Origin of the sequence: Nocardiopsis flavescens, from assembly GCF_900141985.1 — a bacterium.
Lineage (GTDB): Bacteria > Actinomycetota > Actinomycetes > Streptosporangiales > Streptosporangiaceae > Nocardiopsis > Nocardiopsis flavescens.
The window spans coordinates 113,354-171,024 of sequence record NZ_FQZK01000007.1 but is presented as its reverse complement, the minus strand read 5'-3'; the positions used below and the strand labels follow the sequence as shown (position 1 = coordinate 171,024).

Sequence of the window (57,671 nt, the reverse complement as noted above, 5' to 3'; positions counted from 1 at the left end):
CCCTTTTGAAATTGTGGGGGTAATTATCGGAATGATTTAATTGTATTAACAACGCGGGGGGCCCGCCCCCCGTTTCTCCGCCCGAAAGGAAGCCCGAAATGAACGAGTTCGCCGCCGCCCTCCCCGCGTTCGACGTCGCCACGCTCGAAATGGCGCTCCAGATGGCGCTGGACCACGGCGACAGCGCCCACGCTGAGGCGCTCATCCGCGAGCTGGCCACCCGATAGCCGACCCCCCGGGGGGCGCGACCAGCGCCCCCCGCCCACGCCCAGACGAGGAGGACACCGTGCGCACCAACACCGACACCAGCCGGACCCTTCGGCATCTGCTCGGCGCCATGGAGGCCCAGCGCGTGGTGACCCTCCGGTACGTGGACCGCGACGGCAAGGTCTCGCGCCGCGCCGTCGAGCTGCACGCCGTCGAGGTCACCGCCAGCGGCGCGCTGGTGGTCAAGGGCTGGTGCCGACGCCGGGGCGATGTCCGCACGTTCCGGCTCGACAGGGTCACCGCGTATCGCCTCCACCGCGTGACCCACCTGGCCGACTACCGGTGCCCGGTGACCCCTGTTGCCGACCCGGTGACCACCGACGAGCTGGGCGACGTGGTCGCCGTTCGCGGCTGGACCACCGCTTACACCCTCGCTGCCTGAACACCCCCAACCGAAAGGAAGCTGACATGACCGAGACCGCTAACACCCCCGCCGAGACCAAGGCCGCCCCCAAGGCCAAGACCGCCAACCCCTGCCAGTGCTCGATGTTCGCCAACGCCGACACGGGCGAGCGGCTGGAGTGCAACAAGACCACGACCCGCCAGTTCGCTCCCGGGCACGACGCCCGACTCAAAGGCTTCCTGATCCGGCTGGGCGCCCAGGGCATCGAGGTGACGCGCGCCGAGGGCGGGATGTCGATCACCGGAGACGCGGCCAAGGCCGCTGAGGGCTACGGGTTCGCCCACATGGTCGCCAGCGGCATCGAGCGCGCCCACGCCAAAGCCCGAGCCAAGGCCGAACGCGCAGCCGCCCGCGCCGCTGCCAAGGAGAAGGGCACCGACTCCAGCGACACCGTGAAGGCCAAGGTCGGGCGCGCCACGTACGAGGGCCGGATCGAGGGCGACGAGTTCGTCTACGAGGTGAAGGGCGCAGAGCGCCGCACCACCAAGCACGAGCTGGTCTGACCGGCCCGACCGAACCATCGGGGCGGGGGCTGCGCGCCCCCGCCCCGATCCGTACCGACAGGAGGACAACCGCATGACGCTGCGCGCGGGGGCTTACTTGAGGGTGAGCACCGACGACCAGACCAAGGGCTACGGCCTGGACGTGCAGGACACCGAGTGCACCCGATTCATCGAGCAGCAGGGGTGGACGCTGGCCGACCTGTACACCGACGACGGGGTGTCCGGGTCGCTGCTGGAGCGCCCCGAGATGGACAGGCTGCTGGCCGACGCCAGGGCCGGACGGGTCGACGTGGTCGTGGTCTACAAGCTCGACCGGATCGGCCGGACCAACCGCGTGTACTTCGAGCTGGAGGGCCGGTTCAAGGACCTGGACGTGCCCATCGTGTCGGCAACGCAGGGCGTGAGCACCGACTCCGAGGACGACGAACTCATGGTCGGGGTGCTGTCCACGTTCGGGCAGCTGGAGCGGACCATCATCCGCAGGCGCACCCAGGGCGGGTTGCAGCGTGCGGCCGAGGACGGCGCGTGGCCCGGAGGGATGCCCCCGTACGGCTACAAGAGCCAGCGCCGACCCCGGGGGCAGGGCAAGCGGGGCTCGTTCCTGGTCATCGACGAAGCCGAGGCCGCCGTCCTGCGCGCGGCGTACCGGTACCTGGTCGAGGACGGGTTGGACGTGGGCGACACCGCCGCACGGCTGAACGCCCGGGGGATGGTCACCCGTTCGGGCAAGCCCTGGTCGGTGGTCAACCTGCGTGCCAGGTTACTGGCCGAGTCCACGACCGAGGCGCGCGTGGTGTTCCGCAACCCCGCCCGAGCCAGCGCCGGGCGCGGGGTCAAGCTCGACAAGGACGGCAAGCCCAAGCACGGCGCGACGGTGACGATCTCGCTGCCGCCTATCTTCGAGCCCGCCGAGGTGGCCGAGCTGCGCGAGGCGCTGCGCCCCACCCGCCCGGGAACCGGGCCCGAGCGCAGGGCGTACCCGCTGTCCGGTCGGCTGTTCGGGCAGTGCGGGGCGCACTACGTGGGCGCAAAGTCCGGCCGGAAGGATCGCCCTTCGGGCGCGGGGGTTGGTCCGGCCTACAAGTGCAGGGGTCGCAGGGCGCACCACCGAGGAGACTCGGTGTGCGACGACTCGGCCATCCCGGCGCACGAGATGGAGCAGCGCGTGTGGGCCGAGGTGGTGGCGCTGCTGGGCGACGCCGCCCGGCTGCGTGCCATGGCTGCCGAGTGGGTGGACAGCCAGCGGGGCGCGGACGTGGACCACGCCGCCCGGGTGGCCGAGCTGGACGCGCAGATCGCCGAGCGCTCGGCCACCCTCACCCGGACAGCGGCCGACTACATGCGCGCCGGGGTGGCCCCGGAGCTGGTGAAGGCGGCCACCGACGAGCTGGGGGCGGAGCTGGACGCCCTCAAGCGCGAGCGCGACGACGCCGCCCGGTGGCTGGCCCAGGCCGAGCAGGCCACCGCCCGCGCCACCGACCTGGAGGCGCTGGCCGTGGGGGCGCGCGAGCGGCTGGCCGACCTGGGGCCGGACGAGCGCGCGGAGGTGCTCCAGCTGCTGGACGTGCGGGTCACAGTCACCGGTCCGGTGCCGATGCCGCAGATCGGCACGCCGTGTTCGCTGTCGCGCTGGTTCATCGACAACGATCGGCTTGTTCCGGCCGAGCTGGACGAAGAGGCGTGGGCGCTGGTCGAGCCCATCGTGGCCGAGTGGGAGGCCGGGCGCCGCACGCACTCGGGAACGATGCTGGACGGGCGGGCGGTGCTGAACGCGGTGCTGTTCAAGGCGCGCACCCGGTGCACGTGGCGCGAGATCCCCGAGCGGTACGGCAACGGCAACAGCATCCACACCCGCTGGAAGAGGTGGCAGGCGGACGGGGTGTGGGCGCGGATCATGGACGCGCTGCCGAACGCGGGCACGCCCCACCTGGGCATGGTCGGTCTGCCGCCAGTCCGAATCGAAGGGCGTGTAGACCCCCGCCTGGTCGCCGACGCTGGAGCCGGACCCGAAACGGCACCCCAGGAAACAGGCTCGCCCGGCCCCGTCACCTCGGCGATGTCCGCGGGCTGCCACCTGCTCCTGCGCGACCGGCAGGCGGCCTGCGTCACCTGCGCCGAAGACGTGCTGGACCAGATCGGCCCGCTGGGAGGGGTCGCACCCGGCCCGGTGCGGCTCAGCGCCGAACTGGCCCCGGAGAGCGCCCGGGTGCTGGACGCGATCCCGCGGAGCGGCGGCGGACCCGCGGTCATCGCCCGGGCCTGCGGACGGGATCTGGAGCCCACCATGCGGGCACTGGGGCTGCTGGCCGCCGCCGGACTGGTGGAGCGCTGCCCCGCCGGATGGCGGCGCACCCGGTGACCCCGCGCGCGGGAGAGCGGCCGGAGCGGGCTCCGCCGTGGACGGCCGGTCCGCTTCGGCCGCCCGGCCGGGGTCGTTCCGGCGCGGGTCGGCTTCCGAGCGCGCGGTGTCCGCGGGGCGGGCCGCGACCACCCGCGGCCTCGGTGCGGGGCGGCCCCGCCCCGGCGGCCGACGACTCCGCCGGGACCCGACGGCCACCCGCGGGGGCGCGGTGGAGGCCTTCCCCGCCCGTCACCTGCCCGCGGCCAACGGCCGGACCGTCGTGCGGGCCACGGCCGCCCGCGCGCGCCCGGGCGCCCCCGCCGGGGCCGGACTCGCGCGGGGCGTGGTCGTCGCACGGCCCCGCCGGGGGAGCGCTGGTACCGTTCGGGCATGGCCAAGTCCTACAGTGACGCCCTGATCGCCGACGGTCCGCTGCTGTTCGTCTCGGGCCAGGTCCCCCTTGCGCCCGACGGCGAGGTCGCCGGGGACATCGGCGGCCAGACACGGCAGGTCCTCGACAACATCGAGGAGGTCCTCGCCCGCCACGGCGCGGACCTGACCCACCTGGTGCGGCTCACCTACTACCTGCGCCACATCAGCGACCTGGAGGAGTTCCGCTCCGCGCTCGTGGCCCGCCTGCCCGAGGGCCACCGGCCCACGGCGACGCTGGTCGAGGTGAGCGGCCTCATCGACCCCACGTACATGGTGGAGATCGACGGGGTGGCGTGCCTGCCCCGCGGGTGAACCCGCTGGAGGGGTTCGCCGCACACCTGGCGGGCGAGCTGGGCCGCTCCCCGCATACCGTGCGCGGCTACCTCGCCGACCTGCGCTCGCTCCTGGAGGACCTGGAGGAGCACGGCCTGGGCGTGGGCGACCTCGACGTCCCGGCGGTGCGCGCCTGGCTCTCGCGCGCCCGCGACCGGGGCGCGGGCCGGTCCACGGTCGCCCGCCGGGTGGCCGCCGTCCGCGCCTTCACCCGCTACCTGCACCGGGAGGGCCTGCTGGCCGCCGACCCGGGGCCGCGCCTGTCCGCGCCCGCCCAGCGGCGCAGCCTGCCGACTGTCCTGGACGAGGGGCAGGCCGAGGCGGCGCTGTCGCACCCGGTGGACGGCTCCCCGGTGGGAACGCGCCGCCGGGCCGTGGTGGAGCTGCTCTACGCCACGGGCGTGCGGGTCGCCGAGCTGTGCGCCCTGGACCTGGACGACGTCGACCGCTCCCGCCGCACGGTCCGCGTGGTGGGCAAGGGCGATAAAGAGCGCACCGTTCCGGTGGGCGCCCCCGCCCTGGACGCCCTGGACGACTGGCTCGCCGCGGGCCGCCCGGACCTGGTCGTCCCGACGAGCGGTCCCGCGCTGTTCCTGGGGGCCCGGGGCGGACGGCTCGACGTGCGCCGCGCCCGCGAGGACGTCCACGCCCACCTGCGCGCCGCGGGGCTGGACGCCGCCCCGCACGACCTGCGCCACAGCGCCGCCACCCACCTGCTCAACGGCGGTGCCGACCTGCGCAGCGTCCAGGAGTTCCTGGGTCACGCCAGTCCGCGCAGCACGCAGATCTACACCCACGTCTCCGTGGACCGCCTCCGCGACGTCTACCGCCGCTCCCACCCCCGGGCCTGAGCCGTCCCGCGTCCGGCGCTCCGCCGCCCGGCGGTGCCTCCGGTGACCCGTGGGCCCGGGTGGGACCGGCCCCCGGAGCCGGTCCCCGCGGCGGGCACCGGTGTCCGCCGCGGGTGCGGCCTCCCCGTGGCCGCCCGCCGACCGTGGTCCGGCTCGGCGGCGGATGGTGTCCCGTCGAGTGGTGTCACCTTTCCGGCCCTGGCCTGGCGGATGCGCAGCGGTGGCGGCCTCCAGGGCGGCCCACCGCCGCATGCGGTGCCTGGTCCACCCCGGTAGGCGACCCACCGGTGTGCGGTGGCCGCCCGGTACCGGCCGACCGTCGCGATGACCCGCAAGGACGCAGGCGCGAGAAAGCCGCACCACCCCAGTGGACGTGACCTGTGGCGGCCTGCGGGGCCGCCGCCCCGGGGCCGGTGGGGCGCCCGCGGGGCGGCGGAGGCCACCCCGGCCGGGTCGGATGGGAGCAAGGTCACTGCGAGGCCGTTCCGGCGGGGCCCGGACGCGGGAGGAGACGGGTGCGCACGGGGCCCAGGAGGGACAGCGGGTCCAGGTACTCCCGGCCGCTGAGCAGGCCCCAGTGCAGGCACGGGCGGTCCGCGCAGTGCCGGGGCCCCTCGGCCAGGGTGCCGATCACCTGGCCGCCCCGCACCGGGTCGCCCCGGGCCAGGTCCGTCTCCACCGGGAGATAGGTGGTCCGCAGTTCGCCGTGGGACACCGACACCACGGGCGTGCCCGCCACCGTCCCGGCGAAGTGCACGCGGCCCGGGCCCGCGGCCAGGACGTCCCGGCCCGGCTCGGCGGCCAGGTCGACGCCCCGGTGACCGGGGAGCCAGGGGCGTCCGGGCGGGTCGAAGGGCCGCAGCACCCGCGGGGGCGGGTCCAGCGGCCAGTTCCAGGCGCGGTCCGCCGGGGGCACCGGGGCGGGCGGCGGGGACAGGAGGAGGGCCGGGAGGAGGAGCATCAGGAGCAGCAGGATTCGCACCCCTCCAGGCTCCCCGCACCGGGCCCGGCGCGCGGCCCCTTCCGTGGACCTGTGGACAACGGCGGGGTCCGCCGCCTGCGCAGGTCCGGCCCGTGCCCCGCGGAGGATAGAATCGTCTGTGGTCCACCGGGCCGAACACACTACGCACGTCCACCAGCCTCCCTCCGGAGGGGTCGTACCCACGGTCCACACCGCCTCGGCGGAGTGGCGGTACGGCCGGGGCGTCAGGAACAACCGAAGGCGGGGAGCCCTATCCCCGCCACCACTAGGAGGACCTGTCATGGCCACAGTCGTGACGACCCGCCAGCTCCTGGAGAGCGGCGTCCACTTCGGGCACCAGACCCGTCGCTGGAACCCGAAGATGAAGCGCTTCATCCTCACGGAGCGCAACGGCATCTACATCATCGACCTCCAGAAGTCGCTGGCGCACATCGACCGCGCCTACGAGTTCGTCAAGCAGACGGTCGCCCACGGCGGCACCGTCCTGTTCGTCGGCACCAAGAAGCAGGCGCAGGAGGCCATCGACGAGCAGGCCCGCCGCGTCGGCATGCCTTTCGTCAACCAGCGCTGGCTGGGCGGCATGCTCACCAACTTCTCCACCGTCCACAAGCGGCTGCAGCGCCTCAAGGAGCTGGAGGAGATCGACTTCGACGACGTCGCCGGCTCCTCGCTCACCAAGAAGGAGCTCCTCAACCTCCGCCGTGAGAAGGAGAAGCTGGAGCGCACCCTCGGCGGTATCCGCGACATGTCCCGCGTGCCCAGCGCCGTGTGGATCGTGGACACCAAGAAGGAGCACATCGCGATCAGCGAGGCCCGGAAGCTCAACATTCCGGTCGTCGCGATCCTGGACACCAACTGCGACCCGGACGAGGTCGACTACCCGATCCCGGGTAACGACGACGCCATCCGCAGTGTCAGCCTGCTGACCCGCGTGATCGCCGACGCCGTGGCCGACGGCCTGCTGACCCGCTCCGGCGCCGGTGAGCAGAAGGCCGCCGAGGAGCCCCTGGCCGAGTGGGAGCGGGAGATCCTCGAAGGCAAGGGTGAGACCGCCGACTCCGCCGACGTGGAGAAGACCCTCACCGAGGCCCCGGTCGAGACCCCGGCCCCCGAGGTCGAGGCCGCCATCGAGTCCGAGGCCCCCGCGGTCGAGGAGACCCCGGCCGCCGAGGCCCCCGCCGCCGACGAGACCCCGGCCCCCGCCGCCGAGGCTCCCGCGGCCGACGAGGCCCCGGCCTCCGAGTAGCAGTCGGTCCCCAGGGACCCACGACACCCCGGTGCCGCTCCGCCTCCGAGCGGGGCGGCACGCGGGGTGTACGGACCGCTCACCTTCCGTACAGACTTCACTTCCAAGGGAATCCAACAGTCATGGCGAACTTCACCGCCGCGGACGTCAAGAAGCTGCGCGACATGACCGGCGCGGGCATGATGGACTGCAAGAAGGCCCTGACCGAGGCCGACGGCGACTTCGACAAGGCCGTCGAGGCCCTGCGCATCAAGGGCGCCAAGTCCGTCGACAAGCGCGCGGGCCGTACCGCCGGCCAGGGCACGGTCGTCCTCCGCCAGCAGGGCGAGGGCAAGGCCACCCTGATCGAGCTCAACTGCGAGACCGACTTCGTCGCCAAGAACTCCCAGTTCATCGAGCTGGCCGACCAGGTCGCCGACTTCGTCGCCGCCCAGGCCAGTGACGACCTCGCCACCGTCGCCGCCGCCGAGATCGAGCCCGGGAAGTCCCTCCAGGGCTACATCGAGGAGAAGAGCGCGATCATCGGCGAGAAGCTGGAGTTCCGCCGCTTCGCCAAGTTCGACGGCGCCTTCGTCTCCGCCTACCTCCACAAGTCCGACCCGGACCTGCCCCCGACCATGGGCGTCCTGATCGAGCTGGACAAGGTCGACGAAGAGGTCGGCAAGGACCTCGCGCAGCAGATCGCCGCGATGGCCCCGCAGTACGTCTCCAAGGACGAGGTCCCGGCCGAGGTCGTCGAGAACGAGCGCCGCATCGCCGAGCAGACCACCCGCGAGGAGGGCAAGCCCGAGCAGGCGATCCCCAAGATCGTCGAGGGCCGCCTCAACGGCTACTTCAAGGACGTGACGCTGCTCGGCCAGCCGTTCGTCAAGGAGAACAAGAAGTCGGTCCAGCAGATCGTCGACGCCGCCGGCGTCACGGTCAAGCGCTTCGCCCGCTTCAAGGTCGGCCAGGCCTAGGTTTTGACATGATGGAGGTGCCGGGGAGAACGTTCTCCCCGGCACCTTCGGTGGATATAGGCGGTTTCGGGGGCGTGGGTGCCCCCGCCGACCGCAGCAGGAGCACTCGGGGGACCCTGTGCCGCTCGGGGACGACAAGGGAGGCCACAGGCCGTGAACGCAGCGACGAACACCGAACCCGCCATGCACGACGCAGGCTGGAAGCGCGTGATGCTCAAGCTCTCCGGTGAGGCGTTCGCCGGCGGGGGCGGCCTGGGCATCGACCCGGAGGTCGTCCAGTACGTCGCCGAGTCCATCGCCGAGGCCGTGTCCGAGGGAATCCAGGTCGCCGTGGTGGTCGGCGGCGGCAACATGTTCCGCGGCGCCCAGCTCACCGAGGGCGGCATCGAGCGCGGTCGCGCCGACTACATGGGCATGCTCGGCACCGTCATCAACTGCCTCGCCCTCCAGGACTTCCTGGAGCGCCTGGGCGTGGACACCCGCGTCCAGACCGCCATCCACATGAGCCAGGTCGCCGAGGCGTACATCCCCCGCCGCGCCGTCCGCCACCTGGAGAAGGGCCGTGTGGTCATCTTCGGCGCCGGACTGGGCGCCCCCTTCTTCTCCACGGACACGACCGCGGCCCAGCGCGCCCTGGAGATCGGCGCCCAGGCCGTCCTCAAGGGCACCCAGGTCGACGGGGTCTACGACTCCGACCCCCGCCGCAACCCGGACGCGGTCAAGTTCGACAAGCTCAACTACAACGAGGTCCTCACCCGCGGCCTCAAGGTCATGGACGCCACCGCCGTCAGCCTGTGCATGGACAACGGGCTGCCCATCGTCGTCTTCGACCTGATGAGCCAGGGCAACATCCTGCGTGCCGTCCGGGGTGAGAAGATCGGCACCATCGTCGGTCCCGCCCCCGCCTGAGGCGGCCACGGCGGTATCCGCAAGCCACGCACACCACAGCCGAGAACCGGGAGCGCCCCATGACCGAAGAGACCCTCCTCGAAGCCGAGGAGAAGATGGAGAAGGCCGTCGTCGTCGCCAAGGAGGACTTCGCGACGATCCGCACCGGGCGTCCCTCCCCGGCGACGTTCAACAAGGTCACCGCTGAGTACTACGGTACGCAGACGCCGATCAACCAGCTCGCGTCCTTCTCGGTCCCCGAGCCGCGCATGGTGGTCATCTCGCCGTTCGACGTCACCTCCCGGACCGCGATCGTCAACGCCATCCGCAACAGCGACCTCGGCGTCAACCCGTCCGACGACGGCCAGGTCATCCGGGTCGTCTTCCCGGACCTGTCCGAGGAGCGCCGCAAGGAGTACGTGAAGGTCGCGCGCACCAAGGGCGAGGACGCCAAGATCGCGATCCGCAACGTCCGCCGCCGCGCCAAGGACGACCTGGAGAAGGCCGTCAAGGCGGGCGAGGTCGGCGAGGACGAGGCCCACCGCGCGCAGAAGGAGCTGGACGAGCTGGCGCACAAGTACGTCGGCCAGATCGACGAGCTGCTCAAGCACAAGGAATCGGAACTCCTTGAGGTCTAGCCGGTGACGACTCCTTCCAGCGGCTCCGGAGGCGATGACCACTCGCCGGAGCACAGACCCGACGACGCTCAGCAGGTCGGCCCCGGCGACGCCGGGGCCGACAAGGCCGCCGGGCAGCGCTTCGTGCTGCACAAACCGGGGGGCGAGCCGGTCAAGACCGGCCGCAACCTCCCCTTGGCCATCGCCAGCGGATGCCTCCTGGGCGCGCTGGTCTTCTTCTCGATCTTCCCCCTCCCCGCGCTGTTCACCCTGATCACCTCCGCCGGGGTGCTCATCGGGATGCGCGAGCTGAACCGCGCCTTCGCGGCCAAGGGCATGGACGTCGCGGTGGTCCCCCTGGCCGCCGGCGGCGTCGCCATGCAGGCCGCCGCCTACTTCGGCGGCGCCGACTGGCTGGTGGGGACCACCGCCGTGACCGCCATCGCGGTCCTGGTGTGGCGGCTGAAGGGCGGGGCGGGCGGGTTCGTCGCCGACACCTCGGCGAGCCTGTTCATCCTGGCCTACCTGCCGTTCCTGCTGGGAACCTGGATGCTGCTGATCGCCCATCCCGAGGACGGGCAGCAGCGCCTGGTGACGTTCATCCTGGTGACGATCTCCAGCGACATCGGCGGCTACTTCGCCGGCATCCTCCTGGGCCGGCACAAGATGGCGCCGGTGATCAGCCCGAACAAGACCTGGGAGGGCTTCGGCGGATCCGTCATCGGCTGTGCCCTCGCCGGGGCCCTGTGCGTGGTGCTGATGCTGGACGGCCCCTGGTGGGTCGGCGTCGTCCTGGGGCTGGCGGTCGCGCTGGCCGCGACGGTCGGCGACCTCATCGAGTCGCTGTTCAAGCGCGACCTCGGGGTCAAGGACATGGGGCGGTTCATGCCGGGCCACGGCGGCCTGATGGACCGGCTGGACTCGCTTCTCATCGCGGGTCCGGTGGTGTGGATCGTGCTCACCCTGCTCCTGTGAGGGGCCGACGCGTACGTGGGGCGGGACCCGGGGGTCCCGCCCCACGCGTGTGGGGGCCGGGTACCGGACCGGCGCCCGGCCCCCACACGCGTGGGGCCGTACGGTTGTCGAAGACGCCCCGCGTCCTCCAGGGACACCCGGCGGGGCCGCCCAGGACTGTCGAGGTAGAAGTTGCACCTGATCGAACGAATGCGCGTGTACGGTGAGACGATCTTCGCCGAGATGACGCGGCTCGCCACGGAGACCGGGTCGGTCAACCTCGGCCAGGGTTTCCCCGATACCGACGGACCGCGCTCCCTGCTGGAGGCCGCCTCCCGCAACATCCTGGAGGGCGTCAACCAGTACCCGCCCGGGCCGGGGCGTCCGGAGCTGCGCCGGGCGGTCAGCCGGTACCGGTCGCGCCACTACGGGATCGAGCTGGACCCCGACTCCGAGGTGTACATCACGGTGGGGGCGACCGCGGGCATCGCCGCGGCGATGCTGGCCCTGATCGAGCACGGCGACGAGGTCGTGGTGTTCGAGCCGATGTACGACTCCTACGCCGCCATGATCACGCTGGCGGGAGGGGTGCGCCGCCCGGTCACCCTGCGCCCGGACCCGGAGACCGGCCGGTTCACCTTCGACCCGGCGGAGCTGCGCGCCGCGGTGGGGCCGCGGACCCGCATGGTGCTGGTCAACAGCCCGCACAACCCGACCGGGACGGTGTTCACCGCGGCGGAGCTGGAGGAGATCGCGGCCGTGTGCCGCGAGCACGACCTCCTCGCGTTCACCGACGAGGTGTACGAGTTCCTGACCTTCGACGGCCGGCCGCACGTGCCGCTGGCGACCCTGCCGGGCATGCGCGAGCGCACCGTGTCGGTGTCCTCGGTGGGCAAGATGTTCGCGGTCACCGGCTGGAAGACGGGCTGGGTCATGGGTCCCGAGCCGCTGGTGACGGCGGTGCGCACGGTCAACCAGTTCCTGACCTTCAGCGCCAACGGCGCGCTCCAGCTCGCGATCGCCGACGCGATCGACGGGGAGTGGGAGTGGATCGCGGCCCAGCGCGCGGCGCTCCAGGGCAAGCGGGACCGGCTGGCGGCCGGGCTGGCCGAGACCGGTTTCGACGTGGGAGTGTCCGAGGGCACCTACTTCGTGATGGCCGACATCAGGCCGCTGGGGTACACGAGCGGGGTGGACATCGCCCGCGCCCTGCCCCGGGAGGCCGGGGTGGCGGCGGTCCCGGCGCAGGTGTTCTACGACCGGGAGAAGGAGGGCGAGCACCTGCTGCGCTTCGCCTTCTGCAAGAAGGACGGGGTCCTGGACGACGCGGTCGCCCGTCTCACCGCCTGGCACCGGCGCGACTCCTGACCGGCGGGACGCCGCCCCCGCCGCTCCGGGCGGGTCCCGCCGCAGGCGAGTGTCCCGCGGACCCGGGTCCGGCGCCCGCATAGGGCCCTGCGGCGCCCGTGGCCCGTGCCACCGGGGCGGCGCCGCGGGGCGCCGCGGACCCGGCCCGGGCACCGGTCCGACGCCGGTGCCCGGACCCGCGGGGCTCAGGGCCGGTGCTCGAACCAGACCGCGCCCAGCGGCGGCAGCGTGATCTCCGCGGAGAACGGCTGCCCGTGCCAGGTCTGGGCCTGGGCCTCCACGTGCGAGGGCGCCGGGTGGTCCGACCCCCCGAACCGGGCCTCGTCGGTGTTGAGCACCGCGGCCCAGCGCCCCTCCCAGGGCAGGCCGATCCGCCAGTCCGTGCGCGGCACCGGCGAGAAGTTCACCGCGCACACCAGTGCCGAGCCGTCCTCTCCCCGGCGCACGTACGACAGGGTGTTGCCCTCGCGGTCACCGCCGTCGAGCCACTGGAACCCGGCCGGGTCGGTGTCCAGCGACCACAGCGCCGGACGCGGCCGGTAGAGGTCGTTGAGCGCCTTGACCAGGCGCTGCGCCCCCGCGTGGTGGTCGTAGCGCAGCAGCCACCACGGCACCCCGTCCACGTGCGACCACTCGTCGCCCTGGGCGATCTCGCCGCCCATGAACAGCAGCTGCTTGCCCGGGTGCGACCACATGAACGCCAGCAGCGCCCGCAGGTTGGCCGACCGCTGCCACTCGTCCCCCGGCGGCCTGTTGAACAGCGAGCCCTTGCCGTGCACCACCTCGTCGTGCGAGAGCGGCAGCACGTAGTTCTCGCTGTACGCGTACACCATCGAGAAGGTGACCTCGTCGTGGTGGTATTGCCGGTGGACCGGCTCCTTGGCGACGTACTCCAGGGTGTCGTGCATCCACCCCATGTTCCACTTGAGCCCGAACCCGAGCCCCCCCTGGTCCACCGGCCGGGTCACCCCCGGGTAGGCGGTGGACTCCTCCGCGATCATCACCGCGTGCGGGTTGCGCCGGTACACGACCGTGTTGAGCTCCTTGAGGAAGTCGATCGCCTCCAGGTTCTCCCGGCCGCCGAACACGTTGGGCTCCCACCCGCCGTCCTCGCGCGAGTAGTCCAGGTACAGCATGGACGCCACCGCGTCCACCCGCAGCCCGTCGATGTGGAACTCCTCCAGCCAGTACAGCGCGTTGGCCACGAGGAAGTTGCGCACCTCGGTGCGCCCGTAGTTGAAGATGAGCGTGCCCCAGTCGGGGTGCTCGCCCCGGCGCGGGTCCGGGTGCTCGTACAGCGCGGTGCCGTCGAACCGGGCCAGCGCCCACTCGTCCCGCGGGAAGTGCGCGGGCACCCAGTCCAGCAGGACGCCGACCCCGGCCCGGTGCAGCGAGTCCACCAGGTGCCGGAACTCGTCGGGCGAGCCGAACCGGGGCGTGGGCGCGAAGTACGACGTGACCTGGTACCCCCAGGACCCGTCGTAGGGGTGGCCGGCCACCGGCAGCAGCTCCACATGGGTGAACCCCAGCTCGGTGACGTACTCCACGAGCTGCTCGGCAAGCTCGGAGTAGGAGAGCCCGGGCCGCCACGACCCCAGGTGCACCTCGTACACGCTCATCGGCGCCCGGTGCGGCTCCACGCCCTTGCGCTCGGCCATCCACTCCTGGTCGGACCACACGTGCGAGGACGTCGTGACCACCGAGGCGGTCTGCGGGGGCACCTGGGTGGCCCGGGCCATCGGGTCGGCCCGTTCGCTCCAGTGCCCGTCGGCGCCCAGCACCTGGAACTTGTACAGCGCGCCGTCGCCCACCCCGGGGACGAACAGCTCCCACACGCCGCTGCCGCCCAGGCTGCGCATGGGGTGGCCGGTGCCGTTCCACAGGTTGAAGTCGCCGACCAGGCGCACCCCGCGCGCGTTGGGGGCCCACACCGAGAAGGAGGTGCCGGACACCTCGCCCGCACCGGTCTCCACGGTGCGGGTGTGGGCTCCCAGCGCCCGCCACAGCTCCTCGTGCCTGCCCTCGCCGACGAGGTGCAGGTCCAGGTCGCCCAGGGTGGGCGCGAACCGGTACGGGTCCGCGGCGACGTGCTCGCCGCCGTCCTCGTAGCGGGCCGCGACCCGGTACTCGGCGGGGTCGCCGAGCTTCTTCGCGGGCACCTGGGCGGTGAACACGCCCCGGTGCAGGTGCTCGGCCCGCACCCGCTCGCCGTCGCGCAGCTCCAGGTGGACCTCGACGGCGTGGGGCCTCAGCACCCGCACCACGGTCGCCCGGCCGCGCGCGTGCACGCCCAGGACGGAGTGCGGGTCGTGGTGGTGGCCGTCGACCAGGCGGTCGATCTCCTCGGCCGGCCCCGCGGCCGCCCGGGCCGGGGCCGTGCGTGCGGGCGCCCTCCCCGCCGGGGCCGCCTTGGCGCGGCCCCTGGTGGCGGGCGAGGTGCCCGCCGAGGCCTTCTTGCGGGCCTGCGGCTTCTCGGCGGCGGACCCGCCCGCGGACGCGGCCTTCGCCGCGGCCGGTGCCTTCTTCGGGGCCGCGGTCTTCTTCGGGGCCGCGGCCTCCGCGGCGGCCGGTGCCTTCTTCGCGGGCGCGGCCTTCTTCGCGGATGCCGCCTTCCCCCCGGACGCCGCCCGGGCGGGCACCGCCTTCTTCGCCGGCGCGGCCCCGGAGGCGGCCGTGCCGCCGCTGCGCGCCCGCGGCGCCTTCTTCTTCTCCGGCGCGGCCTTGCTCCCGGTCTTCTCCGCGGAGGCGGCCTTGCTCCCGGACTTCTTCGCGGTCTCCTCATCGGTGGTCGCGCGCGGACGCTGTTCGCTGCGTGGCGAGGACAATGCGGCTCCGTGGTACTCGTGAACAGGGACGGTGGACAGGCAGGGGAGGGGAGCAGGGCGGGCGGCCCGCCGCGGACGGCGGGCCGCCGGTCACCGGGGCACCGGGGGCGCCACCGCCGCGGAGGCGATGGACTCCAGCGGTACCCGCAGCCAGTGCGGCCGGTTGCGGGCCTCGTACAGCACCTCGTACACGGCCTTGTCGAACTCGAAGGCCCGCAGCACGGCCAGGTGTTTCTCGGGGTCGGCGCCGCCGCCGTCGGCGTAGCCGCGGCAGAACGCCTCGCGGTTGGCCCGGGCCCACGCCCGCGCCGACCACTCCAGTTCCTCGTCGTCGGGGTGGCCGACCAGCAGGTACCCGGCGGCGTAGTCGAAGGAGCGCAGCATCCCGGCCACGTCCCGCAGCGGGCTGGAGGGGCGCCGGCGCTCGGCGACGGAGACGTTGGGCTCGCCCTCGAAGTCGAGCAGCACCCACCCCCCGGACCGGGTGCGGATGACCTGCCCCAGGTGGTAGTCGCCGTGGACGCGCTGGATGGGCAGCGGCTCGTCGACCCGGGCGAAGTCGGCGTAGGCCTCCATCACCCGGGGCGCGTGCTCGGCCAGCTCGGGCACCTCGGCGCTGGCCATGGCCAGCCGCTCCACCATGGCGTCGGCCAGTTCGGCGACCGCCGTCACCGACAGCACGTCCGTGGGCAGCGTCCGGGCCAGGGCGCTGTGCACCTCCGCCGTGGTGCGCCCGAGCAGGGCGGCGTCCCCGGTGAAGGACGTCTCCGCCTCCCGGCCCCCGCCCCGGGTGAGGGCCTCGGCGTCGGCGGTGGCCAGCACCCAGCCGTCCGAGGCGCCGGGGATGTAGTCCTGGAGCATCGCCAGGGTGGTGGCCTCGGCGTACCCGGGCAGGTCCGCCTCGATCCACCCGCAGGGGCGGGCCACGTACGGCGACCCGTACAGCGCCCGGTTGAGCTCCAGGTCGGGGTTGGGCCCGGGCCACACCCGCCGGAACGTCTTGAGGACGTAGTCCTCGCCGAACACCAGCGAGGTGTTGGACTGCTCACCGGTGAGCAGCCGTCCCGCGGATCCGGTGCGGATCCGCTCCCCGCGCAGGGTGCGGAACCGCACGCCGCCCGCCGCGGCCGGTGCCGCGAAGCGCTCCAGCAGCATGGCGGTCAGCTGGGTGTCGTGCGCCGCGTCGTAGATGACCCGCGACCTCCCGCCCGGGGACTGGCAGACGCCGATGGCGGTGCCGGCCAGGTCCGCGGGCAGGGAGCGCGAGGGCCGGGAGCCCAGCAGCACCTGGTAGCGGGAGCTGCGGCCGCGCTGTCCGGCGCGGACGACGAGCAGGTTGAGGTCGGGTCCCTCGGGGCCGGCGGACACCAGGGTGTGCCGGCTCTCGACGCGGATCTGCTGGATGGGGATCCCCTTGCCGGAGAACCAGCGCTGACGGGGTATCCATACGGCCAGGAGCTCTTCGAGTTGGGACATGTCAGTCGGGCCTGTTCCCCTTCTCTCCGGAGGGCGGTGTGGTGGCCGCGGAGTGGTGGGCTCCCCCGGTGCCGGGGGCCCGCCCGCCCAGTGCGGTCCGGGGGCTGAGCCCGGCCGCGGGCAGGCCGTAGGTCGGCGCCTCGTCCTCCTCGCCGACCGGGAGGACGGGTCCGGGGTCGGCGGCGGGCGGCAGCTGGAACCAGTAGAAGCCGTGGCCGGGCAGGGTGAGCAGGTACGGCAGCTCGCCGATCCGCGGGAACCGCACACCGCCCACGCACTCCACCGGGTTCACCCCGGCGTAGCGGGACAGGTCCAGCTCCACCGGCTGCGGGTGCCTGGACAGGTTGTTGACGCACAGCATGCGGTCGTCGCCGTGCTCGCGGATGAACGCGAAGACGCTCGGGTTGCTGGCGTCGAGCTCGGTGAACGCCCCGGTGCCGAACACCGGGTGCCGCTTGCGGATCTGGATCATCCGGCGGGTCCAGTGGAGCAGCGAGCCGGGGTTGGCGCGCTGGGAGTCGACGTTGACCGCCTGGTAGCCGTACACCGGGTCGAGGATGAGCGGCAGGTACAGGCGCCCGGGGTCGCCGGTGGAGAACCCGGCGTTGCGGTCGGCGCTCCACTGCATGGGCGTGCGCACGGCGTCGCGGTCGCCCAGCCAGATGTTGTCGCCCATGCCGATCTCGTCGCCGTAGTACAGGACCGGGGACCCGGGCAGGGACAGGAGCAGGGCGGTGAAGAGCTGGATCTGGTTGCGGTCGTTGTCCAGCAGGGGCGCGAGCCGCCGGCGGATCCCCACGTTGGCGCGCATGCGGGGGTCCTTGGCGTACTCGGAGTACATGTAGTCGCGCTCCTCGTCGGTGACCATCTCCAGGGTCAGCTCGTCGTGGTTGCGCAGGAAGATCGCCCACTGGCAGTTGGCCGGGATCTCCGGGGTCTGGGCGAGGATCTCCGAGATCGGGAACCGCTGCTCCTGGCGCACCGCCATGAACATGCGCGGCATCAGCGGGAAGTGGAAGTTCATGTGACACTCGTCGCCGCCCGACTCGTGGTCGCCGAAGTAGTCGACGACCTCGGACGGCCACTGGTTGGCCTCGCTCAGCAGGACCCGGCCGGGGTAGAGGCGGTCCACCTCCGAGCGCACGCGCTTGAGGAACTCGTGCGTCTCCTTGAGGTTCTCGCAGTTGGTGCCCTCGCGCTCGTACAGGTAGGGCACCGCGTCCAGCCGGAAACCGTCGATGCCCAGGTCCAGCCAGTAGCGCAGGACCTCCAGGATGGCCTCCTGGACGGCCGGGTTCTCGAAGTTGAGGTCGGGCTGGTGGGAGAAGAACCGGTGCCAGTAGTACTGGCCGCGGACCTCGTCGTAGCTCCAGTTGGACGTCTCGGTGTCGACGAAGATGATCCGGGCGTCCTCGTAGCGGTCCTTGGTGTCGGACCACACGTAGAAGTCGCCGTAGGGGCCCTCGGGGTCCTCCCGGGAGGCCTTGAACCAGGGGTGCTGGTCGCTGGTGTGGTTCATCACCAGGTCGGTGATGACGCGGACGCCGCGCCGGTGCGCCTCGTCCAGCAGCTCCACGAAGTCGGCGGTGGTGCCGAACTCGGGGAGGATCTTGAAGTAGTCCGAGATGTCGTAGCCGCCGTCGCGCAGGGGGGACTCGTACATCGGCAGCAGCCAGATGCAGTCGATCCCGAGCCACTGGAGGTAGTCCAGCTTCTGCACCAGCCCGGCGAGGTCGCCGGTCCCGTCGCCGTTGGAGTCGCTGAACCCCCGGGCGAGTACTTCGTAGAACACGGCGTGCTTGTACCAGTAGGGGTCACCGGTACCGCCGGAGGACATGAGCGGGCCGGTGGCGGCCCCGGTGGCCGGCGCGAGCGGACCGTGCGCGAGGTGTTCGGTGAGACCCGGTCCGGACTCGTCGTTGCTCATCTACTGCTCCCCACCAATGAATGTTCGACATCGGATCAACGGTTGACCGGGGCATGGGAGGGGCGCGGGCGGACACCGTCCGCCGCGCCCCCGGCTGCTCCGCGGGCCGCTATCTGCCGCTGACGGTGAACACGTGCGCGGGCCCCTGCGCGGGGTCGAGCCGGACGTAGTTCGCCGCTCCCCAGGTGTAGGCGGCACCGGTCAGCTCGTCGGTCACCTTGAGTTCCTCCTCCCACGCACGGCCGACGGACGGCAGGTCCAGGTGCACCGTCGCCTCGCGGGCGCGGTGCGGGTCGAGGTTGACGACCGCGATGACCGCGTCGTCGGGGTCTCCGGGGCGCTCGCCGGGGCGGTGCTTGGAGAAGCAGAGGATCTCCGGCCGGTCCGTGTGGTGGAACCGCAGGTTGCGCAGTTCGCGCAGGGCCGGGTGCTCCCGGCGCAGCCGGTTGAGGCGGGTGATGAGGCCCGCGATGCTCCGGCCCTCGGCCTCGGCGGCGGCCCAGTCGCGCGGCCGGTACTGGTACTTCTCCGAGTCCATGTACTCCTCGCTGCCGGGCCGCACGGGGGTGTTCTCGCACAGCTCGTAGCCGGAGTAGACGCCCCAGGTGGGGGAGAGCAGCGCAGCCAGGACCGCGCGCACCTCGAAGGCGGGGCGCCCGCCGTCCTGGAGGTAGGCGTGGAGGATGTCCGGGGTGTTGGTGAAGAGGTTGGGGCGCAGGTAGTGGGCGGTGTCCCGGCTCAGCTCGGTGAGGTAGTCGGTGAGCTCGTCCTTGCCGTTGCGCCAGGTGAAGTAGGTGTAGGACTGGTGGAACCCGGTCTTGGCCAGGGTGCGCATCATGGCGGGGCGGGTGAAGGCCTCGGCGAGGAACAGCACGTCCGGGTGCTTCTTCGCCACGTCGGCCAGCAGCTTCTCCCAGAACGCCACCGGCTTGGTGTGCGGGTTGTCGACCCGGAAGATGCGCACCCCGTGGTCGATCCAGTGCTGGACGACCCGGCGGATCTCCTTGTAGAGGCCGGGGAAGTCGTTGTCGAAGTCGAGCGGGTAGATGTCCTGGTACTTCTTGGGCGGGTTCTCGGCGTAGGCGATGGACCCGTCGGCCCGGGTGGTGAACCACTCGGGGTGCTCGGTGACCCACGGGTGGTCGGGGGAGCACTGCAAAGCCAGGTCCAGGGCGATCTCCAGGCCGTGCCCGTGCGCTTCGGCGACGAAGGCGTCGAAGTCGGCCAGGGTGCCCAGGTCCGGGTGGACGGCGTCGTGGCCCCCCTCCGCGGAGCCGATGGCCCACACCGACCCGGGCTCGCCCGGTCCCGCGGCGAGGGCGTTGTTCGGGCCCTTGCGGTGGCCGTGCCCGACCGGGTGGATCGGCGGCAGGTAGACCACGTCGAAGCCCATGTCGGCGATCGCGGGCAGCCGCTTGGCGGCGGTGGCGAAGGTGCCCGAGACCTGCCGTCCGGGGGCGGTGTCCACCTGGGCGCCCTCGGAGCGCGGGAAGAACTCGTACCAGGAGCCGAACAGGGCGCGCTCGCGGTGCACGGCGACGCGGGTGCGCGGCGAGCGGGTCACCAGCTCGCGCAGGGGCTCGGCGTGCATGGCGTCGAGCACCTCGGGGGTGATCGCGGCCGCGTAGCGCTCGGCGGGCTCCAGGGAGGCGTCCCGCAGGACGGCGGCGGCACGGGCCAGCACCGGCCTGCGGGGGACGCGGCGGGCCGCCCGCGCCAGCAGCCGGGCGCCCTCCTCCAGCACGAGGCCGGTGTCCTGGCCCAGGGGCAGCTTGACCTCCGCGACGTGGTGCCAGGTGGCGAACGGGTCGCTCCAGGCCTCGACGGCGAAGGACCACCTCCCCTCGGCGGGGAGGGAGATCTCCGCCTCGTGGCGGTCGGTCCCCGGGGCGCGCTCGCTCATGCGGACGAGGCGCTCCCGGCGGCCCTTGGGCGAATAGACGACGACGCCCGCGGCGAGGGAGTCGTGCCCTTCGCGGATGACGGTCGCGCCGACGGTGAAGCGTTCACCGGGGACGGCTTTCACCGGGCCGAGATCGTTGTCCGGAGAGATGGCGAGGATGGGCAGTCGTCCGATCACTGGCTACACCGTAATTGTCGTGGTACGGGCGTTTTAGAGGGGCGCTTCGGTTCTCGGAAGTCGGAAATAACCCGGAGTTAATCCAAAGCAAGACGGAGTTAACGAAGAACCGGATCGGATTCTGTCCGGATTGCGGCTTCGGTGCCCTCCGCTCTCTATCGTGTGCCCTCTCGTGTGGTTTGGCGGAGTACCAGGGCCGGATAATTTATGTGATCCTCGCCACACTATGCCTGTGAGCCCTTGGCTGGTATTTGCCTGGTTTCACCTGGGCAAACCTCGCAAACCAGTCAGAAGGCGACAGGCGTTTCGGGTGTCTCTCTGGTTGTTCTGCCATTTTCTGCGGTGAAAAGTCGGAAAACTCATCGGTCATGTTGCGGGAAGGTGTCGGGTGGGTAGGGGTGTCCGAATGCCCGGAGGGGGCGCCTGACCTTATTGCGGACATGCCCGTGTGTCCGAATGATCTTCCCGGGGATGCTTGGTCTGGATTCTGCGCTTCGTTGCGGTGTGCCGTGTCGGACCGCTCTGTTTCGCCTCGATGTCGAGGAATTGAAATGCCCGTTTCGTTGAGCTGTGCAACTGGCGTGAGTGATGTCCGGTCTGTGGGCTTTGCCATGGATTGATGAAGCTTTTCAGTGACACGCCCGATCCCGTCCCGGGCGCCGCCGCCCGGCCCTGCGAGTGTGGGCGGCGCAGCAGTGCCCCGTCCGCGCCCCGCGCGCGGACGGGGGCCACACGGCGTAGGGGGGCGACGTGACGGAGCCGAACCGGACGGAACGGCCGGGACCGAGACGGCGGGCGGTCCTGAGACTGGCGGGGACGGGCGCGCTCGCGGGGCTGCTGACCGCGGCGCTCGTGATGCCCTGGGCGGGCGGGCTCGGACTGGCCGCCCGCGACGCCGCGTCCGGGTTCATGGCGCTCCCCGCCGACCTGGAGATCTCCCGCCTGGCCGAGCGCGTCCTCATCACCGACGTGGACGACCGGCCCATCGCGGAGGTCGCCCGCCGCGAGCGCGAGGTGGTCGACCTGGAGCACATCAGCCCCTGGGTCCCGGCCGCCCTCATGGCGGTCGAGGACGAGCGGTTCTACGAGCACTCCGGGCTGGACCTGCGCGGGCTGCTGCGCGCCGCCACCCGCACCGCCCAGGGGGACACCCAGGGCGGCTCGACCATCACCCAGCAGTACGTCAAGAACCTGCTCATCGAACAGGCCACCGACGAGGAGGGGGTCCAGCGCGCCAGCGAGCGGACCCTGGTCCGCAAGCTCGTCGAGCTGCGCTACGCCATCGACGTCGAGGACCGCCTGTCCAAGGACGAGATCATGCAGGGCTACCTCAACCTCGCCTACTTCGGCGCGGGCGCCCACGGGATCGAGATCGCGGCCCGCCGCTACTTCTCGACGACCGCGGAGGAGCTGGACCCCGGCCAGGCGGCGACCATCGTCGGCCTGGTGCGCGCCCCCTCCTACTACGACCCCCTCACCAACCCCGAGGCCGCGATGGAGCGGCGCGATCTGGTGCTCGACCGCATGGTCGACACCGGGCACCTGGAGGAGGCGCAGGCCGCCGGGTACCGCGGGGCCGACCTGGGCCTGGACCCCACCCCCCGCGGCGGCAGCTGCTACCACAGCGACGAGCCGTTCTTCTGCGACTACGTGATGCGCTGGCTCCAGGACTCCGAGGCGCTGTCCGAGGACCCCGCCGAGCGCGACTTCCTGCTGGGCCGCGGCGGCATCACCGTGCGCACCACCCTGGACTCGGACATGCAGGCCGCCGCGCAGGAGGCCATCGACGGACGGGTGCCGCCGGGGAACACCACCAAGTTCGCCGCGCAGGTGCTGGTGGAGCCCGGCACCGGCGACATCCGGGCGATGGCCCAGAACATGCGCTACGGGTTCGACGAGCAGGAGGTCGGGACGACCTCCATCAACCTCGCCGTCGACCAGGCCGACGGCGGCTCGCACGGGTACCAGGCCGGGTCCACCTTCAAGACGTTCACCCTGGCCGCGGCGCTGGACAAGGGGCTCAAGTACGGGACCGGCTTCAACTCCCCCAAGAGCGTCTCGGTGAGCGGGCTGGCCAACTGCGACGGCGGCACCATGTCGGCGTGGAAGGTCAACAACGCGGGTGAGAGCGACGGCGGCTCGCACAACATGATCAGCGCCACCAAGGGGTCCGTGAACACCTACTTCGCCCAGCTCCAGCGCCGGGTGGGGCTGTGCGAGACCTCCCGGATGGCCGAGCGGGTCGGCGTCCACCGAGCCGACGGCGGCCCGCTGGGCGTGTGGAGCTCCTTCACCCTGGGGGACCAGGAGGTCTCCCCGCTCACCGTCGCCAACGCCTACGCCACCTTCGCCTCCCGCGGCACCTACTGCGAGCCCCGCGCGGTGGTCTCGGTGACCATCGGACGGGAGGGCGACGAGGACCACCGCGAGATCGGGACGCGCTCGGACTGCGAGGAGGGCGCGGTGCCGGTCCACGTGGCCGACGGCGTCAACCACCTGCTCCAGCAGACCTTCAAGGGCGGTACCGCCAACGGGCTGGGCATCGGCCGGCCGGCCGCCGGCAAGACCGGCACCACGGACAACGCGGCCTACGCCTGGTTCGCCGGGCACACGCCCAACCTGGCCTCCGCGGTGGTGGTCGGCGACATCCGCGGCGGTGAGCAGAACCCGCTCCAGGGCGTCCAGATCGGCGGCAGGTACTACGGGATCGTCTACGGCGGCACGCTGCCGGGGCCGATCTGGCAGGCCACGATGACCCGGGCGGCGTCCGACCTGCCCGCGGAGTCCTTCGCCCCGTCGCCGTCCCGCTTCGGCGACCCGTCGGCGACCCCGCCCAAGAAGAAGGAAGAGGACGACGACGCCTGACCTTTGCCGGGCGGGCGTCCGCCGCACGGCGCGGACGGGGTCCGGGGCCGGCCCCCGCGGGAGCGGGGGCCGGCCCTGCGGCGTTCCCCACGGCGGGACGGATCGTCCCGGGGGTGGTCTTTCGTCCCGGATGGCGCATAATGGGGGCGAACCGACAGGGGAGCGCGTGAGCGCTGAGAGTGCGGACCGACCGCAGACCCTTACACACCTGATCCGGGTAATGCCGGCGAAGGAAGTCGTGGGAACCGCCACCGGTGGCGCGTCTCGCGCACCGGAGGACCCCCTCCGGAGCGCCGCGCGCCCCGGTGCCGCTCTCGGCGGTATCCGCCCCTCGTCACACCGACGAAGGGACACCGAGTATGGGCACCGACACCGCCTCCGGCGGAACGTGGGCCGACATCAGGGCACGGGCGCTCGGCTGGCGCACCGTCGACATCGTCGTCGCCGCGGTGCTGGGCGTCGCGGTCGGCGTCGTCTTCTGGCTCTGGAACATCGTCTGGTCCGTCACCACCCCGCTGTTCGTGGCCTTCCCGCCGGCCCAGGCCGCCGTCTACGGGATGTGGCTGATCTCCGGCGTCCTGGGCGGGCTCATCATCCGCAGGCCCGGCGCCGCCCTGCTGACCTCGGTCGCCGCCGCCTCGGTGTCCGCGGTCCTGGGGACCCAGTGGGGGGTCATGGTCCTCCTCGACGGCACCCTCCAGGGCATCCTGCCCGAGCTGGTCTTCCTCGCCTTCGGCTACCGGCGCTGGGGCATGGGCGCGGCGGTCCTGGCCGCGGCCGCCGCCGGGATCTCCCCGGCCATCCGCGACAACATCGCCTACAACGTCACCTGGCCGCTCCACCACCAGGTCGTCTACGGGGTGATCGTCGTGCTCAGCGCCGCCGTCATCGCCGGAGTGGGGGCGCGCCTGCTCACCACCGCCCTGGCCCGCTCCGGGGCCCTGGCCCCCTTCGCCTCGGCCAAGGGCTGACCGTGGCCGAGGACGGACGCCCCGGAGCCCGCGTCGAGCTCTCCGGATGGGGGTGGCGCCACGCGGGCCGGGACGCGCACACCCTGCGCGGGGTCGACCTGGTGATCGACCCCGGCGAGCGCGTGCTGCTGCTCGGCGCCTCCGGCACCGGCAAGTCGACGCTGCTGCACGCCCTGGCGGGGCTCACCGGCGACGACGGCGCGATCGGCGGCGACGAGGAGGGCCTGCTCCTGGTGGACGGGGAGCGGGCCCGCCGCGGCCGGGCCGGGGCGGCGCTGGTCGCGCAGGACCCCGAGTCCCAGATCGTCATGGCCCGGGCCGGGGACGACGTCGCCTTCGGCCCGGAGAACCTGGGCGTGCCCCCGGAGGGGATCCGCGAGCGGGTGGGCGAGGCGCTGGAGGCCGTCGGGTTCCCCTACGGCCCGCGTCACCCCACCGGCGCGCTGTCCGGCGGCGAGAAGCAGCGCCTGGTCATCGCCGGGGCCCTGGCGATGCGCCCGCGCCTGCTGCTGCTCGACGAGCCCACCGCCAACCTCGACCCGGCCGGGGCGGACCTGGTGCGCGGGGTGCTGGGCCGCCTGCTGGAGCGGACCCGCGCGACGATGGTGCTGGTGGAGCACCGGGTCGCCGAGGTCGTCGACCTGGTGGACCGGGTCGTCGTCCTGGAGGCCGGGGGCGGCGTGGTCGCCGACGGCCCGCCGCGCTCCGTGTTCGCGGACCACGGCGCCGCGCTGGCCGCGCAGGGCGTGTGGGTGCCCGGTCACGAGCCCGCGCCCTCCACGGGCGCCGCGCCCGGCGGCGCGGTGCTGCTGGAGGCCGCGGGGGTGGCCGCGCGCACCCCGCCGGGGCTGGGCGTGCGCGTCCCGCCCCGGCGCCCGGTACTGGAGAACGTGGACCTGGCGGTGCGGGCCGGGACCGCCACCGCGCTGACCGGCCCCAACGGGGCGGGCAAGTCCACCCTGCTCACCCTCCTCGCCGGCCTGGCCCGGCCGTACCGGGGCGCGGTGCTGCCGCGCGGCCCGCTGGCCGCGGCCGACCGGCGGCCGCTGGCGCGCTGGCCGGCCCGCCGGCTGGCCCGGCACGTGGGCACCGTGTTCCAGCACGCCGAGGACCAGTTCGTCACCGGCACCGTCCGCGACGAGCTCCGGTTCGCCCCGCTGCGCGCCGGGAGGGGCGCACGGGAGACCGAGGCGTGGGTCGGCGAGCTGCTGGAGCGACTGCGGCTCACCGCGCTGGCCGATGTGCACCCGTACACGCTTTCCGGGGGAGAGAAACGGCGGCTTTCGGTCGCCACCGCGCTGAGTTCCGGACCCTCGCACGCCCCCGACGTCCTGGTCCTGGACGAGCCGACCTTCGGACAGGACACCCGCACCTGGTCCGAACTGGTGGAGCTGCTCGGCGAGCTGCGGTCGCAGGGCCGCGCCGTCGTCATGGCCACCCACGACGGGCTGCTGCTGCGGCGCCTGGCCGACGTGCGCGTCCGGGTCGCCCGGGGGCGGGCCGAGGAGACCGGCCGCACCGCGGCGGAAGGGGGCACCCGTGGCCGACCGTGAACCCGGGGCGCCGGTCGCCGACGCCCTCACCCTCGACCCGCCCGACGACGGCGGAGCCCGGTACTGGCTGACCCGGTTCAACCCCGCGGCCAAGCTGGTGGCCGCGATGGTCCTGGGGCTGGGGCTGGTCCCGGCGGTGGACGCCGTCACCGGCGGCGTGGTGCTGCTGGGGGTGCTGGCGCTGGTCCCGTTCAGCGGTCTGGACCGGCGCACCCTGCTGGTGCTGGGCGGGCCGTTCCTCCTCATGGGCCTGTCGAGCGGCCTCGTCAACTACCTCTACGGGGTGGAGGGGCTGGAAGGCGCGGTGGGCGCCGCGGTACGCCTGCTGGCCATCGCCCTGCCCGGACTGATCGCCGCCGCGGGGAGCGACCCCACGGACCTGGCCGACGGCCTGGTCCAGCGGCTGGGGGTGCCCGAGCGCCCCGCCATGGGGGTGCTGGCCGCACTGCGCCTGCTCCCGCTCCTGGCCGACCACTGGCGGACCGTCACCCTGGCCCGGCGGGCCCGCGGACTGGAGGCGGGGCGCAACCCCGCGCGGATGGCGGCGCTGTTCTTCGGTCGGATGTTCGCGCTGCTCGTGCGCGCCATCCGCACCGGGACGCTCATGGCCACCGCCATGGACGCCCGCGCGTTCGGCACCGGGCCGCGCAGCCGCGCCCGCCACAGCCGCTGGGGGACCGGGGACACGCTCCTGCCGGTCGGCGCGCTCCTGCTGCTGGCGGCGGCCTACGCGCTGTCCGCACGGCTGGGCACCCTGGTCCTGCTCTTCTCGTGACCCGGGTGATAGGAATCGCTGGACAGTGACGTCGACAGGCGAAGAGGTGGAGCACGTGGCCGAGTTCGTGCGCGTTGAGACCGACCCCGGGCACCCGGCGGTGGCCGTGATCCGGCTGGACCGACCCAAGGTGAACGCGCTCAACGCGGTGCTGACCGCCGAGATCGCCGAGGCCGCCGCGGCCGTCGCCGCGGACCCGGCGGTCCGCGCGGTCGTGGTCTACGGCGGCGAGCGGTTCTTCGTGGCGGGCGCCGACATCAAGGAGATGGCCGACCGCACCCACGCGGAGATGCTGGAGTACGCCCGCGGCCTCCAGAACGCCCTGACCGCCGTGGCCCGCATCCCCAAGCCGGTCGTCGCGGCCGTCACCGGCTACGCCCTGGGCGGGGGCCTGGAGCTGGCGCTGGCCGCCGACTTCCGGGTGGTGGGCGCCGGGGCCCAGCTGGGCGTGCCCGAGATCCTGCTCGGCGTCATCCCCGGCGCGGGCGGCACCCAGCGGCTGCCGCGGCTCGTCGGCCCGGCCCGCGCCAAGGAGATGATCTTCAGCGGCCGCCACGTGGACGCCGCCGAGGCGAAGGAGATCGGCCTGGCGGACGCCGTCGTCGCCGACGGGGAGGTCTACGCCGAGGCGGTGGCCTTCGTCGCCCGCTTCGCCGAGGGGCCGGCGGTGGCGCTGGCCGCCGCCAAGGGTGCGGTGGACCGGGGACTGGAGACCGACCTGGACACCGGCCTGGAGATCGAGCGCCTGCACTTCGCCGGGCTGTTCGCCACCGAGGACCAGAAGACCGGCATGCGCAGCTTCCTGGAGCAGGGGCCCGGCAAGGCCGTCTTCCGGGGCCGCTGACCCCGGCCGGCCGCCCCGGCGCCGGTCGCGGGGCCCGCGACCGGCGCCGGGGCGGCCACGGGCCCGCAGGACAGGGGGGACGGGGCGGGTGTGACGGGCACGGCGAGACCGAAACGCCCACCCCGGAGTCCGAAACCGGCCAGTTCGGGCAGGCCGGGGGGAACCGCCCGCGCGGATCTTCCGTCATACTCGGTGGTGGTCGTCCGACGAGGAACCGACCGCCGGAGCCCCCAGAACTTCCCGGCGGTGCCGAGCAGACCACAAGGCCCCGTCGGGCCCGTACAAGCCAATGGTGACCCATCCCCCCGGCCGATAAGCTGGACGTGGTGGTATGCGGTCTTTTGAGGGGATGAGTACACGATGGCAATGTCGGCAGGGTTCCCCATGGGCGAGGAGCTGCCGGAGCGCATCGGCCATTACGTGATCCGCCGCCGCATCGGCTCCGGCGGCATGGGCGTGGTGTACCAGGCCGAAGATCCCCGGACCCAGCAGTTCGTCGCGGTGAAGGTCCTCAAGCCCGAGGTCGCCGGCGACCGCATCGCCCGCGCCCGGCTCGCCCGCGAGGTCGAGACCATGCGCCGGGTGCAGAGCCCCAACGTTGCCGAGGTCATCGACGCCAACACGGACGCCGAGCTGCCCTGGGTGGTCACCGAGTACATCCCCGGCCCCACCCTGGACGCCACCGTCACCGACCACGGACCGCTGCGCGGGCGCGCGCTCACCCGGTTCATCACCGGCCTGGCACGGGCGATCAAGGACATCCACGCGGTCGACGTCATCCACCGCGACCTCAAGCCCGGCAACGTCATCATCTCCAACGGCGAGCCGATCGTCATCGACTTCGGCATCGCCCACGCCGTCGACGGCGCCAAGCTCACCCAGACCGGCACGTTCGTCGGCACGCCCAGCTACCTCTCCCCGGAGGTCATCGAGGGCACCGCCCTGGGGCCGGCCACCGACATCCACGCCTGGGGCGGCACCGTCGCCTTCGCCTCCACCGGCCGCCCGCCGTACGGCTCGGGCGCCTTCGAGGTGATCTTCTTCCGCATCCTCAACGGCGAGATCGACATGGACGGGATGCACGAGGCGCTGCGCCCGCTGGTCCTGCGCGCCGTCTCCCGCGACATGCGCCGCCGCCCCACCGCCGCCGGGCTGGTGGACGAGGCGGGACGGCTCAACCTCGACCTCCCCTGGACCGAGGACCCCGGAGCCAAGCCCTCCGGGCTGACCGGCAGCCACACCGTCTACCACGCCCCGGTCCCCGGGGCCGACGCCGGCGCGGGCGGGCGGCCCCCCGCCGACCCGGCGACCGGGGGCCAGGGCGGCGCGGGCGCCGCCCTGGGCGGTGCCGCGCTGGGCGGCGCGGCCGGGTACCTGGCCAGCCGGATGACCCACGGCGGGGGCGAGGGCGGCTGGAACGGCGGGCCCGACTCCACCGCGAGCGCCTGGTCCGCGTCCGGCGACCGGGGCGCCGAGGCCCGTGCTGAGTCGGGCGGCTGGGAGGACGAGCCCACGGACGACCTGTCCGGGGGCCGCCACGGCCGGCGGGCCGACGAGGAGCCCACCGACGACCTGGGCGGCATCGGCACCGAGCGCATGGCCCCGGGGCGCTACGACGACCCGGGCGAGCAGGGCACGGAGCGGATCGCCCCCGGCGGGGCCGACGACCTGGACGACCCGCAGGGTACCCTGCGGATCAACCCGCTCGCCGACGACGCGGGCACACAGCGCTTCGACCCGGTGCCCGCCGCCGACGACCCGCAGGGGACGATGCGCATCGACGCCGTCCGCCCGGACGCCGACGACCCGCAGGGCACGATGATGCTCGACCCGCGCGACACGGCCCGGGGCGGCCGCTCCCCCCTCGACTACGAGGAGCCCCCGCAGCACGACGGGGCCCCGCAGACGCAGTTTTTCAACACGCCCCTGCACAAGGGCGACTTCTCCGACATCCTCACCCCCGTCGACGACGGCCGGCGGAGCAACAGCACGCAGCAGTTCGACGAGGACGACTACGAGGAGCAGGGCGGCTGGCTGAACCGCTTCCGGCGCGGCGGCAGCGACCGGATGGGCGGGTACTTCCGCGGCGACAGCGAGACCGGCGAGTACGACGAGTACGACTCCCTCTACGAGGAGGAGGGCGAGGAGTACGAGGAGCGCGTCTACCGGATGCACCCGCTGGTGCTCATCCCGGTGGTGCTGGCCCTGGCCGGGCTGGGCCTGGTGTTCCCGTGGATCGGCATCCTGCTCGGCATCCTGGTCATCGCCGGGCTGAGCGCGCTGGACGTGGTCAAGGCCGAGCACGCCAAGCGGCTCCAGACGCGCGGGCCCCGCAACTCCGACACCGTGGTGGTGGCGCTCAGCTTCCCGTGGGCGTTCGGGCGGATGCTGCTGCGCACCGTGGGCTTCGGCCTGGTGTACCTGGTGGCGGGCATCCTCGTGGGCCTGGTCTACGCCCAGATCGTGGACACCGGCAACGAGGGGCCCAACTACATCGGCGGGTTCGCCGTGTTCGTGACGATGCTCCTGAGCTACCTGATGCCCAGCGGCCGCCAGGCCCGGCACCAGGCGGTGTGGCTGGTGGAGCGGGTCCGGTTCCGCAACCTGTACCTGTACATCGGCGTGATCGTCGCCGTGATCCTGCTGGCGATGCTCATCCTGTCGTTCGGCTTCGGCTCCGCGCCCGACTGGCGGCTCGGCCCGCTCCAGGGCCCCGCGGACTGGTTCGGCGGCGAGTAGCCGGCGTGACGCCCGCCGGGCGCCCCGCGCTCCCTCGGGAGCGGGGGCGCCCGTGTCGTTCCCGGCCCCGGACCGGTGCCGCCGGGGCGGGGCCGGACCGGGCGGTGACTAAGGTGTGACAAGGGGCTCGGGGCCGGTCGCCCACCGGCCCGCAGGACGGTCCGCCGCCCCGCGTGCGGTGCCGCCGGAGCCTGTGCCACCAGGATTGGTTAGGGTTTCCTAAGTGAAATCGGGGGCCGTGGGTTGGCCTTCATGCTACTAGCCAGTAACATAAGGGCTATGAGTACACCGCGGGACCGGTCGACCGGAAAGACCGGCCCCGCCGTCGGAGGACCGAACGTCGTTCGACATTGTTGGCAGTACGGGGCGCGCCAGCGTCCGGCCGCCGCACGGCGGATCACGGAGTGCAGGGAGGTCGGCCACCGGCCATGAATATTGTCGTTTTGGTCAAGCAGGTCCCGGACACGGCGACCGAACGGAAGCTCAGCGCCGAGGACAACACGCTGGACCGCGCAGCGTCCGACGGCGTCGTCAACGAGCTCGACGAGTACGCGATCGAGGAGGCCCTTCTCCTCAAGGAGAAGCACGGCGGCGAGGTCACCATCCTGACGATGGGACCGGACCAGGCCACGGACTCGATCCGCAAGGCGCTGTCCATGGGCGCCGACAAGGCCGTCTTCGTCAACGACGACGCGCTCCACGGCTCGGACTCGCTCCAGACCGCCTACGCGCTGGCGCAGGCCCTGGGCACCCTGGAGTTCGACATCGTCGTCCTGGGCTCGGAGTCCACCGACGCCCGCACCGGCGTCGTCGGCGCCGCGCTCGCCGAGTACCTCGGCCTGCCCCAGCTCACGCTGGCCGGCAAGGTCGACGTGGACGGCGGCGCCATCAGGATCCAGCGCCAGACCGACTACGGCTACGACGTCGTCGAGGCGCAGCTGCCCGCCGTCGTCTCCGTCGTGGAGAAGATCAACGAGCCGCGCTACCCGTCCTTCAAGCTGATCATGCAGGCGAAGAAGAAGCCGGTGGACAAGAAGTCCGCGGCCGACGCCGGCATCGACACGGCCAGGGTCGGTCTGGCCAACGCCACCACCGAGACCGTCGACTTCGCCGCCGCGCCGCCGCGCGCCGCGGGCACGATCGTCAAGGACGAGGGCGACGGCGGCGTGAAGATCGCCGACTTCCTCGCCGAGAAGAAGTTCGTGTAGGTCAGGCGAGAGACTCAGGAAGGTTCAAGGATTATGGCTGAGGTCCTCGTCCTCGTCGACCACGTCGACGGACAGGTCAAGAAGGTCACCACCGAGCTGCTGACCGCCGCGCGCCGCATCGGCGAGCCCGCCGCGGTCTGGATCGGCGACGGTGCGGAGTCGGGCAGGGCCGCGCTGGCCGAGTTCGGCGCCGAGAAGGTCTACGTCGCCCCGGCCTCGCTCAACGACCACGTCGTCGCGCCCAAGGCCGAGCTGCTCGCCGAGCTGGCCCGGGACAGGGGCGCCGCCGCGATCCTCGTCTCGGCCACCGCCGAGAACAAGGAGATCGCCGGCCGCACCGCCGTCAAGCTGGGCTCGGGCGTGCTCACCGACGTGGTCGACGTCAGCGCCGACGTGGTCGCCGAGCACAGCATCTTCGGCGGTGCCACCGTCACCCACGCCCGCGTCCGGACCGGTGTCCCGGTCGTCGCGGTCCGTCCGAACTCCGTGACCCCCGAGGCCGCGGCCGGCGCCGCCGCCGAGGAGGCCGTCTCCTTCGAGCCGTCGGAGGCCGCCCGGGCCGCCCGGGTCGTCGAGCGCGTGGTCCAGGAGCAGGGCGAGCGCCCCGAGCTGACCGAGGCCGCCGTCGTGGTCTCCGGCGGGCGCGGCGTCGGCTCCGACGACTTCTCCGTCGTCGAGGGCCTGGCGGACTCGCTCGGTGCCGCCGTCGGCGCCTCCCGCGCCGCCGTCGACTCCGGCTGGTACCCGAACCAGTTCCAGGTCGGCCAGACCGGTAAGACGGTCAGCCCGAACCTGTACGTCGCGCTGGGCATCTCCGGCGCGATCCAGCACCGGGCCGGCATGCAGACCGCGAAGAACATCGTCGCGGTCAACAAGGACCCCGAGGCTCCGATCTTCGAGCTGGTGGACTTCGGCGTCGTGGGCGACCTGCACACCGTCGCCCCGCAGCTGACCGAGGAGATCCAGAAGCGCAAGTAGCCCCACCGCGCCCGCACCCGAACGCCCGGCCGGGGTCACCGGCCGGGCGTTCGCGCGTCCGCGGCGGTGATCTCCCTCTCCCCCCGTGCGGCGCGGGCGCCTCCCCGCGCGGGTCCGGCCGCGGGTTGCGGGGTTCGTGGGCCGGCGGCGTTCCGGGATAAGTAGGCTTGACGGAATACCCGGTCCGCCGTGCGATGGGAAGGGGTCCATATGGGAGCTCCCGATGTGGATGTGACGGCCTCCACCGAGTGGTGGCGCGGCCTCAACCAGGCCAAGGCCACCACCCGCCCCGCGAGCGAGGCCGAGCCTCTGATCGCCGAGCACCTGCGCTGGTACCCCCGGGCCGACACCGCGCTGCTGGCGCGCGCCTACGCCGTCGCCGACCACCTGCACCGGGAGCAGAAGCGCAAGAGCGGCGAGCCGTTCATCATCCACCCCCTGGCCGTCGCCACCATCCTCGCCGAACTCGGCCTGGACACCGCGACCCTCGTCGCCGCCCTCCTGCACGACACCGTGGAGGACACCCCGTTCAGCCTCGCCCACCTCGCCGCGGAGTTCGGCACCGAGGTGGGCGTCATGGTCGACGGGGTCACCAAGGTCGACCGGTCGATGTACGGCAGCGCCGCCGCCGGGGAGACCTTCCGCAAGATGGTCGTGGCCGCCCGCGACGACCTGCGGGTCCTGCTGATCAAGCTGGCCGACCGCGTCCACAACCTGCGCACCCTCCAGTTCCAGCCGCCGCACAAGCGGGTGAAGATCGCCCTGGGCACCCGCGAGCTGCTCGTCCCGCTCGCCGAGCGGCTGGGCGTGTACAAGCTCAAACGGGAGCTGGAGGACCTGTGTTTCGAGTACCTGGAGACCGAGGAGTTCGAGCGCACCCGTGAGTGCGCCGCCCGGGTCCGCGACCGGGCGCGACCGCAGACCGAGGCCCTGACGGCGGCGCTGCTCGACAGCCTGGCGGCCTTCCGGGTCAAGGCCGACGTGGAGGTCCGCCCCCGCCACCTGGCGTCGGTGTTCCACTCCGGATCCCCGCTGGCCTCCCTGGACCCGCAGGCCACGGTGCGCTACGTGGTGGTGGTCCGGGGAGAGGAGCGCAACGGCTACCTGGCGCTGGGCGCCGTCCACGGGCGCTGGCGGCCGGTCCCGGCGAAGTTCCGCGACTTCATCGCCTCGCCCAAGTACAACCTCTACCGGGCGCTGCACACGACCGTGCGCACCGACGGCGGACACAAGGTGCAGATCATCATCTGCGACGGCCGCGCCCAGCAGGTGTCGGAGTACGGCATCATCGCCGAGATCCACGAGCGCACCGGCCGCGACGGCCGGCTCGGCTCGGAGCGCACCACCGACCCGGAGTGGCTCACCCGGCTGCTGCGCTGGCAGGAGGGCGCCTCCGCGGAGGAGCTGCTGGAGGGCGTGCGCACCGACCTGGCGGACAGCATCACGGTGCTCACCGTGGACGGCAAGATCCTCACCCTCCCCGAGGGCTCGACCCCGGTGGACGTGGCCTACGCCCTGGACAACGACATCGGCGACCGGTTCTCGGCCGCGACGGTCAACGGGCGCCTGGCCCTGCCCAGCGCCCAGGTGCGCGAGGGCGACACGGTGCAGATCATCACCAAGGCCGAGCCGGGGCCGGACCGGGCCTGGCTGGAGTCGGCCCGCACCGGCAAGGCCCGCGTCGCGATCGGGGCCTGGCACCGCACCCGGGCCCGGGAGAAGGCCGAGGTGGACGGGCGGCTCGCCATGGCGGAGTTCATGGGCGGGCACCGCAGCCTCATCGAGGCGGAGTCGTCGGGCGACATGATCAGCGTGGCCCGCCGCGCGGGCTACGTGAACCTGGAGGACTTCTACGTGGCCACCGGGTACGGCCAGATCGACCCCGCCGGCGTCCTGGACCGCCCGGACCCCGGGCCTCCCCGGGACTGACGCCCGCACGCCGCCGGGACCCGGGCGTGCCCCCCGCCGCGGAACGGGTAGGGGACCCGGGGGAGGTGGTGGCCATGGCCGACAGCGCGAGGGTTCGGGCGGGACGCCGGGTGGTCGGGGTGAAACGGCCGGACAAGGAGCTTTTCGGGGCGGGCGGTCCCACCAAGGAGGACCTGGCCCGCTACCACGTGCGCATCGCGCCGCTGATGCTGCCGCACCTGCGCGGGCGGCCGGTGGCGCTGGAGCGCTACCCGGGAGGGGTGGACGGCCCCGGCTTCTTCGTCAAGCACCCCTCGGTCCCCGACTGGGTCCGCACCCTGGAGACCGGGGGCGGGACGATGATGGAGGTCCGCGACGCCGCCGCCCTGGTGTGGTGCGCGGACCAGGCGGCGATCACGCTGCACGCCTGGCAGTCACGGGAGCCGCACCTGGGCCGCCCCGACCTGCTGGTGCTGGACCTGGACCCGCCCGGGGGCGGTGCGCGGGACTTCGCCGCGTGCAGAGCAGCGGCGCTCGACGCCCGGGAGATCCTGGAGGAGGCCGGGCTGGCCGCCTACGTGATGACCACCGGCTCCAAGGGCCTGCACGTCCGCTCGCCGCTGCGCCCGGAGCTGGACGACCAGGAGGTCCGGGACCTGGCCGGGCTCCTCGCCGAACGGGTGGCCGCGCGGGCCCCGGCGGAGCGCACCACCGAGGTGCGCAAGAACAGGCGGCGGGGCCGGCTGTTCGTCGACTACCTCCGCAACGGCCGCGAGCAGCTGGCCGTCGCCCCGTACTCCGTGCGGGTGCGCGAGGGCGGGCCGGTGGCCGCGCCCCTGTTCTGGGAGGAGCTGGAGGGCCTGGAGTCGGCCCGGGGGTTCGGTATGGACCTGGAGCGGCGGGAGTGCCCCTTCCGGGGCATGCACCGCCGCGCGCGCTCCCCGCGGCGGATCCGCGACCGGCTGGGGTAGCGGTTCGGGGCGGGTGTGGCGGATGGGAAAACAGGGAAGACCCCCATCTCCAACACAATCGACCCACGGGAGCATCCCATGGAGGGCTACGGGGCCCAGATCGGCCTCGTGCTGGTCTTGGTCGTGGTGAACGCCCTGTTCGCCGGCAGCGAGATCGCCCTGGTCACCCTGCGGGAGGGGCAGATCCGCCGGTTGGAGGCGAGCGGCCCGGGCGGCCGCGCCGTGGCCCGGCTGGCCCGGGACCCCAACCGGTTCCTGGCCACCATCCAGATCGGCATCACGCTCGCCGGATTCCTCGCCTCGGCGACCGCCGCCGTGTCGCTGGCCCGCCCGCTCGTCGAACCGCTCGGCTTCCTCGGCTCCTACGCCTCCCCGGTCGCGGTCGTGCTGGTCACCGTCGTCCTCACCTTCGTCACGCTGGTGCTGGGCGAGCTGGCGCCCAAGCGGATCGCCATGCAGCGCTCGGAGGCCTGGGCGCTCATGGTGGCCCGCCCGCTGGACCTGCTCGCCGCCCTGTCCCGCCCCGTCGTGCGGCTGCTCGGCGCCTCCACGGACCTCGTGGTGCGGCTGCTCGGCGGCGATCCGCGCGCGGAGCGGGAGGAGATCAGCGAGGAGGAGCTGCGGGACATGATCGTCACCCACGGGGACATCACCCCGGAGCAGCGCCACATCCTGTCCGGCGCGTTCGAGATCCGCGACCGCAAGGTCCGCCGGGTGCTGGTCCCGCGCCCGGACGTCGACGCGGTCACGGCGGGGACGACGGCCCGGGAGGCGCTGGCGATGCTCGTCGAGCGCGGCCACTCGCGGGCGCCCGTCTTCGCCGCCGGGGACGTCGACGACGTCCTGGGCGTCGTCCACTGGAGCGACCTGATCGACCGCGGCGACGCCGACGTCGCCGACCTGGCCCGCGAGGTCCCGCTGCTGCCCGACTCCCTGACGGTCTCCGACGCGCTGCGGCGGATGACCGCCGAGCACCGCCAGCTGGCGGTGGTCATCGGCGAGGCCGGCGAGGTCGGCGGGATCGTCTCGATGGAGGACCTGCTGGAGGAGATCGTCGGCGACATCGTCGACGAGACCGACGGCGACGACCCCGAGGTCGTCCGGCTGGACGGGGGCGCGCTGCGCGTCCCGGGCACCTATCCCGTGCACGACCTCCCCCTGCTGGGCGTGGAGGTCACCGACCCGCCCGAGGGCTCCTACGTGACCGTCGCCGGAATGGTGCTGGTCCTGCTCGGCCACATCCCGCAGGGGCCGGGGGAGCGGGTCCAGCTGGGCGGGTGGAGCGCGACGGTGGCCGCGGCCGACGGCCGGGTGGTCACCGGCCTGGTGCTGGAGCCCTCACCGCTTGCGCAGCACCAGGAGTAGGTTCCAGGTGAGGACCTCGCGCAGGCCCGGGACGCGCACGAGCGGTTTCGTCCAGGTCGGCAGGTAGCGGGGCCGCAGGTCCACGGGGTCGACGTCGGTGCGGGCGCGCGCCCAGCGCAGCATCTCTCCCGCGTGGGCCGCGTACATGGTGCGGCCGAAGTCGTTCTTGGGCCTGTGCCCGTTGCGGCGGGCGAACCGCTCGGCGGCGTACCGGCCGCCCAGGTAGTGCCAGGGGGAGGTCTCGTGCCCGCCCCAGGGCGAGAACCACAGCGTGTACGACAGGTACACCAGCCCGCCGGGCCGGGTCACCCGCACCATCTCGTCGGCCATGCGCGCCCGGTCCGGGACGTGCTCCAGGACGTTGGAGGAGAAGCACACGTCCACCGACCCGGTGCGCAGCGGCAGGTCCAGGGCGCTGCCCTGGACGGCGAAGGCGTCGGCGGAGCGGCCGTGCAGGGTCATCTCGTGGGCGTCGGAGTCCACGCACAGGCAGCGGGCGCCCGCCTCGCGCAGCGCGTCGGCGAAGTAGCCGGGACCGCCGCCCACGTCCACGACGAGCCTGCCGTCCAGCGGCGTGTAGGAGCGCAGCTGGGCGACGGTGTCGCGGGCGAGGGTGCCGTAGAAGAACGCCGGGTCGGCCTGCTCCCTGCGGAACGCGGAGAACAGCGCGACGGAGCGGCCCAGGGTGGCGCGGAAGGGGACGGTCCCGTCGGGGCGGGCCGGGGCGGCGGGCCCCCCGGTCCCGGTCACCCGCCCACCGCCACGTAGTGGCGCAGGTGCCGCCAGTGGTCGCCGCCCCAGTACTCGTCGGAGGCCGCGATGCGCGCCTGCGGCAGCAGCTCGGCCAGCCGCCCGGTGCCCAGGGTGTGCATCCGCATCGGCGCCGGGTACCGCAGCAGGGTCTTCTGCGCCCAGGCCACCAGGGGCCAGGGCGCGTACCGGAACACCAGCCCCTTGAAGGTGCGGCGCTCGCTCTCGGGGACGCCCAGGACCATGGCCCCGCCCGGGCGCACGACCCGGCCGAACTCCCGGATGTACCCCTCGGCCAGCTCCGGGGGCAGGTGCTGGAGGACCAGGTCGGTGTACACGAGGTCGAAGGAGTCGTCCTCGAAGAGCGACAGGTCGGGGCGCTCGTTGAGGACGAAGCCGATACGCCCGCCGCTGCGGTCCAGCCGCCGGGCCTCCTCCAGCATGGGAGCCGAGATGTCGACGCCCACGACCCGGTCGAAGTGCGCGGCCAGGGCGTTGGAGAGCCGCCCGGCCCCGCAGCCGAAGTCCAGGACCCGGCCGCCTCCGGGCCGCAGCCCCAGCTCCTCCAGGCGGGCCACCGCCGGGTCGACGGCGGCGCGGCCGGAGGCGAGGAACTCGTCGTCGTCCCAGCCGCCGTCCCGCTTGGCGGGGTCGACGCACACCGCCCACAGGGGCTCGTCGGCACCCAGCCGGGTCCAGTCGCGGCGGACCTGTTCGAGTCCCACCACATCACCTCCAGGGGTGTGCTGCATCAAGTTCCCGTTAAGGGTCTCGCGAGGAGAAAGGCCAGTGTCAACAGGGAGAGCTGAAACTGGAACCTGTTGTATTCTGACATCCGTTTCCGGCTTGGCCAACCAGCGGCGGGGAGAGTACCGATGCCGTCCACCACCCCCACGACCGGTCCGGACCGGGAACCGGAGGCCAGGGTACGCCGCGCCGTCGAGGATCCCGAGGACGAGGGTCCCGGGATCGGCGTGCTGGCGGCGGACTCCCTGCGCGCGCTGCGGCGGGTCTCCCGCGACCCCGTGTTCCGCGCGGCGACGGTGGTCCTGCTGGTGGCGCTGGCCGCCAAGGTGTACGTGCTGAACGCGTCCTACTTCGTCGAGGACGACTTCCTGTTCTTCGGCGCCGCCTACGCCGCGGACCTCACCCCGGACTACCTGTTCTCCCTGCACAAGGGCCACTTCATGCCCGGGGCGATGTTCCTGGTCTACCTCCAGACGGCCTTCTGGCCCTACGACTGGTGGGTGAGCGCCGGGCTGATGCTGGTGCTCCAGGCCCTGGCCCTGCTGGCGTTCCTGCGGCTGACCTGGGAGCTGTTCGGCCGGCGGTGGGCGCTGCTCGTGCCGTTCACGGTCTACGCCCTGGCCCCGCTGACCATCCCGGTGCTGGGCTGGTGGGCGGCGGCGCTGAACGCGGTGCCGTTCCAGCTGGCGATCCTGCTGGCCCTGCTGTGGACGGTCCGCTACGTGCGCACCGGCGACCCCCGGTACGGGTGGTGGACGACGGCCGCCGTGGTCTTCGGCATGTTCTTCTCGGTGAAGGCGCTGTTCCTGCCCTCGCTGCTGTTCGTGTTCGCGGTCGCCTTCCTCTACCCGGGCACCCTGTTCGCGGGGGCGGCGCGGGCGGTGCGCGCGCACCGCGCGTTCTGGACCGCGATGGCCGCCATGACCCTGGGCTACCTGGTCCTGTACGTGGTCAGCCAGAACGGCGGCAGCGGCACCGAGGGCGCGGGGGTGCCCGAGGCGGACGCGGCGGTGGAGCTGGTGCGGCGGATGCTGGGACAGGTGTTCCCGGTGGGCGCGCTGGGCGGCCCCTACGAGTGGGCGCTCATCACCCCGGCGGGCGGGCTGGTCGAACCGCGCGGGTTCGTGGTGCTGGGCGCGGGCGCGGTGTGGGCGGCCATCGTCCTGAGCAGCCTGTGGCTGCGCGGGAGCGCCTGGCGGGCGTGGGCGCTGCTGCTGGGCTACCTGGTGTTCGTGGACGCGATCCCGACGGTGATCGCGCGCGGGCGCGGGCACGGCCTGGCCGGGGCGGACCCCCGGTACGTGGCCGACGCGGCGCTGGTCTTCGCCCTGTGCCTGGCCCTGGCCTTCCTGGTGGTGCGCGAGCAGCGCGCCCGGGAGTCGGTCTCCACGGCGGGGGCCGCGCCCGCCACGCGCGCCGCCCCGGGACGGCGCGCCCGGCGCGACCGGGCGGTGGCGGCCGGGGTCCTGACCGCGGTCTACGCGGCGGGCGCCCTGTACTCCACCCACACCTACGCCGGGACCCTCAACGGGGACCGGCTGCGCGAGTACATGGACAACGTGCGGGCCTCCATGGCCGACCTGCCCGAGGAGGGCGGGTTCTACCCGCGCCCGGTCCCGGAGGACGTGGTCCTGGACTGGAACGGCGACCGGCGGCTCACCTCCTACGTGCTGCCGCCGCTGGCCCCGGACGGGGCGCGGTTCGCGTACCCGGAGCAGGGGCCGCGGGCCTACGTGTTCGACGACGGGGGGACCCTGGTCCCGGGCGAGCACACGCTGTTCAGCAGCACGTTCCTGCCCGGGCCGCAGGACGAGTGCCTGGGGACGCTGGAGGGCGCGGTGTCCTGGCCCGCGCTGGCGGCGGGCGGTCCGCAGCAGGTCGCGACCCTCGCCTACACCTCGGACGCCGACACGCAGCTGGTGGTGTCGGTGGGCGGCGGCTGGATCGAGGCGGTGCTGCCCGCGGCGCCCGACGGCGGGTTCTGGCACCTGCCGGTGCCGCAACAGGGCGACCGGCTCTCCCTGCTCACCGAGGAGGGCGGGCTGTGCATGACGGCGGTGGCGCTCGGCAGGCTCGCCCCGGACGCGGAGGGCGGCCACCCGATCCCGCTCTCGCAGGAGGAGCCGCCGCGGGAGGGGGAGGCCGGCGGGCAGGAGTGAGCCCGGCCCGCCTCAGGGCCGGCGGGGGTCCCGCAGGACCCGGCGCGACCAGCGCCGCGACGGCTCCTCCACCCAGCGGTGCGTGGCGGCGGCCAGCAGCACCGTCGCGGCCGTCACCGGCACCATGTCCAGCCAGAAGGTGCCGGTGAAGATCTCCTGCCCGGTGAAGTCGCGCCACAGGTACAGCACCAGGAACTGCCAGAGGAACACCCCGTAGGACACCTTGGCGAGGTACTGGCACACCCGGTGCCGCAGCAGCGAGTCCAGCCAGCGGCCGTCGCGCCAGGCCGCGGCCGACCGCAGCGGGGCCGGCGGGCCGGCGGGCCGGGGGGCCAGTGCGGCGGGCGCGATGACGAGGAACGCGAAGCCGATGTCGGCCGCCGAGGAGAAGGCCGAGGTCCACAGGTCGCCCGCGCCGATGAACCGGCCGCCGGTGGCGTCGGTGGCCGCCAGGGCGAAGAACCCGCCCGCGGCCAGCCAGCACACCCCCGGGGAGGAGGCGACGGTGCGGCAGAAGCGCCGCACCGGGCCGTCCGGACCGGACTCGTGCCGGGCCCACTCCGACAGCACGGCCAGCGCCATCCCCGCCGCGAACATGCCGAGCGTGCGCGGCAGCCAGGCGTGCATGTAGTGGCGCGGCTCGGGGATGAACTGCGGCAGCAGCGCGGCGAACCCCAGCAGCGCCATCACCCCCAGGCCCCACAGCAGGCGCCGGCCCCGGGCGTCCGGTGTGCCGCCGCGGCGCGCCCACAGGGACAGCAGCAGGGCGAACACCGGGAGCAGCAGGTAGAAGCTCACCTCGACGGACAGGCTCCACATCTGCCCGAGCCCGTAGGGCCCGGTGCCCACCCAGGAGGGGTCGGTGTCGTACGGGAAGGCGAGGGTCATGACCTCCAGCCAGTACCGCGGCGAGTCCAGGTGCTCGCGCGAGTACAGCAGCAGCGCGGCCAGGGCCACCACCCAGTAGGCGGGGAACACGCGCACGACCCGGCGCCACAGGTAGGTGCGGGCGGAGGGGGAGCGGCTCCCGTCCAGGACGGCCCGGGCCCAGGGCCGGTACAGCAGCACCCCGGACAGGGTGAAGAACAGCGGCACGGCGAGGTCGAACGCGGACAGCGCGCCGCCGAGCACGCCGGGGGCCAGGGAGTCGCCGGTCTCGGTGGCGACGTGGAAGACCAGGACCATGAGGGCGGCCACGGCGCGGATGCCGTCGAGGGTCGCGTGGCGCCCGTCGACCTGCGGCAGCAGCCGGGCGGGGTCGGGGACCGCGGGGGTGGTGCGCGCGCCGCCGGAGGGGGTGCCGGTGGGGTCCTCGGGCGCGGAGGGCGTGGGCGCCATGGGGCCTTCCAGGACGGGGTGGAGTCCGAACACGGTCTACTAGAACGTGTTATAAAAATTCAGACACGCCCTGGTGACGTCGTTCACTACTGGGCAGTACTCTACCCGGAACTGAAGCTAGTTCCACTGAAGCCCGTTCCAGATCCGGACTCACCTCGCCCAGGAGGGCTCATGCGCCGTGCCACAGCGGTCGTTCTCATCGGGTTTGGAGTCTTCTTCCTCGCCGTCGCACCCCTCATGCGCACATGGGTGTCCAGCTCCCTGATGAAGACCCCCCTGACCTACTACGTCGAGTACACCAACGTCGCGGAGGGTGCGACCTACTTCAACATCGAGGACGTCGAACTCGTCGAGGACGCCACGCTGGAGGCCAGCGTGACCATCCGGGCCGACGTGGCCTCCAGTACCGACGAGATCGTGGTCTGGGACCAGTTCACCTGGCTGAGGGACGCCGACACCGACTTCGGCATCAGCTCCACCAGCCGCCGCGCCGGCCACGACCGGGTCACCGGCGAGGCCGTCGACTGCTGCGACGCGATGGTGAACGAGGAGTCCACCGTCCAGAGCGGCCAGGCGTGGAAGTTCCCCTTCTTCACCGAGCAGCGCGACTACGAGTTCTTCGAGACGACGGTCAAGGAACCCGTCACGATGGAGTTCAAGGGCGCCGAGGAGATCGAGGGCGTCGAGGTCTACCGCTTCGAGCAGGTCGTCGAGGGCGAGGTCATCGGCGAGCGCACCCTGCCGCGCTCGGTCGCCGGGCTGGAGGGCGACGGCGACGTGACCGGCGACGAGGTCTTCTCCATCACCCGCACCTACTGGATCGACCCGACCACCGGCTCCCCGATCAAGGTGAGCGAGGACCAGAGCCGCGTCGTCGTCGTGGACGGCCAGGAGGTCCTGACCCTGCTCGACGCCGAGCTGGTCTTCGACGACGCCTCCGTGCGGACCGCCCTGGAGAACTCCGAGGAGGGCCGCACCACGCTGCCGCTGATCCACACCACGGTCCCGCTCGCCGCCCTCATCGTCGGAGTCGGCTTCGTCGCGATCGGCGTCATCCTGTACCTCACCGGCCGATCCCGTGCGCACCACAACTGAAGGACCCGCACGCCCCCGCCCCCGGCCCCCGCGCGGCCGGCGGGGCGGGGCCGCCCGCGCGACCGGGAGGGCGGCGGCGTGACGCCGGTGGCGCCGGGGACCGGGACCGGGGGGACCCCGTCCGGCGACCGCCGCGTGCGCGACACGCTCCCCTTCGCGCTGGTGCGGGCCTGCCGTCCCCGCCAGTGGCTGAAGAACCTGCTCGTCCTGGCCGCCCCGGCGGCGGCCGGCGCGCTCACCGAGCCGCGCGCCCTGCTGATGTGCGCGGCGGTCTTCGCCCTGTTCTGCGCGGCGGCGAGCGGCACCTACCTGCTCAACGACGTGCGCGACGCGGAGGGCGACCGCGCCCACGAGCGCAAGCGCCACCGGCCCGTCGCCGCCGGCCTGGTCCCGGTGCCGCTGGCGGTGGCCGTGGGGGCCTCCCTGTGCGCCCTGGCCCCCGCCGCCTCCCTCGCCCTGGGAGAGCCCCTGCTCACCGGCGTCCTGACCGGGTACGTCCTGCTCACCCTCGCCTACACCCGCTTCCTCAAGGACATCGCGATCTGCGACCTGGTCGCGGTCGCGGGCTGCCACGTGCTGCGCGCGGTCGCCGGGGGCGTCGCCGTCGGCGTCCCGCTGACCTCGTGGTTCATCATCGTGGTGTCCCTGGCCGCGCTGCTGGTCGTGGTCGGCAAGCGCGAGGCCGAGCTGCGCGCCCTGGACGGTGCGCACGCGGACGGGCCGGTCCGGGCCACCCTGTCCGTCTACACGCCCACCTACCTGTCCCAGACCCGCACCATGGCGTCGGCGGCGATGATCGTCACCTACTGCCTGTGGGCGCTGGAGCAGGACGGCGGTGCCCAGAACCTGTTCCACGTGGGCAGTATCGTTCCCTTCATCATGTTCGTCCTGCGCTACAACCTGCTGGTGGACCGGGGCGTGGGCGAGGAGCCCGAGGAGATCGCGCTGCGCGACCGCCCCCTGCAGGTCGTCCTCGTCGCGCTCGCCCTCCTCGTGGGGCTGGGCATCTACCTCTAAGGGGGACCCTGTCGTGTCATCGCAGCCGGAGCGCCCCGTGCTCCTCACCGGGTGGGGGCGCACCGCGCCGACCGCCGCCCGCGTCGTGCGGCCCCGTACCGCCGGCGAGGTCGCGCGGGCCCTGGCGGACGCGGGCCCGCGCGGGGTGCTCGCCCGCGGTCTGGGCCGCTCCTACGGCGACGCCGCGCAGGCGGCCGGGGGCACCGTCCTGGACTGCACCGGGCTGACCGGCCCGATCCGGCTGGACGCCGACCGCGGCGAGGTCACGGTCCCCGCCGGGGTCTCCTTCGACCGGCTCATCGCGCACCTCCTCGCCCGCGGGCACTTCGTGCCGGTCACCCCCGGGACGCGCCAGGTCACCGTGGGCGGGGCGATCGCCGCCGACGTGCACGGCAAGAACCACCACGCCGACTCCTCCCTGGGGGCGCACGTGCGCTCCCTGACCCTGGCGACGCCGGCCGGGCGGGCGCGGGTGCTCACACCCTCGGCACCGGGGGAGGACGGCGACCTCTTCCGGGCCACCCTGGGCGGGATGGGCCTGACCGGCGTCATCACCGAGGCGACCCTGGCCGTGCTGCCGGTGGAGACCTCCTACATGCGGGTCGACACCGACCGCACCGAGTCCCTGGACGCCACCCTGGACCTGATGTCGCGCACCGACGCCGACTACCGGTACACGGTGTGCTGGGTGGACCTGCTGGCCAGGGGGAGCGCGATGGGGCGCGGGGTGCTCACCCGGGCCGAGCACGCGGTCCCGCGCGACCTGCCGCCCGCCCTGCGCCGCGACCCGCTGCGCCACCGGCCGGGCGGCGCGCCGGCCGCCCCGCCGCGGGTGCCGCCGGGGCTGCTCAACTCCTGGACGGTGGGGGCGTTCAACACCGTGTACCGCAACGCCGCCCCGCGGCGGCGGCGCGGCCAGGCCCAGCCCCTCGCCGGGTTCTTCCACCCGCTGGACGCCGTCCGCGGCTGGAACCGGCTGTACGGTCCGCGCGGGCTGGTCCAGTACCAGTTCGTGGTGCCCCTCGGGGCCGAGGACGCTTTGGCGGGGATCATGGAGGGGCTGTCCCGGGCGGGCGCCCCGTCGTTCCTGACCGTGCTCAAGCGGCTGGGCGAGGGCACCGGCGGCCACCTGTCGTTCCCCCGCCCCGGGTGGACGCTGGCCGTGGACCTGCCCGCCGACCTGCCCGGCCTGGGCCGGATGCTGCGCCGTTTCGACGAGCGCCTGCTCGCCGCGGGCGGCCGGCTCTACCTGGCCAAGGACGGCCGGGCCGACGCGGAGACGGTCCACGCCATGTACCCCGGCCTGCCCGCCTGGCGCGGGATCCGCGAACGGGCCGACCCCGACGGGGTGCTCGTCTCCGACCTGGCCCGCCGCCTGCGGCTGCTCTGACACCCCGTTCGTCGTTCGGAAGGACATCCAAGGCACATGCGCGACTCGGTGGGAACGGTGCGGACCGTGCTGCTGCTCGGCGGCCGCAGCGAGATCGGACTGGCCATCGTCGAACGGCTGGTGCGCGAGGGCGCCCGCGAGGTGGTGCTGGCCGCCCGCGGCGGGGTCGCCGAGCCGCCGGGAGCGCTGACCGCGCTGGGGGCGAAGGTGCACTCCCTGGAGTTCGACGCGACCGCCGCGGACACCCACACCGGCGCGGTGCGGGAGGCGGTGGCCCTGGTGGGCGACCTCGACGTGGTGGTGGACGCGTTCGGCGTGCTCGGCGACCAGGCCGGCTACGAGGCCGATCCGGCGGCCGCGGCCCGGGCGGCGGCGGTCAACTACACGGGGCACGTCTCCGCGGGACTGGCCGTCGCCGCCCGGCTGCGGGAGCAGGGCCACGGGGCGCTGGTGGTGCTGTCGTCGGTGGCGGGCGTCCGGGTGCGCAGGTTCAACTTCGTGTACGGGTCGGCCAAGGCCGGGCTGGACGGGTTCGCCCAGGGCCTGGCCGATTCCCTGCACGGCAGCGGGGCCCGGGTGCTGGTCGTGCGCCCGGGCTACGTGCCCACCCGGATGTCGGCGCACGTGGACCCGGCCCCGTTCCCGGCCACCCCGGCCCAGGTGGCCGCAGCGGTCTCGGCGGGGCTGCGCTCGGGGGCGACCACGGTGTGGGCGCCGCGCGTGCTCGGCCCGGTGTTCGCGGGCATGCGGCTGATGCCCCGCCCGCTCTGGCGCCGCCTGGGACGGTAGGACCCGTCCGGCTTCCCTCCGCGGGGCTACCGGGGGCCGTAGACGCGGAGGAAGGCGTCCACACCGGAGCGGACGATCTCCCGGCGCTCGGACTCCTCCAGCGGGAGCGCGTTGAAGAACGCACGGTTGGTCGCCGGGGTCTGCACGAGCGCCACGTAGTGCTCGGCGGCCCGCTCGGCGGAGCGCCCGGCCGCCGCCGTCGGCCTGTACACGCGCGGGGAGTACGCGGTGGGACTGCGGGAGGTCCTGCCCCTGGCCGAGGCCGTCCGCGCCCACCGGATCCTCGACACCGGCCGGGGGAGCGGGGCGCTGGTCCTCGCCCCGTGAGGGGGACGGGGCCCGCCGCGCGGCGGGCCCCGCGGGTCACCGCGCCGCCTCCGCCTCGGTGAGGCGGTAGAACGCCAGCGGCACCAGGCACGCCAGCATGACGGCGGCCGGCACCAGGGAGCTGCCCACGAGCATGCCGCGCAGCGCCCCCTCGCTCTGCCGGACGGCCTCGCCCGCCCCCGACTCCGCGTAGCCGCTGAGTGCCAGCGACAACGACAGCAGACCGGTGCCCACCGACTGGGCCAGCGCCTCGCCCGCCGTCCACACCCCCGACAGCACGCCGCCCTGGCGCCGGCCGTCCCCGGTGGCGGCCAGGCAGTCCGCCAGCATCGACCAGGGCAGCAGCATCGTCCCCGACAGGCCGATCCCCACCAGCACCGCCGAGGCGACCGCGGCCGGCACGCCGCCCGAGGGGATGAACAGCAGCCCCAGGCCGCCCAGCGAGAACACCACGGCCGCGCAGGCGGCGGCCCGGCGCTTGTCCACCCGCACCGAGAACCGCCGCCACAGCGGGGCGGCGGCCATCAGCGGGACCAGCACGCACACCATGAGGACGCTCGTGTAGGCGGGCTCGCCCATGACGTTCGCGGTCACGTACGGCACGCCCGCCACCATTGTTCCCGAGGCCGCGGCCATCAGCAGGTTGGCGGGGAAGAGCACCCGGAAGTGCCGGTGGCCCAGCGCCGTCCGCAGCTGCGCGCCCATGCCCCCGGTGCGGTGCGGGAACACCGTGCGCGGCGCGCGGCGGGTGCCGGCCACCGCGCCCAGCATGGACACCAGCACCACGGCCGCCATGACCGCGCCCATCAGCCGGTAGCCGGTCACCTCGTCCGCGGGCACGGACCGCAGCACCGGGGCGAGCGCCCCGCCCGCCAGCAGGGCCAGGCCCACGAACACGGTCCGCCAGGCGGTGAAGGCCGACCGCTCGTGGTAGTCCGCGGTGACCTCCCCGGGCATCGCCGCGTGCGGCACCTGGAAGACCGACGACGCCAGCGCCGCGGCGACGAACACCGCGGCCACGTACACCGCGGCCCCGTTCCCCTGGAGCGGCGGGCCGGCGAACATCGCGGCGAACAGAACCGGCAGGGTCAGCGCCCCGCCCAGCATCCACGGCCGCCGCGGCCCCCAGGAGGAGCGCGTCCGGTCCGACCAGACCCCGATGTAGGGGCTGACCACCAGGTCGACCAGCTTGGGCGCCAGCACGACCAGCCCGGCGACCGCCGGGCTCACCGCCAGGGTGTCGGTGAGGTAGATGAGCAGCAGCAGGCCGGGGACCGTGTTGAAGACACCGGTGGCCACCGCCCCGCTGCCGTACCAGGCGTGGACGGAGCGGGGCAGGGGCCCCGGGGCCGCGTCCGGCGCGGCGGTCCCGGGGGCGGGGGTCACGCGCGCCCGTCCGCGGAGGCCTCGGCGGACTCCGGGTCCTGCGCGCCGGCCGCCCCGGCGGGGGCCGCGCCGCCGGGGCCGTACAGCTCCTCGTGGGCGACCGGGTCCACGTCGTGGGCGACCGGGCAGCCCGCCGGGAACGTGCCGATCCGGCCCAGGTCGTGGCCGTCGGGGTAGCTGCGGATGTTGGGGTTCGCCTCGGCCCAGAGCGGCTCCTCGCGCGGCCTCATCCGCCGCACGACCCCGGCACGGAGCTTCAGCGCGGTGTCGGCGGCCCTGCGCCAGGCCCGGGACGGCGGGTCGTAGCGGAACGTCTCGATGAGCGACTCGTCGAGGATCGCCATGGAGAACCGGCGGGCGGCCCGGGCCGCCCGGGGCGGGTAGAAGGTCACCATGAGGTCGAGGGTGGCGTCGGAGACGGCCCGGCCGCCCTCGGTGTAGGCGAAGTGCTCCTCCTCGTAGGAGTCCATGAGGTCCCGGAAGCCCTCGTAGGTCTCGGGGACGTCCTTGATCCCCATGTACCGGCCCAGCCTGCGGTAGTAGTGGACGACCGCCGAGACCTCGTGGTCGGAGAGCCGGCGCCAGCCGTAGCCGCGGTCGTTGAGCCAGCGGACCGGCATGACCACGAAGGTGCTGAGCACGTAGCGGTAGTCGTCGTTGGAGATGTCGTAGGAGCGGTGCATCTGGTTCATCCGGCGCAGCGCGTCGCGGCCCGGTCCGGGCCCGAACCCGTACCGCATCATCCCGTTGAGGATGAGCGCGGTGTCGTCGTAGCGCTTCTGGGTCCGTCCGGTGAACTCCCCGGTCCCGCCCAGCAGCTCGCCGATGGCGGGGACCGCGTAGGTCCGGTACAGGGCGATGCCCAGCGCCCGCCCCATGTCCCAGGGGAACTCGTGGGCGTTGAGGATCTGCATGATCCGCACGCAGTCGGCCTCGGGGTCCAGGCGATGGATCTCGTCGCGGAATGCGAAACGCTTCATGCGCGGCTCCTTCGGGGGGTGGGAGGGGTCACTCGGCGCCGGGGGCCCGCGGGCCCGCCGCGGACGGCCCGCCGGGGGCCACGGACTGGCCGGGCGCCGGGACGCGGGCCCCGGTGGCGGGTACCTCCACCGTCCCCATGCCGTGGGGGACGGGGCAGCCCTGCGGGAAGGTGCCGATGCGCGAGGGGTCGTAGCCGTCCGGATAGCTGCGGACGTTGGGGCTCTGCCGGGCCCAGCGCGGCTCGGTGCGCGGCGGCATGAACCGGACGGCCCGCGCCCGCAGGCGCAGCGCTCCCGCGGCGAGGGAGCGCCAGGCGCGGGAGGGCTCGGGGTAGCGGAACGCGGCGATGAGCCGGTCGTCCAGCAGCGCCTTCGTGAAGGGGCGCACCAGCGGCCGCTGCCAGGCCGGGTAGAAGTCCACCATCAGCCCGAGGGTGGCGTCGGAGACGGCCCGGCCGCCCTCGGTGTAGGCGAAGTGCTCCTTCTCGTAGGAGTCGAACAGCTCGTGGAACGCCGCGTAGTCCGCGGGGATGTCCTTGATCCCCATGTGCCGGCCGAGCCTGCGGTAGTAGTTGGTGCTCGCGGCGATCTCGTGGTCGGAGAGCCGGCGCCAGCCGTAGCCGTGGTCGTTGAGCCAGCGGACCGGCATGACGACGAAGGTGCTGAGCACGTAGCGGTAGTCGTCGTTGGAGATGTCGTAGGAGCGGTGCATCTGGTTCATCCGGCGCAGCGCGTCGCGGCCCCGGCCGGGGCCGAACCCGTGCTCCATGATGTCGTTGAGGATGAGCGCGGTGTCGTCGTAGCGGTGCTGGGTGCGCTCGGTGAACTCGCGCGTGTGCGCCAGCAGCTCGCCGACGCTCGGCACCGCGTAGGTCCGGTACAGGGCGAGGCCGAGCGCCTGCTCGATGTCCCAGGGGAACTCGTGGGTCCCCAGGATGCGCACGATCTCCTCGCAGTCGTCCTCGGCGTCCAGGGAGTGGATACGGTCGCGCCACTCGAACCGCTTCATGGGGGTCAGCTCCAGTCACCTCGTGCGGGCCCGCCGTGACGGGTCCACGGTCTGCGGGGGCGGGGCACGCCCGGGACGTGCCACGGGGCGCACTTTACCCGGAACGCCTTCGTGTACAGGGTTCCCGGGGCCGGGCCGCCGCGTCGACGCCCGAACGCGCCCGGACCGGGGCCCCGTGCCGGCGGCCCCGCACCGGGCCCCGCCGGGGCCCGGTGCGGGGCGGGGGTCAGGCGGCCATCCGCTCGGCGACCCGGGTGACCAGGGTGAGCAGGACCTCCTTGGCGGAGGAGCGCACGCGCGCGTCGCACAGGACCACGGGGATCGCCGGGTCCAGGGTCAGCGCCGCCCGCACCTCCTCGGCCTCGTACTCGTGGGCGCCCTCGAAGCAGTTCACCGCGACGACGAACGGCACCCCCCGGCGCTCGAAGAAGTCCACGGCGGCGAAGCAGGTCTCCAGGCGGCGGGTGTCGGCGATGACGATCGCCCCCAGCGCGCCCTCCGACAGCTCCTCCCACATGAACCAGAAGCGCTCCTGGCCCGGTGTGCCGAACAGGTAGAGCACCAGGCTGTCGCTGATGGTGATGCGACCGAAGTCCAGCGCCACCGTCGTGGTCGTCTTGGACTCCACGCCGGACAGGTCGTCCACGCCGTAGCTGGCCTCGGTCATCACCTCCTCGGTGCGCAGCGGCGCGATCTCGCTCACGGCGCCCACGAGGGTGGTCTTGCCGGCCCCGAAGCCGCCGGCCACGAGGATCTTCAACGCGGAGGGGACGGTGTCCCGGGTGGAGTCAGAGTCGCTGGATGCCATCGAGAACCGCCTGGAGTACGTCCCGGCCGACCGGGCTCTTCGCTGTGTAGGGAGCGCGGGCCAAGGCGAGCCCGCGGTTGAGGAGGTCGCTGATCAGGACCTTCACGACGGCCACCGGGACGTCCAGGTGGGCGGACACCTCCGCGACCGACAGGGGGCGGCGGCACAGTTCCAGGATCCGCAGCTGCTCGGGCTCCAGGGACATCTCGTCCACCTCGGCGCGCTTGGCCGCGATGACCACGCTGATCATGTCCAGCTTGACCGTGTCGGCGTGGTCGCGCCCCTGGGCGATCACGTACGGGCGGACCAGCGGCCCGCCGTCCGGGCCGTCCTGCGCCGCGTCCCCGTACCCGCCGACCGCGTCGCGGTCCGGCGGTCCGCCGGGGGCGCCCCCCGGACCGAATGCGTCGTGCGCTTGCATGGCCGTCCCCTATCGCGTGGCTTCTCCGGTCGCTCCCTCATGGCGGGGTGCGGCGTCGAGGTAGCGGCCCACCTGCTCGACCAGGACGTTCATCTCGTAGGCGATGAGGCCCACGTCGGCGCTCTCCTCGGCCAGGACCGCCAGGCAGGCGCCCCGCCCGGCCCCGGTGACGAACAGGTACGCGCGTTCCATCTCGACCACGGTCTGGAGGACGTCGCCGCCGCCGAAGTGCCGCCCGGTGCCCCGGGCCAGGCTCTGGAAGGCGGAGGCGACCGCGGACAGGTGCTCGGCGTCCTCCTTGACCAGCCCGCGGGAGCGGCCGATCAGGAGGCCGTCCGCGGAGAGCACGATGGCGTGCCTGGACCCCACCGCGCGCTCCAGCAACTCGTCCAGCAGCCAGTCGATGTCCTTTTTGCCCGAGCCTTCGCGCCCGGTGCGTTCGGGAGTACTCGTCACTGTCACTCGTCCTTGTCGGTCTCGTGGGTCTGCTGCCTGCCTTCGCGCCGGCCGCGGTCCGTCCCCTGCTGGAACGCGGTCATGTTCCGGCGCAGGCGCGCCAGCCGCTCGGCGCCGCCCGCGCCGGGGGCCGGCGCTCCGCCGGAGGCCCCGTCGCCCGGTGCGGGCACGGGGTCGGCGGCGAGCTGCGGAGCCAGGTTCTGCTGGGGGCGCCGCTTGGGCAGGGAGGGCCGTCCGCCGCCCGCCTCGACCCGCTCGGGCCCGGCGTCCGCGGCCCCCGGGGCCGCGTCGGCGGCGGGGCGGCGGGTGGGCAGGGGCGGGCGGGCGTCGTCGAGGACGTCGGCGCCGTGGACGTGCGCGGGCGCCGTCCCGTCGGCGGGCGGGGAGGCGCCGGCCTCCGCGGGCCCGCCCGGGGCCGGGGCGGGCGGGGGCCCGTCCTCCCCCGGCACCGGGGCCGGCGCGGCCCCCGACTCCAGGGCGCCGCCGGGGGCGTAGTCGATGATCTCGCGCACCTCCCAGATGTCGCCGTCCTGCTCCTGGGCGGCGGGGAGCGAGGTGCGCTCGCCGGTGATGATCTCGTGCGGCAGCAGCACGATCGCCTGCACGCCGCCGTACGGCGAGGTGCGCAGGTGCACCTTGATGCCGTGCCGGTGCGCCAGGTGGGAGACCACGAACAGGCCCAGGCGCATCTTCTCGTTGAGGCGCATGACGTCGAACTCGGGCGGGTCGGCCAGCAGGGTGTTGGCGGAGCGCAGCTCCTCCTCGGACATGCCCAGGCCGCGGTCCTCGATCTCGATCGTCACACCGTTGGGCACGTCCTCGCTGCTCAGCCTCACCTGGGTGTGCGGGGGCGAGAACATGGAGGCGTTGTCGACCAGTTCCGCGACCAGGTGGATGACGTCGGCGACGGCCGGGCCGTTGAGGTGCACGCGGGCGATGCGCTCGCGCTTGACCCGGGTGTAGTCGCCGGACTCGGAGATGGCGCCGCGCAGCACGTCGATGAGCGGCATCGGCCGGTGCCAGGTCCGCCCGGGGGCCTCGCCGCCGAGGATGAGCAGGTTCTCGGCGTTGCGGCGGGAGCGGGTGGCCAGGTGGTCGAGCTTGAACAGCTGGGCGAGCTGCTCGGGGTCCTCCTGCTCGCGCTCCATCTTGTCCAGCAGGCGCAACTGGCGGTGGACCAGGGTCTGGCTGCGGTGGGCGATGTTGAGGAACACGCGGTTGATGCCCTGGCGCAGCTCCGCCTGCTGGACCGCCTCGTCGACCGCGGCGCGCTGGGCGGTGTTGAAGGCCCCGGCCACGTCGCCGATCTCGTCGTCGCTGGCGGCCATGAGCGGCAGCATCGCCTCGGTGTCCACCCGCTCCCCGCGGTGGAGCCGGTCCATGAGCTCGGGCAGCCGCTTCTCCGCGAGGTCGTTGGCGTCGTCGCGCAGGCGGACCAGGCGGCCGGTCAGCGACCGGGACGAGCGGCGGGCCAGCAGGAAGGCGACGGTGAACACGGCCGCGACGCCCAGGCTCCCGCCGACGGCGACGAGCACGGCCCGGTTCGCCTGGTCGCGGGTGATCTCCGCGGCGTACTGCGCCTCGTCGGCGCCGATGGCGGTGAACTCGCCCAGCACGTAGGCGTGGTCGGCGGCCCAGTCGTCCCCGTTCACCGGCATCGAGAGGTCCTCGACGTCGGTCACGGCGAGGGTGACCGGGTCCGTGACGGTCTCGGTCGTGATGCGCCGCTCGACGATCCGCGCCTCCATCTCGGTGAGCCGCTCGAACTCGGGGCCGGCGAGCACCGCCTCGTAGCGCTCCTGCTGGCCCGGCCCGGAGAGGTAGGGGCCGTTGGCCTCCAGCAGGTGGCGGTAGGAGCCGACGAGTTCGGCGAAGGCGAGCTGGTCCTCCCAGGTGAGCTCGTCGTTGGAGAAGGCCTGCGCGAGCTGGGCGTCCGCGCGGGCGAACAGGTCGACGGCGCGGAACATGTACACGGCGCTGAAGCCGGGGTCGACGGCCGCCGCCTCGACGCCGGTCCGGGCGTGGCCGTCGAACGTGTCGGCACCGTGCAGGACCAGCTCGTTGTAGTACTCCAGCGCCTCGCCGCGGGGGATGGACCCCTCGTCCACGGCCGCGCGGATCTCGTCGATCCGCCCGTACTCCTCGTGGAGCATGGTGATGTGGTGGCCGGACTCGCCGGGCGCGAAGTCGACGAACCCGATGAGGTCGCCGATGACCGCGCCGAGGGAGGCGTCGGTGGCCTCCCGCGCCCCGGCCAGGTCGGCCGCCAGCCCGGGGTCGTCGGGGTGCTCGATGAACGCCATGGTGCGCGCGCGCTCGCGCATGGCGTCCACCAGGCCGACGGCGGCGGGGGTGACCATCTCGTCGGTCGCGGAGGCCCGGATCAGCTTCAGCCCGGCGTCGTAGGCCAACACCAGGGTGAGGATCAGCCACAGGGCGAGCAGCGCCGCCGTGGGGATCGTGACCATTGCGCGGATGCGGGACGCGATCGTCCGTCCGCGTTTCGGGGGTACTGCCTGCACGGTTCTCCTGTCGATCCGCATCGGAAGTCTTCTCGGGGTGCGGCATCGGGGGCGCGGTCCCGGCGTGCGCCCGGATGGGGGCGCCGCCGGCCGCGCGGGGCCGCCCGGCCTGCGGGCCGCGTCCGACCGGGGGTGTGCGACGCGGGGCCTACCGCAGGGTAACCACTAACGCGGCATTTCGGCGTCGGGGATCGTATCTCGACGGAGAAACGACGAAATATCCGGGTGGTGGAGGCAGTCTGCCAGGAAGGGGCCGAATGTCCACCGGGTGGGTGGGGACTACTGGGTTTCGCGGCTCTTGGGAGCCAATACCGCGAATGTCACATATTGCAGAGTGAAGTGCAAGGAGTGCTCCGTGTGACGTGATTCGAGAGTGACCATACCGTCTCAAAGCGGAGTTCGGCACCCGGGGAGGTGCCCGGCGTACTACGGTTGCGCCCTGAACAGGGAGCAGGGAGGGCAGCACGCGTGATCCGACCGCTGGGCACCGGGCAGGGCGCCGTGGACGTCGCCGTCGTCGCCGTGCCGCTGATCGCCATCCTCGCCGCCGCGCTCTACCTGCGCGGACAGCACCGGCGCTACGGGCGGCTGCACGGCCGCCCCGGCCGCGCGGGCCTGGCGGCGCTGCTGGCCGGGCTGGCGCTGGCGGCCTACGCGGTCTGGCCCCTGCCCGCCTCCGTCGACGGGCTGTGCTCGCCCGGCGGGGGCCAGGGCCCTGGGGACCGGTACGGACCGGTCCTGGCCTTCGCGGTCCTCCTCCCGGTCGGCTGGCTGGCCCGCGACCGCTTCCGCCGGGGGCCGCTGGTCACCCTGCTCCTGGGGGCCGGCCTGGCCCTGGCCGCCGACGCCGTCCGCGGCACCGGCCTGCTGGGCGTCTACCCCTGCTCCTACGCCGAGGCCTCGCCGCTGTTCGTCGCTCTCGGTACCGCCGGGACGGCGGCCGGCTGGCTGCTCGCCCGCCTCCTGGTGCCGCTGTGGCCGTGGGGCGACACCCGGGGCTGGCCCGGCGCGGTCCCCGACCGGGTCGCCCCCGACCCCGCCCGCCGCGCCCTGGGAACCCTAATCGACCTGGGGCTGTGGTGGTACGGGGCGGGCACCCTCACCGCCGCGCTGACCGCCGCCGGGGTGGTCGGCCCCGGCCCCGCGGGCCAGGCCCGCACCGCCGTGCTGCTGGGGGCCGCCGCCGTCCTGGGGGTGTTCGTGCCGCTGGTGCGCCGGGACCGGTGCACCCCCGGCCGCGCCGCCGTCCGGCTCGCGCTGACCGAGCCCTCCCGGCCCGTCCCGGCCTCCCGGCCGCGGGTGCTCGCGCGCACCGCGCTGCTCACCGCGCCCGCGGTGCTGCTCATCGTGTTCGGACACGCGTGGATCGCGCTCGCCCTCGTGCTGGTGCACGCCAGCGCCGCGCTGGTGCGGCCGGACCGCGTCGGCGTGGTCGACCTGCTCTGCGGGACCCGGGTGCGCACCCGGGCGCTCATCGACGGCTCGCTGCCCTCCCGGCTGGTCCGCTACGCCGAGCCCCGCGAGCCCCTGTCCCCGGTCTAGCTCCGCATGTCCAGGTCGAAGTCCCAGGCCAGGTAGCCCAGGAGCACCCCGGCGGCGAGCAGGATCGCGCCCAGGGTGGCGAACATGCCGCGGACCCAGTGCGACAGCCAGGGCGCCGACACGATCCGGGCCAGCTCCGGGCTGTCCGGGTCGTAGGAGACGGTGACGATCTCACCGGCCCGGGAGGCCGTCCACCCGGTGTTCTCGTGCTCGGCGTGCACCTCGCGGCCGTCCTCGGTGCGGAACTGCACGATCATCCGCGAGGCGGTCGAGGTCTCGTTGTAGCCGATGACACGGCCCTTGGCGCGCACCCCGTGCCGTATCAGGCGCAGTTCGAGCCGGGTGTCCCGGGCGACCACCGCCAGGATGACCAGGCCGGACAGCAGGGGGAGCAGGGGGTACAGCGAGGCCATGTCGGGCGTCCTCTCAGGGGTCTGCGGGGGAGGCGGTCGTCCCCGGGAAGCCGTGGACCGTCAGGGGCAGGGCGGCGCGGATCTCCTCCACCGGCCGTTCCGGCTGGAGGGTACGCCGGTCCGGTGCCGCGGCCACCGCCGCGCCGAACAGCGCGGACCCCGCGAGACCGGTGTCCGGGCTCATCCGCACCATTGTGCCCCCGATCGGCCCCCGAACGCCTCCCGGGCCGGCCCGGGCGCGGTCTCCCGGCCCCGGTCAGCGCCCCGGGCAGGGGTTCGGGGCGCGCATCGGCCGCACGCCCTCCTCCCCGCGAGGGACCGCCGGATCGGCGGCAGCGGATCGGAGCCGCGGCGGGCGGGTGCCCGCGCGCCCGAGGCCGCCCGCCCGGGCGTCGGCCCCGGGCACGGCGCCCGGGCGGCCGATCCCGCGACCCGCCCCGGCCGGCGGTTCCCCGGGCCCGCGGCCGTGACCCCGCGCACAGCGCGCGTGCGGGTCCCCGGCCGCCCGGGTGCTGTTGTATGGGGTGGGAGGGCCCGCCGGGGGCGGGCCGTGTCGGAGAAGGGGAGGCATCGGGTGTCGGACATCGCCGAGCGGGTCGGCCGGATCCTGGACGACCCGGAGAACTGGCCCGACGACCCCAGGGAGGCCGTGGCCCTCCAGCGCCGCATGGCCTCGCGGGTGCGCGAGGAGCCGCTCGACGCGGCGGCGGTGCGCACGGTCGCCGGGCTCGACGTCAGCTACGCCAAGGACGACTCCGCCCTGTCGGCGGCGGCCGTGGTGCTGGACGCGGACACCCTGGAGGTCGTGGAGTCGGTCGCCATCGCCTCCGAGGTGTCCTTCCCCTACATCTCGGGGCTCTTCTCGTTCCGGGAGCTGCCCCCGGTGCTGGAGGCGCTGGGGAGGCTGGAGACCACACCCGACGTCTACCTGTGCGACGGGTTCGGCCTGGCCCACCCGCGCCGCTTCGGGGTCGCCTCCCACCTGGGCGTCCTGCTCGACCTGCCGGTCGTCGGATCGGCCAAGTCCGTCCTGTACGGCAGGCACGCGGTCCCGGGGCGCGAGCGCGGGGAGTGGACCCCCATGGTCGCCGGGCGCTCGGAGGTCGTTCCCGACTCCGCCGCCCTGGCCGCCGACGGCGCCGAGGTGATCGGCCGGGTCGTGCGCACCCGGGCCGGGGTCAAGCCCGTGTACGTCTCCGTCGGGCACCGGGTGGACCTGGAGGGCGCCGCCGGGCTGGTGCTGCGCCTGTCCCCGCGCTACCGCGTTCCCGAGCCGGTCCGCCACGCCGACCGGCTGTGCGGAGAGCACCGCAAGCAGGTCCTGGCCGCCCGCACCGCCGCCGGGGACTGAGGCGGGGCCGGCGCACGCACCGGAGGGGAGGCGCTGCGACGCCTCCCCTCCCGCGTTCGCGTACCGGCCCGGCGACGGGCGCGGCTCACCAGCCGCCGGGCACCGGACGGCCTTCCGCGTAGCCCGCGGAGCTCTGCACGCCCACCACGGCGCGCTCGTGGAACTCCTCCAGCGTGCTCGCGCCCGCGTAGGTCATGGAGCTGCGCACACCCGCGATGATCTGGTCGATCAGGTCCTCGACGCCGGGGCGCTCGGGGTCCAGGTACATGCGGCCGGTGGAGATGCCCTCCTCGAACAGCGCCTTGCGGGCCCGCTCGAACGGCGAGTCGTCGGCGGTGCGCAGCCGGACCGCGCGCGCCGAGGCCATGCCGAAGCTCTCCTTGTACTGGCGGCCCTCGGCGTCGCGCATGACGTCGCCGGGCGACTCGTAGGTGCCCGCGAACCACGACCCGATCATCACGTTGGACGCGCCCGCGGCCAGCGCCAGGGCCACGTCGCGCGGATGGCGCACACCGCCGTCCGCCCACACGTGCCCGCCCAGC

At 73.6% G+C, this 57,671-nt stretch carries 49 protein-coding genes and 1 riboswitch (1 of these 50 cut by a window edge); of the genes, 30 read left to right on the top strand and 19 right to left on the bottom strand.

Annotated elements, in window-relative coordinates; genetic code table 11:
* Positions 1-98 precede the first annotated feature (98 nt).
* From BUE45_RS33830 to BUE45_RS14165, 6 genes are all read left to right on the top strand, one after another.
* Positions 99-227, top strand: coding sequence for a hypothetical protein (locus BUE45_RS33830; protein WP_281256343.1), 129 nt, complete (start codon positions 99-101; stop codon positions 225-227).
* Positions 228-286: 59 nt separating this feature from the next.
* A complete protein-coding gene (locus tag BUE45_RS14185; protein ID WP_073379788.1) occupies positions 287-649 on the top strand; it encodes a WYL domain-containing protein in 363 nt (120 codons plus the stop codon).
* Positions 650-675: 26 nt separating this feature from the next.
* Positions 676-1,173 carry a hypothetical protein gene (locus BUE45_RS14180; protein ID WP_073379787.1) on the top strand — a complete coding sequence of 166 codons (498 nt, stop codon included), beginning with the start codon at positions 676-678 and terminating at the stop codon, positions 1,171-1,173.
* 103 nt (positions 1,174-1,276) lie between these two features.
* Complete coding sequence (locus BUE45_RS14175; protein WP_178378533.1) at positions 1,277-3,532, top strand: recombinase family protein; 2,256 nt, start codon at positions 1,277-1,279, stop codon at positions 3,530-3,532.
* A gap of 372 nt (positions 3,533-3,904) precedes the next feature.
* On the top strand, positions 3,905-4,258 hold the full coding sequence (locus BUE45_RS14170; RefSeq protein ID WP_073379785.1) for a RidA family protein: 354 nt from the start codon (positions 3,905-3,907) through the stop codon (positions 4,256-4,258).
* Positions 4,255-5,130, top strand: a complete 876-nt coding sequence (locus BUE45_RS14165) for a tyrosine recombinase XerC (protein ID WP_073379784.1) — start codon at positions 4,255-4,257, stop codon at positions 5,128-5,130. The genes BUE45_RS14170 and BUE45_RS14165 overlap by 4 nt, the downstream gene beginning before the upstream one ends.
* Positions 5,131-5,599: 469 nt before the next feature.
* Here the strand turns inward: BUE45_RS14165 and BUE45_RS14160 are convergent, their stop codons facing one another.
* Complete coding sequence (locus BUE45_RS14160) at positions 5,600-6,112, bottom strand: M23 family metallopeptidase (protein WP_245833159.1); 513 nt, start codon at positions 6,110-6,112, stop codon at positions 5,600-5,602.
* Between the two features lie 280 nt (positions 6,113-6,392).
* On the opposite strand from BUE45_RS14160, the gene rpsB reads away from it, so the two are divergent.
* From rpsB to BUE45_RS14130, 6 genes are all read left to right on the top strand, one after another.
* Positions 6,393-7,358: a 30S ribosomal protein S2 gene (gene rpsB, locus BUE45_RS14155; RefSeq protein ID WP_073379783.1), complete on the top strand. Its 966-nt coding sequence runs from the start codon at positions 6,393-6,395 to the stop codon at positions 7,356-7,358.
* A gap of 122 nt (positions 7,359-7,480) precedes the next feature.
* Positions 7,481-8,317 carry a translation elongation factor Ts gene (gene tsf / locus BUE45_RS14150; RefSeq protein ID WP_073379782.1) on the top strand — a complete coding sequence of 279 codons (837 nt, stop codon included), beginning with the start codon at positions 7,481-7,483 and terminating at the stop codon, positions 8,315-8,317.
* A gap of 183 nt (positions 8,318-8,500) precedes the next feature.
* The gene (gene pyrH, locus BUE45_RS14145) at positions 8,501-9,226 is read left to right on the top strand and encodes a UMP kinase (protein ID WP_218619544.1); all 726 of its coding nucleotides are present in this window, start codon (positions 8,501-8,503) and stop codon (positions 9,224-9,226) included.
* A 59-nt stretch (positions 9,227-9,285) separates the two neighbouring features.
* Positions 9,286-9,843: a ribosome recycling factor gene (gene frr / locus BUE45_RS14140; RefSeq protein WP_073379780.1), complete on the top strand. Its 558-nt coding sequence runs from the start codon at positions 9,286-9,288 to the stop codon at positions 9,841-9,843.
* Between the two features lie 3 nt (positions 9,844-9,846).
* Positions 9,847-10,797, top strand: a complete 951-nt coding sequence (locus BUE45_RS14135; RefSeq protein ID WP_073379779.1) for a phosphatidate cytidylyltransferase — start codon at positions 9,847-9,849, stop codon at positions 10,795-10,797.
* Positions 10,798-10,986: 189 nt separating this feature from the next.
* Positions 10,987-12,144 carry a pyridoxal phosphate-dependent aminotransferase gene (locus BUE45_RS14130; RefSeq protein WP_073379778.1) on the top strand — a complete coding sequence of 386 codons (1,158 nt, stop codon included), beginning with the start codon at positions 10,987-10,989 and terminating at the stop codon, positions 12,142-12,144.
* Between the two features lie 185 nt (positions 12,145-12,329).
* On the opposite strand, the gene glgB is transcribed toward BUE45_RS14130, so the two are convergent.
* The 4 genes from glgB to BUE45_RS14110 all read right to left on the bottom strand — a co-directional run bounded on the left by glgB (position 12,330) and on the right by BUE45_RS14110 (position 20,452).
* Entirely contained in the window at positions 12,330-14,969 is a 2,640-nt protein-coding gene (gene glgB, locus BUE45_RS14125) for a 1,4-alpha-glucan branching protein GlgB (RefSeq protein WP_394328515.1), read from the bottom strand.
* A gap of 90 nt (positions 14,970-15,059) precedes the next feature.
* Entirely contained in the window at positions 15,060-16,445 is a 1,386-nt protein-coding gene (locus BUE45_RS14120) for a maltokinase N-terminal cap-like domain-containing protein (RefSeq protein WP_073379777.1), read from the bottom strand.
* A gap of 1 nt (position 16,446) precedes the next feature.
* A complete protein-coding gene (gene treS / locus BUE45_RS14115; protein ID WP_073379776.1) occupies positions 16,447-18,372 on the bottom strand; it encodes a maltose alpha-D-glucosyltransferase in 1,926 nt (641 codons plus the stop codon).
* Positions 18,373-18,481: 109 nt separating this feature from the next.
* Positions 18,482-20,452 (bottom strand): alpha-1,4-glucan--maltose-1-phosphate maltosyltransferase, encoded by a 1,971-nt coding sequence (locus tag BUE45_RS14110; protein WP_073379775.1) that lies wholly within the window; start codon positions 20,450-20,452, stop codon positions 18,482-18,484.
* Between the two features lie 750 nt (positions 20,453-21,202).
* On the opposite strand from BUE45_RS14110, the gene BUE45_RS14105 reads away from it, so the two are divergent.
* The 11 genes from BUE45_RS14105 (at position 21,203) to BUE45_RS14055 (ending at position 36,629) form a co-directional block, all read left to right on the top strand.
* On the top strand, positions 21,203-23,317 hold the full coding sequence (locus BUE45_RS14105) for a transglycosylase domain-containing protein (RefSeq protein ID WP_073379774.1): 2,115 nt from the start codon (positions 21,203-21,205) through the stop codon (positions 23,315-23,317).
* Positions 23,318-23,463: 146 nt separating this feature from the next.
* A riboswitch (TPP riboswitch) is annotated at positions 23,464-23,569 on the top strand.
* 107 nt (positions 23,570-23,676) lie between these two features.
* Entirely contained in the window at positions 23,677-24,288 is a 612-nt protein-coding gene (locus BUE45_RS14100) for an ECF transporter S component (protein WP_073379773.1), read from the top strand.
* 2 nt (positions 24,289-24,290) lie between these two features.
* A complete protein-coding gene (locus BUE45_RS14095) occupies positions 24,291-25,841 on the top strand; it encodes an ABC transporter ATP-binding protein (RefSeq protein WP_073379772.1) in 1,551 nt (516 codons plus the stop codon).
* Positions 25,828-26,616: an energy-coupling factor transporter transmembrane component T family protein gene (locus BUE45_RS14090; RefSeq protein WP_073379771.1), complete on the top strand. Its 789-nt coding sequence runs from the start codon at positions 25,828-25,830 to the stop codon at positions 26,614-26,616. The genes BUE45_RS14095 and BUE45_RS14090 overlap by 14 nt, the downstream gene beginning before the upstream one ends.
* A gap of 55 nt (positions 26,617-26,671) precedes the next feature.
* Positions 26,672-27,460, top strand: a complete 789-nt coding sequence (locus BUE45_RS14085) for an enoyl-CoA hydratase/isomerase family protein (RefSeq protein ID WP_073379877.1) — start codon at positions 26,672-26,674, stop codon at positions 27,458-27,460.
* 360 nt (positions 27,461-27,820) lie between these two features.
* Positions 27,821-30,199, top strand: coding sequence for a bifunctional serine/threonine protein kinase/MFS transporter (locus tag BUE45_RS14080; protein ID WP_245833156.1), 2,379 nt, complete (start codon positions 27,821-27,823; stop codon positions 30,197-30,199).
* Between the two features lie 428 nt (positions 30,200-30,627).
* Positions 30,628-31,407, top strand: a complete 780-nt coding sequence (locus BUE45_RS14075; protein ID WP_178378532.1) for an electron transfer flavoprotein subunit beta/FixA family protein — start codon at positions 30,628-30,630, stop codon at positions 31,405-31,407.
* Between the two features lie 33 nt (positions 31,408-31,440).
* The gene (locus BUE45_RS14070) at positions 31,441-32,385 is read left to right on the top strand and encodes an electron transfer flavoprotein subunit alpha/FixB family protein (RefSeq protein ID WP_073379768.1); all 945 of its coding nucleotides are present in this window, start codon (positions 31,441-31,443) and stop codon (positions 32,383-32,385) included.
* A 210-nt stretch (positions 32,386-32,595) separates the two neighbouring features.
* On the top strand, positions 32,596-34,314 hold the full coding sequence (locus BUE45_RS14065; RefSeq protein ID WP_073379767.1) for a RelA/SpoT family protein: 1,719 nt from the start codon (positions 32,596-32,598) through the stop codon (positions 34,312-34,314).
* 74 nt (positions 34,315-34,388) lie between these two features.
* Positions 34,389-35,264 (top strand): non-homologous end-joining DNA ligase, encoded by an 876-nt coding sequence (ligD, locus tag BUE45_RS14060; RefSeq protein WP_073379876.1) that lies wholly within the window; start codon positions 34,389-34,391, stop codon positions 35,262-35,264.
* A gap of 78 nt (positions 35,265-35,342) precedes the next feature.
* A complete protein-coding gene (locus tag BUE45_RS14055; protein WP_073379766.1) occupies positions 35,343-36,629 on the top strand; it encodes a hemolysin family protein in 1,287 nt (428 codons plus the stop codon).
* Here the strand turns inward: BUE45_RS14055 and BUE45_RS14050 are convergent.
* On the bottom strand, positions 36,603-37,379 hold the full coding sequence (locus tag BUE45_RS14050; protein WP_073379765.1) for a class I SAM-dependent methyltransferase: 777 nt from the start codon (positions 37,377-37,379) through the stop codon (positions 36,603-36,605). The genes BUE45_RS14055 and BUE45_RS14050 overlap by 27 nt on opposite strands.
* The gene (locus BUE45_RS14045) at positions 37,376-38,104 is read right to left on the bottom strand and encodes a class I SAM-dependent methyltransferase (protein ID WP_342746023.1); all 729 of its coding nucleotides are present in this window, start codon (positions 38,102-38,104) and stop codon (positions 37,376-37,378) included. The genes BUE45_RS14050 and BUE45_RS14045 overlap by 4 nt, the downstream gene beginning before the upstream one ends.
* Before the next feature lie 150 nt (positions 38,105-38,254).
* Between BUE45_RS14045 and BUE45_RS14040 the strand changes: the two genes are divergently transcribed.
* Complete coding sequence (locus BUE45_RS14040) at positions 38,255-40,285, top strand: hypothetical protein (protein ID WP_073379763.1); 2,031 nt, start codon at positions 38,255-38,257, stop codon at positions 40,283-40,285.
* A gap of 12 nt (positions 40,286-40,297) precedes the next feature.
* Here BUE45_RS14040 and BUE45_RS14035 read toward each other — a convergent pair whose 3' ends face one another.
* On the bottom strand, positions 40,298-41,623 hold the full coding sequence (locus BUE45_RS14035) for an acyltransferase family protein (protein ID WP_073379762.1): 1,326 nt from the start codon (positions 41,621-41,623) through the stop codon (positions 40,298-40,300).
* 171 nt (positions 41,624-41,794) lie between these two features.
* Here BUE45_RS14035 and BUE45_RS14030 point away from each other — a divergent pair, with 171 nt between their 5' ends.
* The 4 genes from BUE45_RS14030 (at position 41,795) to BUE45_RS14015 (ending at position 45,914) form a co-directional block, all read left to right on the top strand.
* Positions 41,795-42,718, top strand: a complete 924-nt coding sequence (locus BUE45_RS14030) for a cell envelope lipid trafficking protein PgfA (RefSeq protein WP_073379761.1) — start codon at positions 41,795-41,797, stop codon at positions 42,716-42,718.
* Positions 42,719-42,853: 135 nt separating this feature from the next.
* Positions 42,854-43,735: a decaprenyl-phosphate phosphoribosyltransferase gene (locus tag BUE45_RS14025; RefSeq protein ID WP_073379875.1), complete on the top strand. Its 882-nt coding sequence runs from the start codon at positions 42,854-42,856 to the stop codon at positions 43,733-43,735.
* Positions 43,736-43,748: 13 nt separating this feature from the next.
* Positions 43,749-45,125 (top strand): FAD-binding protein, encoded by a 1,377-nt coding sequence (locus tag BUE45_RS14020; protein WP_073379760.1) that lies wholly within the window; start codon positions 43,749-43,751, stop codon positions 45,123-45,125.
* Positions 45,126-45,161: 36 nt separating this feature from the next.
* The gene (locus BUE45_RS14015; protein WP_073379759.1) at positions 45,162-45,914 is read left to right on the top strand and encodes a decaprenylphospho-beta-D-erythro-pentofuranosid-2-ulose 2-reductase; all 753 of its coding nucleotides are present in this window, start codon (positions 45,162-45,164) and stop codon (positions 45,912-45,914) included.
* 26 nt (positions 45,915-45,940) lie between these two features.
* Here BUE45_RS14015 and BUE45_RS31840 read toward each other — a convergent pair whose 3' ends face one another.
* The 8 genes from BUE45_RS31840 to BUE45_RS13975 form a co-directional block, all read right to left on the bottom strand.
* Positions 45,941-46,126, bottom strand: coding sequence for a TetR/AcrR family transcriptional regulator C-terminal domain-containing protein (locus tag BUE45_RS31840; protein ID WP_245833154.1), 186 nt, complete (start codon positions 46,124-46,126; stop codon positions 45,941-45,943).
* Positions 46,127-46,277: 151 nt separating this feature from the next.
* Positions 46,278-47,627: an MFS transporter gene (locus BUE45_RS14005; RefSeq protein ID WP_073379758.1), complete on the bottom strand. Its 1,350-nt coding sequence runs from the start codon at positions 47,625-47,627 to the stop codon at positions 46,278-46,280.
* Positions 47,624-48,607, bottom strand: a complete 984-nt coding sequence (locus BUE45_RS14000; protein WP_073379757.1) for an oxygenase MpaB family protein — start codon at positions 48,605-48,607, stop codon at positions 47,624-47,626. Before BUE45_RS14000 ends, BUE45_RS14005 begins: the two co-directional genes overlap by 4 nt.
* A gap of 28 nt (positions 48,608-48,635) precedes the next feature.
* Entirely contained in the window at positions 48,636-49,616 is a 981-nt protein-coding gene (locus BUE45_RS13995; protein ID WP_073379756.1) for an oxygenase MpaB family protein, read from the bottom strand.
* Positions 49,617-49,842: 226 nt separating this feature from the next.
* Positions 49,843-50,424 (bottom strand): GTP-binding protein, encoded by a 582-nt coding sequence (locus BUE45_RS13990; protein ID WP_073379755.1) that lies wholly within the window; start codon positions 50,422-50,424, stop codon positions 49,843-49,845.
* Positions 50,405-50,845: a DUF742 domain-containing protein gene (locus BUE45_RS13985; protein ID WP_073379754.1), complete on the bottom strand. Its 441-nt coding sequence runs from the start codon at positions 50,843-50,845 to the stop codon at positions 50,405-50,407. Before BUE45_RS13985 ends, BUE45_RS13990 begins: the two co-directional genes overlap by 20 nt.
* Positions 50,846-50,854: 9 nt before the next feature.
* Positions 50,855-51,301, bottom strand: a complete 447-nt coding sequence (locus BUE45_RS13980; RefSeq protein ID WP_073379753.1) for a roadblock/LC7 domain-containing protein — start codon at positions 51,299-51,301, stop codon at positions 50,855-50,857.
* A 2-nt stretch (positions 51,302-51,303) separates the two neighbouring features.
* Complete coding sequence (locus BUE45_RS13975) at positions 51,304-53,769, bottom strand: sensor histidine kinase (RefSeq protein ID WP_084737226.1); 2,466 nt, start codon at positions 53,767-53,769, stop codon at positions 51,304-51,306.
* A gap of 522 nt (positions 53,770-54,291) precedes the next feature.
* On the opposite strand from BUE45_RS13975, the gene BUE45_RS13970 reads away from it, so the two are divergent.
* Entirely contained in the window at positions 54,292-55,365 is a 1,074-nt protein-coding gene (locus BUE45_RS13970; RefSeq protein WP_073379751.1) for an antibiotic resistance protein VanZ, read from the top strand.
* Here BUE45_RS13970 and BUE45_RS13965 read toward each other — a convergent pair.
* Complete coding sequence (locus tag BUE45_RS13965; RefSeq protein WP_073379750.1) at positions 55,362-55,778, bottom strand: DUF3592 domain-containing protein; 417 nt, start codon at positions 55,776-55,778, stop codon at positions 55,362-55,364. The genes BUE45_RS13970 and BUE45_RS13965 overlap by 4 nt on opposite strands.
* Before the next feature lie 13 nt (positions 55,779-55,791).
* On the bottom strand, positions 55,792-55,962 hold the full coding sequence (locus tag BUE45_RS13960) for a hypothetical protein (protein ID WP_378663970.1): 171 nt from the start codon (positions 55,960-55,962) through the stop codon (positions 55,792-55,794).
* Positions 55,963-56,352: 390 nt separating this feature from the next.
* Here BUE45_RS13960 and BUE45_RS13955 point away from each other — a divergent pair, with 390 nt between their 5' ends.
* Positions 56,353-57,129: an endonuclease V gene (locus BUE45_RS13955; protein ID WP_073379749.1), complete on the top strand. Its 777-nt coding sequence runs from the start codon at positions 56,353-56,355 to the stop codon at positions 57,127-57,129.
* A gap of 85 nt (positions 57,130-57,214) precedes the next feature.
* Here BUE45_RS13955 and BUE45_RS13950 read toward each other — a convergent pair whose 3' ends face one another.
* Positions 57,215-57,671, bottom strand: partial view of a GuaB1 family IMP dehydrogenase-related protein gene (locus tag BUE45_RS13950; protein WP_073379748.1) — the 3' portion only. 983 nt of this gene lie beyond the right edge of the window; the window shows 457 of its 1,440 coding nt (coding positions 984-1,440); its start codon lies off the right edge, out of view; the stop codon is at positions 57,215-57,217.

Excerpts from the sequence above, each read along its gene's own strand:
- BUE45_RS33830 (WP_281256343.1), top strand. The coding sequence starts at position 99 with ATGAACGAGTTCGCCGCCGCCCTCCCCGCGTTCGACGTCGCCACGCTC.
- BUE45_RS14180 (WP_073379787.1), top strand. The coding sequence starts at position 676 with ATGACCGAGACCGCTAACACCCCCGCCGAGACCAAGGCCGCCCCCAAG.
- BUE45_RS14170 (WP_073379785.1), top strand. The coding sequence starts at position 3,905 with ATGGCCAAGTCCTACAGTGACGCCCTGATCGCCGACGGTCCGCTGCTG.
- rpsB (WP_073379783.1), top strand. The coding sequence starts at position 6,393 with ATGGCCACAGTCGTGACGACCCGCCAGCTCCTGGAGAGCGGCGTCCAC.
- tsf (WP_073379782.1), top strand. The coding sequence starts at position 7,481 with ATGGCGAACTTCACCGCCGCGGACGTCAAGAAGCTGCGCGACATGACC.
- pyrH (WP_218619544.1), top strand. The coding sequence starts at position 8,501 with ATGCACGACGCAGGCTGGAAGCGCGTGATGCTCAAGCTCTCCGGTGAG.
- frr (WP_073379780.1), top strand. The coding sequence starts at position 9,286 with ATGACCGAAGAGACCCTCCTCGAAGCCGAGGAGAAGATGGAGAAGGCC.
- BUE45_RS14130 (WP_073379778.1), top strand. The coding sequence starts at position 10,987 with ATGCGCGTGTACGGTGAGACGATCTTCGCCGAGATGACGCGGCTCGCC.
- BUE45_RS14120 (WP_073379777.1), bottom strand. The coding sequence starts at position 16,445 with ATGTCCCAACTCGAAGAGCTCCTGGCCGTATGGATACCCCGTCAGCGC.
- treS (WP_073379776.1), bottom strand. The coding sequence starts at position 18,372 with ATGAGCAACGACGAGTCCGGACCGGGTCTCACCGAACACCTCGCGCAC.
- BUE45_RS14100 (WP_073379773.1), top strand. The coding sequence starts at position 23,677 with ATGGGCACCGACACCGCCTCCGGCGGAACGTGGGCCGACATCAGGGCA.
- BUE45_RS14080 (WP_245833156.1), top strand. The coding sequence starts at position 27,821 with ATGGCAATGTCGGCAGGGTTCCCCATGGGCGAGGAGCTGCCGGAGCGC.
- BUE45_RS14075 (WP_178378532.1), top strand. The coding sequence starts at position 30,628 with ATGAATATTGTCGTTTTGGTCAAGCAGGTCCCGGACACGGCGACCGAA.
- BUE45_RS14070 (WP_073379768.1), top strand. The coding sequence starts at position 31,441 with ATGGCTGAGGTCCTCGTCCTCGTCGACCACGTCGACGGACAGGTCAAG.
- BUE45_RS14065 (WP_073379767.1), top strand. The coding sequence starts at position 32,596 with ATGGGAGCTCCCGATGTGGATGTGACGGCCTCCACCGAGTGGTGGCGC.
- ligD (WP_073379876.1), top strand. The coding sequence starts at position 34,389 with ATGGCCGACAGCGCGAGGGTTCGGGCGGGACGCCGGGTGGTCGGGGTG.
- BUE45_RS14055 (WP_073379766.1), top strand. The coding sequence starts at position 35,343 with ATGGAGGGCTACGGGGCCCAGATCGGCCTCGTGCTGGTCTTGGTCGTG.
- BUE45_RS14040 (WP_073379763.1), top strand. The coding sequence starts at position 38,255 with ATGCCGTCCACCACCCCCACGACCGGTCCGGACCGGGAACCGGAGGCC.
- BUE45_RS14035 (WP_073379762.1), bottom strand. The coding sequence starts at position 41,623 with ATGGCGCCCACGCCCTCCGCGCCCGAGGACCCCACCGGCACCCCCTCC.
- BUE45_RS14030 (WP_073379761.1), top strand. The coding sequence starts at position 41,795 with ATGCGCCGTGCCACAGCGGTCGTTCTCATCGGGTTTGGAGTCTTCTTC.
- BUE45_RS14015 (WP_073379759.1), top strand. The coding sequence starts at position 45,162 with ATGCGCGACTCGGTGGGAACGGTGCGGACCGTGCTGCTGCTCGGCGGC.
- BUE45_RS14000 (WP_073379757.1), bottom strand. The coding sequence starts at position 48,607 with ATGAAGCGTTTCGCATTCCGCGACGAGATCCATCGCCTGGACCCCGAG.
- BUE45_RS13995 (WP_073379756.1), bottom strand. The coding sequence starts at position 49,616 with ATGAAGCGGTTCGAGTGGCGCGACCGTATCCACTCCCTGGACGCCGAG.
- BUE45_RS13990 (WP_073379755.1), bottom strand. The coding sequence starts at position 50,424 with ATGGCATCCAGCGACTCTGACTCCACCCGGGACACCGTCCCCTCCGCG.
- BUE45_RS13985 (WP_073379754.1), bottom strand. The coding sequence starts at position 50,845 with ATGCAAGCGCACGACGCATTCGGTCCGGGGGGCGCCCCCGGCGGACCG.
- BUE45_RS13975 (WP_084737226.1), bottom strand. The coding sequence starts at position 53,769 with ATGGTCACGATCCCCACGGCGGCGCTGCTCGCCCTGTGGCTGATCCTC.
- BUE45_RS13965 (WP_073379750.1), bottom strand. The coding sequence starts at position 55,778 with ATGGCCTCGCTGTACCCCCTGCTCCCCCTGCTGTCCGGCCTGGTCATC.
- BUE45_RS13960 (WP_378663970.1), bottom strand. The coding sequence starts at position 55,962 with ATGAGCCCGGACACCGGTCTCGCGGGGTCCGCGCTGTTCGGCGCGGCG.